Genomic DNA, 54,553 nt, shown 5'->3' on the forward strand with positions numbered 1-54,553 from the left:
CGCAGGATCACGTGCTGACTCTCAATGCCTGCTCGCCAACGGATCGTGATCCGATGGGTGATGGCGTTGATCTCAGTTTGAATGCTGTTGAGGTACGTCATCGTCCCGGTGGGCACGATGTTCGCCCGAATGCTCTGTCGATCCGTGAAGCTCGTGACCATCTTCGGATCGTTGATGTCGGGAGCAGGGGAGTGATGCCGGCGTGCGAGCGTCACCTCATAGCGAAGATCGCCGATGCGAATGTCAACGGCCATACGTGTAGATCCGATATGGGGTGAGTAGATTCTGCACCGCTTTACTCATGCCGCCCTTGTCCTCGTCTCCACGATTTTCGTAGAGGTTGAGGGCTGTCATCAGCACAGCATTGGTGATCGGCTTGGGGATGCTCGTGGGATCGTCGCCGTACCCAGCGGTGTAGGTCACTGCCAGGTGGTTGTAGGCAGCGGATGAGTAGCCAAATCTCAGGCGCAGCCTTGCGGGCTCGGAGCCGAGGTCGGCATCAAAGTCCACGCCGTCAACCAGCGTGGTGTCGCCTGCTGTCCACTCGCCACGGGTCACCGTCACAATGGACTGTACCGGGCTGTAGGGCAGTTCAACGATGCCGCTGTCCAGCTGACGATAGGTCCAGACGTAGGCGAGGGGCACCGTGTTGTAGGTGGGGTAGGGGAAAGGCCAGCTGCCATTTGGCCGGGTCTCGCTGACACTCCAGCGCAATGTCTGGGTGATCAGCGCACGGCCGAGGTACTTCTCAACCAGTGCAGTGGCGCTGTCGAGGTACATGGCAAACAGGTCGCGCTCGGCGTCGCTGTCGATGCGGGCATGCCTGATGGCGAAGTCCAAATCAACTGCCTGAACGGCGGGTGGGGTGATGACGCGAAGCGTGGCCTGCATGTGCTACTCCTTTCGGACTAGACGATCGGAGAAGCTCTGCTTGGAATTGGCGCGCTTCTTTGCAGCGGCCTTTTGCGCTAGCTCCGGGGCGGGTTCCGGCATGGGCTGCTCGACAACTTCGGCGACTTTCGTCGCCAGAAGCGTCTCAGCTACCGCCGCAGGGAAATGCGCGACTTCCCCGCGGTTGTAGCAAGTCCAAGCCGTCAAGAACTTGACGGTATGGCTCATTAGACCGTCCAGCTGTCCGCCAGACCCACGATGAAGGAACCGATGTGACGATTGTTTACATCGACTTCCGTAATGACCCTAAACAGAGTCATATCCTTGGAGAAGGCGCTCTCGTAGCCAGTGCCGTTGTAGAAGCTGGCCTCGCTGGACACGTCCACCTGGATGTTGAGAGTCTGAGCAAGGATCAGATCCGCAGCGTCGTACAGGAAGATTTCAGTACCGGCCGTGCCACCAGCAGTGGTGAGGTTGGTCGGCAGCTGAGTGGTGGTGAGAACCGGGAAGCCGTACAGCTTGCCTGCATCCAGCTCGTCCTTGAACTGGAAGAAGCCGCCCACGCCGTCACGCAGGGTGCTGATGAATGCCTTGACCTGCGGATGCATCACCCACACCGGGCGGATCATGCGGCTGTTGGCATTCTCCAGGCTGAGAACCATCTTGCGGAGGAATGTCACGACGTTGGCGAGGGTCACGCCCGGCGCCACAGTGGTGGTGAGACCAGCGAAGTTGCGGATACCAACCGGTGAACCGCTGGTGCCGTCGCCGCGCAGGAAGCCGAGGTCTTCCTTACGTGCCAGGCTCTCAACGAGGTCGTCACGGATGACGGCATCGAGGCCGACCGGAGTGCGGCGCAGTAGGTCATTGGACACGGGGACGACAGTCGCCAGCTTCTTGGCGCTGAGGGTCACAGTGTCGAAGCTCTGCTGGCTGGCAGTGATGTCAGCGACTTCACCCTGCCAAGTAGCGGAGGAACCGCCGCTCAGGCGCGGAATGGTGACATTACCAGTGTCCAGGCTCAGCGACATCGGGTTGCTGGCGCGAACCGCAGTGCGGGCACGCAGAAGCTCGATGAGGTCATTGCTGAAGGAGGTGGGGATCAGCACGCCACCGACACTGGCACCGCCGCTCTGGCTCAGGGCCTTCGCAGTGACATCGTCGTTGAAAGTGGTGTGGATCATGTTGGCAGCAGCGCGGGGGCCGATGCTCTTGGCAGCGTGTGCACCGATGAGGTAGCGAGCAGCGCGCAGGCCCTTCTCAACGTTGGTGGCCGGTGCAGCGGCAGTCGCGTAGGCGCGGCGCACGAACTGCGGAGCCTGCTTCTCTTCCTTGTCGTCCTCGTCCTCATCGGACTTGCCAACAGGGGCAGCAGCATCGGCCTCGAGAGCGCGAACCTCGTTCAGGAGCGCGATGCTCTCCTTGAGGGTGTTGAGCTCGCCCTTGAGAGCTTCAAACGCAGCCTTATCCTCGTCGGATACGGTGTCCTCGTCGGACTTAGCAATGAGAGCCTTTAGCTCGGCAACCTTGTTGGCGTGCTTACGCTGTAGCTCGGATAGACGCTTAGACATCGGGAACGTTCTCCGTTTCTTATTTCGATCGCCGCGAAGGGATCGTTTTCTTGGGGCTTGCCGAAGGCCCTATTGGCGACCCGTTAGGTTAAAGACAGCAGGTAAGCCTGCATCTTCAGCCTCTCGCGGGATAGAACTTTGGATCTTGTGCTAATAGCATCATTATTTAGTTGCTTGGACTCATTCTCCTGCTCCGTGGCGACAGCGTCCGGTTCAGCGAACGTTGCGATAGGCTCGATGATCGCTTCTGGATTACAGGGGACAGATACAATGGAAAACTCAACCAGCTCAGCGCTGTGGAAATCGGCGCCCGGTTCAAACTCGTCGGCGCCGCGTGCTGGGTCCTTGCTGAGTGACCACTCCAGCGGGCGAAAGCCAACGGAGGTGGCATTGAGATAGCCGTCACAGCACATTCTGAAAATTGCTTCCGCTTTGGCGCCGTAGACAGGGACGCTCTCGGGCATGAACTGCACGACCGCCTTGAGCTTGCCGTCCTCCACGCCGATGCTGATGCACTTGCCAACAGGGGGCTCATCTTGGTTGTGTGACCAGAGCACCACAGGATTTTTGAGGTAGTTGGCGAGTTGCCAGCCTTCCTGATTCACGCTGTCGTTCTGCCGATCAACGGCGTCGCTGCTGATGGTGAACTTGAGGCAGCGGTCGGGTAGCTGCTCTATGACAGCATCAAACTGCTTCCGGATGCCCACCCCAGCGGGGAGGGCTTTCCGAGAAAGCTTCTTGAATTCGGTGCTGCTTACATACTTCATTCGGACACCTCCTTATCGTCGGTCTGAATGACGCCATTGATCTCCATCGGCGCAGTAGGATCGACCGTGTTCGCCGGAACGCGGTATTCGTCACCACCTTCAACTGGATTGAGATTTTCGCGGGCACGGATCTCATTGCGAGAAAGAATGCCATTGGAAAATGCAATCTGATAGGACTGGTAGCGAGTGAGCGTGTCACCCCTGAGAAGTTCGTCGAAGGAGAAGCGGATCTGGTAGTCGTCGCGCTCATCTTCGAACAACAGGTCGCGTTCACACGCCTCTTCGATCCGGCGGCAGATTCCCATGAGGCTGCCATGCACGTATTCCTGGTTCTGGTGTTCGATGTTCGAGAAAGTAGCCCGATCGAGAAGGCCGATCATGTGAGGCGGTACGCGGAAGATGCGGCAAATCTCTTCAGCGCCATATTTGCGGCTTTCGAGAAGCTGCGCATCGTTGGCGTTCATGCCGATCTGCGTAAATTTCATCGACTCTTCGAGCACACAAATTTTATGGGCGTTGTCGCTGCCAGCGTAAGCGCGATCCCAGGAGTCTTTGAGGCGATGGGCTGCTTCAGTGCTGAGGGCGCCTGGATGCTCCAGCACGCCAGTGAGGATGGTGCCCTGCTGAAAGAGTTTGGCGGCATGCTTCTGTGTCGCCAGTCCGAGGCCGATAACCTCCTGGGCACAGCGAATGGGGCTCTCACCGAGGAATCCACCGTCGAGAGTCAAATTCCTGATGTGCAGTACGTCTTCTGCTGCCAGGGTGCGCTGCTCGCTGCCAAAGAGCGGATGCGTGGTGTTGTAAAAGATGTCGCCCTTGGGGCTGATGCCCATCACCGTGCTGGCAGGGAGTAGAGGGATAAGCTCCTTGGGACGGCCGGCCTTGTCGCGGATGACGGCCACATAGGCATTGCCCCACAGCTGGTGGCTGGTGACGACGAAGGACCAAAATTCAAATGGCGTCTGCCAGCGGTTGGGTGTGCGAAGGAGCTTGTTCAGCGGGTGGCGGTTCTCGTCCGTCCAGCTGGTCTTGCCATCGGCATGCGTGGCACGCCTGACGCGTACCGGCAGCTTGGCAACGTCGTCACTGAGCACCTTGACGCAGGCGTAGACCGCCGCGCTCTGAAGGCTGCCAGTAGGGGTGACGGCGACACCCGAGTTATTGGTGAAGGCGCCGAAGGCTGTGCTCAACGCGCCATTAGGGAAGCCAATGTTCCACCCCGACTTTTCGACCGGCGCGCCAGCGTCGTTCTGCGTCAGGGTAGTGCTGCGCCTCCACGGAAGAATCTTGTCGATAAAGTTGGCCATACCGTATTTACCGCATCGCAATATTTAAGAGTATCCACTTGCAGAAAGTAGGTGCTGCATGTAAGCAGAAGAGATAAAGCGAGGTGCAAAATGCAAATACAGAAAGCCACATATTGGGTTTGCGGTTCGTCGTTGGACGACGTTTACATGACCACCACCGATGCCAACGGCAAGGGCCACTTGATTACTGGCCCCAGCCTTCAGCGAGCAAGGGAGCGCTTCCACGCTCAGCTGGTTGAGGCCGGCAAGACGCTGGATGACGCTTATCAGCAGATGCTCGCCGCCGTCGGAGCCGAGGAGCTTTCGCGGATGCACGAGAGGTTCAAAGAGGCACTGGGCGAGCGCCGTTGACGCTGCGCATGTCGCTTTGAAGGTGGTACGACTGACCGCGTGTTCCAGACTTTAAGAGGCCATCTTGATCGCTAGGTCAGTCGCCACGACCCCCATGGGTATCATCAAGGCGTTGGCACGCACATATTATGCGATGCAGGAGCCGAGCAGATTATCCAAAACAGCCGTCTTTGATGCGTACAACGCAAGAAAATACTGGCCCGAGCTGGTAAGAAAGCTGACGAGGCCGGAAGAGTCTGGATTGCAGCTAACTCCGGGAGAGCGTTGCAGCGACCTTCTTCTCGAATTCGCGCAGGCTAACATCGCGGTAAATCCGCGTCGGCTCGTACTGCTCGAACAGATCATAATAATGGCGGAAACAGGCGATTTCGTTTATGCAAAAACGAAAGCGACAGGAGAGCGAATCGTTTTTCCTTAGCCGATCACCAACAGGCCGCGTGCTTCATATACAGACTTCGTGCTGACGTTCGCCATCGCACGGGCCATGCTCATGATAAGTGCCACTGGCCCGTCGATCTTGAGATCCTCCTTTTCCTTGGCCGGGAAAACCTCATCTTTTGCATTCGTTCGCGACACGCAATTTGAGAGCATCCACGCCATCGGGCTGTTGGGGCTGTCAGCGTGTTTGAGCTTGCCTGCATCCATCAGCGCCGCCACCTGCTTCATGGGCTCGCTATAGTTCCTGGCATGCTGCGTGAACTCGTACACGGTCACGCGCCGCTCCATCAGCTGGCCCATCATCCAACTGGCTTGCGCGGGATCAAAAACCACTTCCTCGACGTCGTACTCGGCGATGATGTCCAGCAGATCGTCGAGGATGCGCTGGTGATCGATCATGTTGCCATCGGTGATGATCAGCTCACCGTTCGTCTGCCAAGCGCGGTAGTGGTCCTTGCCCGGTGAGAACACCACATCCTCTGGCAGATAGTAGCGGCCGAAAGTAGCGAAGGTGCCATCATCCAGCGGGAACAGGATCTGCATTGCCGCGATATCCTGCTTGCTCGCAAGGTCCATGCCTACGAAGCAGCGCCTGCCCTTCAGGCTCCCCATGGTGAGTGAGGCATCGTAGTTGGCTGAGTGGCTCTGCATGTTGAAGAAGGCCGAACGGCTGTTTACCCAGGAATTGAGGTGTTTCGTTTTGAAGCGGCCTTGCTCTCGCGGATTGCGGATAGCTGCCCGCTGCTGCGCTAGGAGGAAGTCGCCGTCTACCGACACGCCGTAGTTGGGGTTGGCTTTGATCAGCGCCTCAGGGCTGGTCCAGTCGTCATCAGCATCAATGGTCCACTCCGCATAAAAGCGCTCTTCATCCTCGATGGCGCCCTGCACCAGCTTGCGGCCGGTCAGCACGTCATCGAAACATGGCCCCGCAAGATTATCACCCGCAGTCGTAATGACCCAGACCAACGGCTGCTCCCGTGCGCCCATACCAGTCACCATCGTATCTCTAAGGTCTGGTGTGTCGTGCTCGTGGAATTCGTCGATGATGGCGCAGCTGGGCGAGCTACCGTCACCCGGCTTGCCGATGAGGGGTTCAAAGCGGCTGCCATTGGCGAGGATGTGGAGGTTGGATGCGTTGGCCTCTACGCCGAAGCGGCCGAGGAAGGCGGGCGTCTTGAGAGCCAGGAGGCGGGCGGGTCTGAACACCTCCAAAGCCTGCTTCTCACTGGTGGCACCGCTGTAGACCTCCGCACCATGCTCGCCATCAGCCGCCAGCATGTAGAGACCGATAGGAGCACTTAAGGCCGATTTTCCGTTTTTCCGGGGCACGACAACCATGGCATAGCGAAAGCGCCGCTTACCGTCCTTCTTGCGGAGAAAACCGAAGACATTCACGAGCACCCAACACTGCCAAGGCTCCAGCTTCATGCGTTCGCGCTGCTGTGCCCATTTGCCCTTGCTGTGCTCGAACAGCTCTACGAACCGGCAAACCTTGGATGCAGCGGCAGAGTCGAAGTAGTAGGGCCAGCTGGGATCGTCGTTGCGTGCTTTGTCGGTGAGGTAGCGCTGGCATGCCAGGCGAATCCATTGGCATGCCGGGATGCGGCCGCTCAGTACGTCATTCGTGTACTGGTCGGCCTTCGCAATATGAGATGTTTCTGTCATTCAGGTAGTTCAGTTAGATTTCGCAGTAAGACGTCTGTGCCTCGCTCGGCGGCTTCGATGTCTTTCAAGACTCGATGGAGTCTGGCAGCTTGGCGAAAGGAAAAGTTGTTTGATGTGCTCATCGCTTTCGCAGTGGCATTTGACCAGTCTTTGGTGACTCTGATGACCGTTTCAGGAGTCATCCCGTGACCCCGCGCCTGCGCGATATCTTCCGCAAGTCGGTCGCGTTCATCCTCCAAAAACTTCACCGCGCCTTCTTTGTTATACATCATCAAAGCTCCGCAAACGGGTTGTCGGTTTGAGCAGCTCTCGCACTGACCCTGCTCCGATCAGCCGGTGTCAGTCCGAACTTGCTCAGCCATGATTGGAGACGCCGGTCGGCATCCTGCACCATGGCGACCTCGGGATAGGCACGCCGCATGGCGTTACCGTCTTTCCCTACCGTTTCGTATGTGTCACTGCCAAGCCTCGTCAGTGCCTCACGACCACGGCGCATGTCGCCGTAGGCTTCGCACAAGCCTTCCAGCGCGATGCCGTCTGCCATCGTCAGCACGCCCATATTGTCGAGAACCTCGCAGACGTAGGGCCATGCTGCTCGCGCGTGTGGCGACATGTGTTGGGGCATCATGGGCACCAGCCTGTCAGGCTTGGGCTCATTGGGATTCGCTCGGTAGTTTTGAAGCGTGCCGGTGACTACCTTGATCTCAGTCGGTTTGCGTGGCCTTCCCGCCATCTTGTCGTTCCTCCTCGGGCTGCCGGGTATTTACCGTGGCCGTGCTTTCTTCCTGCATTTTGTGGCCGTGGAGGAAAGGGAGGGGTGCGGTACACAAGAGCCCTGGCCGTAGGTCCTGAGGGGCATATACGTCCCTGCTGCTGCCCCGTGCTGCCCCTGCGAGCTTCTTGCAAAGGGCACTGACCGAAGTCGTTGTCGCTCTAGTGCCAGCCGGCACGGTTCCTACAAGAAGGTTGTAGCGATCGACCGGGCGGTGGGTCTAACGTGCGTCTTTCATCAGGCGCGTCACAATGGAAGAGTACGACAACGCAAACCGCACAGCAGGTTCATCTAAGCCTCAGCGTCGTCTGAGACCTTTAATCGAACCTCCTAAACCGCACGACCTACGTAAGCAACAGCGGCTACTTCTTGTCTTGTCAGTTGGTGGAAGTGTGACGGCTACAATTACATTAGTATTGGTTTTTAAAGGATACTTAAAAGGCGTAGCTGGTATAGTTTGGCCGTTCATTGCACTCTCCGGCTTGCTGGCGTTCGGGAGTGCGTCGAGCTTCATACAGTTTATTTCGATCAGACGAGCGTTAACACGTGGTGCTGTAACTTTGAGTAGTCGCGGTGTGAGCGCTGGCCGAGACGCCTACGTCAAAGACAACATCATGTACAAAGACGATTACATACACCTCAAGAGTGTTTATTTGCAGGGAGATGCAGCTCAGGCCAAGCCTTTGGAGGTTGTGGAGCCTCGCCGCCCGCGATCATTCGTAATTCCACGCTGGCGATCTTTCGCTGGCCTCGTGGCGAAATCTCTCGTGGCAAGTCGGTTTAGGATGTTCAGCTTCCTGTCCCTCTCGGCGGCGGTGATGTGGTATTTTGCCTCTATCGAATCTGCGTTGGTCACCCTTTTAGGCGCTGTGCTCGTGCTCTCCGATGCAGCGCTGATTGCTTTCCGAACGTCCAAAGGGCAGTACGGCAATAACGACCTTGAAGCGCTTGAGGTGATTAAGTTCACCATCGACAAGCTCAAAGGCGGCGGTGATCCGGGAGACTTCGATCGAGTGTTCGAAGACAGACCGGACAAACGAGCTAGCGGTGCGACCATTGAGATTCCGGATGCGGGCGTGGTGGGTGCGCGATGACAATCGATCTCTCCGTCATTTACCGCAAAGCACTCCGCATGTTCCCGTTGCGGGTTCGCTTGGCGATGTTCGTCGGGATCGTGCTTGCCGAAGCGGCAAAGGGATGTGTGACGCTGGGTAACCAGTTCGACGCGTTCGGTCCGGGTAAGCAGATCGATGTCGCCAAGCTTGAGTATTACCAGTGGTGGGCTATCGGCATCATAGCTGCCGTCGGTGTGGCTGCGGCGTGGCACGCATTCACGCAAGTCGTCTTGAAGCAGGTTGATCCCTACGAAGAGGGGGAGAAGAACGTCAAGTTCATCAAGCTGATCATGGAGGAGGCCGGGCTCAGCAAGGTGCAGACCAAGCTGGTGTGGAACGCCGTCGCCAAGCGCATGGCTGATGAGATCAAGGTCGGGACGGTGCTGACGAGAGCGAACCTCGAGGGCTTTACCCAGCAAGCGATTATTGAGACGCGACCTGCGGCAGAGCGGGGCGCCGGGGAATAATCAGATTGACGGGGCAGTTTCTGGCTGCCCCGTGCTGCCCCTGTGAGGGTCGTACAGGGGCTGCTGCCCGTGTCCCGTGCTTGTGCAGCGCTCATCGCTACGGGAACCCCGAGAAGGCCATAGAGGGCGTGCGGCAGAGGGAGTTGCCTTGACAGCTCACTCGGCTTGTTCGCCCATGGTTGCTGGTTGGGGAGACTACTGGTGCTAGACAATAGTGGTCAGCGTCCTGCAAAGGACATAAACTTAGTCTTCAGAATGCAGCTTTTTGAAGCAATCGCAACTCGTGAGGCGGACCTCTTCGCATCCCTGTTAGATACGGCAAGTGCCACGCATCTCTTTGAGGTTTCTGTGGACCGAGCTAAGCGCGCACTTGATAGCCGCTCGGCGACCGCTGAATTTGGTGCGGCGTGCGTTGAACTCATCCGACTACGCCCCGAGGGCAGAGTTCATCTAACAAGGGTCTTTGCTCAGGATCACAACGCAATTCAGCGGGGAATCGCGGGTGCGGATCTAGGCAAGCTCGTCGCAATTAGGCGCAGCTCCAGAGATTTCGAGCATACTCTGGACAAAATTGATGCTGCTGCGTTTAAGAGTTCACTGATCGATGCTCGATACAAAGGTGGAGTTTTCCCTTCTGACTTCCAACGAGTCCTACTTGAAGTGGCGCATCAGGCAATGAGAGGGCTCAGCGTAAGAGTCATAGACCGAGGCGATCGCGCATGGCCATTTAACAAGCAAGATGACGCGGACGTACCTGCATCCGATCGCTTCGTTCGAATCGATGATAACCGACCCGATGTGGAGGAGGCAGCAGACGCTTTAGAGAAAATCAAAGATCGGATTACGGGAGACAACCGAAGTGTCGTGCTCAAAGAGGAGCGCGATGCGCTGGCTAGCGAAATCATGATCCTCATTGGCATGCTTCAGCAGCGTGCTGTCCGTCTCGGGTATGTCCAAAGCGTCCTAGTAGGCAAGGGTACGCTTGGCTACATCAAAGGCAGATTCAAGGACGACATCATGGCGGCGCTGGTTGGTAAGGCTGTCGAGCATCTCTTGAAAATCGGTACTGGGCATTAGCTACGATCGCAAATGGCCCACGAGATCCACACTTTGCGACAATCAAGGCAATGCGCACCGCGCTGTGCCCCTGTGAGGGTCGTACAGGGGCTCTGTGCCGTGAAGGGCTGTAGGGGTGGGGAGTGAGTGTCAGGGCCGCCAGCGCGCAGCTAGGCGCGATAGCCGTCGTCGGTGAGCAGGAACATCAGTACCTGATCGACAGTGAGATCGCCGTCACGCAAGCCTTGTCGGTGGCACACTGCATCCCACCACTGCTCATCCAAGGCATTGTAGGCCGCACCAGCTTCCATCCTCTGTGCCTTGGTCCTGTACTGCTTCTTGCGCGCTGCCAAGGCTTTGATCTTCTCGTTCAGTGTCGCGATGGCGCGCTGCATGCGCTCTTGTTCTCGTGTCATGCCGTAATTTAACGCCTACTGTCGCTGCCTGTCAGTATGTATGTGATGTCGATACATGCAGCGGGTATGGGGGCTGCGGTAACGCTCTTGCTCAACACTCTGAATTCGCCCTTGTAGGAACCTTCGCCCATGTTCTACGTTTGTTCGCGCTATCTGAGCCAACGTGGCGAGGGCTGTCATGCAGGTCAAAGACCTTAGGCAGGGTGAGGGCATCACCTTTGACTGCGGCTGCCGCACCCTCATGTTCAGCCGCCGCGAGCTGATCAACGCCTTCGGGGCTGACACGCCGCTGGAGCACATCGGTCTGCGTTACCGGTGCAGCCGATGCGACATGCCGGCTCAGAGAGCCTGGGCAAGTTGGGTGGCGGTAGAAGGCGAGCATGTTAGGGAGCAGACTGTGTTCCCATGGTGAGCGGCTTTGCCGCGATTGATCTGATCAACCGTTGAGCACCACTCAGCTGGCTTCGCTCCTGCCGGTAAGTACCGGGTACATTCAGGAGAATTACGATGACCGGCGTAGAGGAATTGAGGCTTCAAGGTTTTCTCTTCATCGTGCGTGCCACGCTTGAGGTGGCGCAGATGCAGGAGATGATGATGTGGCTGCATGAGCATGCCCCCGGCGATGCGTGTGGCCTGTCGCCGAGTGAAACAGAGATGATCCTTGCGCGCTGCCGTGTAGTGCAGCATGCCGGCAATGATCCGCTGTCACTGCGCAATACGATCCATGTTGGTTTTTTCGATGCAGGACATGCCGCGCTGTTTAAGTTGACCTGGGTAGGGCTCTAGTACCTCGGCACAGTGATTTTGACCGGTTGGCCGGCCGGTTTCTTACGGTCAAGCATTGGGCGAGGTCATGCGGCGGGGCGGCGGACGGCAACAACTTGCAGTGGCGAGAATTTCTTCCGCTGGAAGCTATGCCCGCCTCGTGGTCGAGGACAGGGCTTCAAACCGACAACAAAATGGGCCGGATCGTTCTGGGGTAGCCAACCGGTCAAAACCACAGTGCAGAGGTACTAGTAAAGTCTTGCCGCATGGCTGCCATGCGATTGGTCAGACGTAGCGGCCAGCGTTCTCGGCCGCCGTCTTGCGGCTATGGCAGGGTTTGCACAGACTCTGAAGGTTGGTGGGGTCAAGGCGGCGGTGCGGTGCCGCCTTCACCGGTTCGATGTGATCGACCTCGTTCGCCTCTATCAGCTTGCCTTCCAGCAGGCAGTGTTCACACAGGGGATGGAGTGCGAGGTGCGCTGCCCGTAGCTTCTGCCATTGCCGGTCGTAGGTTCGCTGCCTCGTCCGGTTGGCTTCCTGGACGTGAATGGCGTCGCGGCCCAGCGTAGGCGCCGCGTGTTTTGGTGGTGTTTTCGGCATCGCTCTCCGCTCGGTTGTGCAGAGATATTTACCCGTTGCTGCCCCCTAAAGTCCGCCAGGGCAGCTACCGCTTGCTGGCGACATCACGGATCGACGAACTGTGCCCAGTTGCCCACCTTAAAGCGTATGCTTGGCGACATTGCTGCCTTCAGGATCGTCGAATGCAAAAGCATGCTGCACTGACAATCTTTGGGCTTGTATTTGGCATTGCTATGCTCGCTTGGGTTGAGCCAAACACATCGGGTGGCGCTTCGCTCCTCGTGGTACTCTGCATCTTTATAGCGAACGCCTCTGGTGCGGCGTTTGGTATTTCAAAGCCGGATGCAACGAAGCCGAAAGCTGCCGCACCGCCACAGAGTAAGAGCTCTGTGCGATCAGCAAAAAAGCGTTTGTATCTGCTGCCATTCCTACTAATCGCAGCTCAAATGCTAAATGCATGTTCAGCAGATACGCCAACAGCATCACGAGGAGGTTTGGTTGGTGGTATTTCAGGTGCTTTGGGAAGTAAGCGTGAGGGGTGGGAAGCTAGTGCAGCGGAGCAGACTGCTGAGCGGACAAAACGGTTAGAAGCAGCCGAACAACGGCGAGAACAACAAGTGTTAGAGCTTCGGCGACGGCAACTATCGCTGGAGGCGCGGCAACAGGCACGGGAGCCACAACCTTCCCAATCAGCTATTCTGGGAGCGCTACTAGGAAACGAGTCGGATGCGTCTTCTCGGATTTGGAATTTCGGGGTGGCACGAAGAGAGTCGAGGGAAGGCGGACTTGCGACAAGACGGCCTCTCGTTCCAGCTAGGATGTTCTTGCGTTCTGACCAGATTCCACCGCCCCGCGTTGCGGCATATGGCGTAGTTGCTTTACGCGCACGGCCAACCCCGGCGACCGAAGCGCGACTGCGCGCTGCCTGTACTGCTTTTCTCGCCTCGTTGCCCGAGCGACAGTCACTTCCATCTAGCGTTCCTGAAAAGGATCTGATGTTAACCATCTGGCCAATTTTCACGGCCGGTGATGCCGCGAATACCGACTTTGGGTGCGACTACCTTTTGGCGAACTACGATCTGCATGCCGGACTATCCGCCATCCAGGATGCTGAGCTACAAGGCGCCAGTCTGACAGGGCGCGGCCCATACCTCATTGGCTGGTCACCGTCGAACACGCGCGGTGTCCGCGACGCTGTGGTACTAGTAGTGGATACATCATCCTTCGAAAGCCAACAAAGCTTCGACGAGGCATTTCTGTTCTGGCAGCGGAAGATCGTTGAAGATCCTCAGCTCTGGCGTTCAGGGTTTTCGTTGGAACGCGTTCGCTTGGCCATCCGCGATTTCGTCGACAAATACGGCCAAGGCATCCTCGACAGCATCAAGCTCGTGAAGCTGGGCGATTAGGCCGTTAACCGCTGTTGTGCCTCCGCATGACGCCTGGCTCGCTTTGTGAGCCAGGCGCCATGCGCGGGCGTGTCGCACTGGCTGTACCTGTAGCGCAGCCCGATGTTCTCCAGAGGCATGTCAGCCCCGAAGGCGTTGATCAGCTCTCGCTTGCCAAAGGCGTGAGTACGGCAAGGGCAGACAAAGGAGGTGCCTTCGTCTGCCTTTAGATCGCCGACTGTCGCCTGCATGGCTACATCGCTCCGATGTGTAGCAACAAAAGTAGAACATGCGGGCTGGTTTCGGCAAACACTGACCGGCGCTGGTCTTTGCCGCTCAGAACGCCACTGTCCATCCAGTCTCGGTGGGGGTGATACGATCCGAGTGAAAGGACCGGGTTCCCCGGAGCAGCCATACTCCGGCGAGTTCCTGATCCCGCCATGCTAGCAAGACCAGGAAGTCACCGACCACTGCCTGGCGCTCGCCACGCTTGTCGTTCTCCGGGTACAGCGCGCTTGCCGGGCACCGCTCATTGAGGTCGTCGTGGCCTGCCGTGGTGCCGTTCATGCCCGGCGCGACCAGCGCGTCGTACACCTCATTCCGCCAAGCTCGGGTGCTGACCGCCATCTGCGCGTCGAGGGCGTAGTGGTAATTCCGGAAGCGAAGCCGGTACTCCAAGCCGTTCAGCCGGGCGAAGCCGTTGGCCAAGTGGTTGGACTGGGTCCAGACGTGGACCTCCCCGCTCAGCTTCGGCGCGGTGAGCCGATTGGGCATGACAGGCTCAGCGAGTGAGGGCTGCTGCGTGAAGCTGGCGTCCTCACCGACACCCTCCTTACGCTCAAACTGCTCGATTGCCTGCTTGAGCGTAGCGCGATAGCTGGGATCGCTAATCACGGCCTGTCCGTCGAATCTCTTGGCCTCCAACTGAGCACGTAAAGCTGCGGCCTGCTGCTGGCGGCTGGCGATGTCGTCCATTAGCGCTGTGCTTTCCTCCTGCACGGCGTCCTCGATGGAGCGCTTTTCGCGCAGATAGCCCCTGATGGAATGCAGCTTGTTCATGTGAACTCCCTTCGATGTCTTGGTATTTGAGAAGTGCGAATCTGTGCTGCTCGCTGAGGACTTATACGAACTACCAGCTGGTATTGCGATTTTTTTCATTGGTGAGCTGGCAGATAACGCCATGAACTCCTGACTGGTGCTGGTTGGAGTTACCCCTATTTGGCTATGGCTCAGATCCAGACCCAATGAACCAATACCGTCGCGCTGCGAATAGCAGCGCATGTGGTGCTAGCGCAGCGGCGAAGACGCGAGCACAGCACCCATCCGGTCAGATCCATATGTGTGTGATCAGGCAGGTGAATGGAAGAGACGTCTTATGTCGTGGCACCTGCGTCGCTTTGCGCCTTGCTGCCCCGACATCAAACACCGGACTACGCCCGGTGTTTGAGGAGCAATTGGTGTTCGAGCTGGATGGATCGGAGGGATTCCACCGATTCCACCCACACCACTATATACTATAGAGTTTCTGGGTGAACAAAACTGATCTGCGGACGGCCAAGATTTGGCCGGCACGAGCAGCCGGAATTTCCCCCGCCACGGACGAAAAATATCGCGCAATTTTGGGGTCGGCGTGTAAACCCGAGTTAGGCGGCAAACGCCCAACAACAAGAACCGAAGAGGCACCAATGAGAATTTTGAAGGCTTCGTTCGCCGCTGGGGCGGGCAAAACCAGTGCTGCCGTGCGGAAAACCGTGCGACGGGTTAGTAAGGCAAAGCGAGTACTGATTATATCAGCGAACACCGATCTCCTCATTCAAACGGCTGAGGATGTCAGGAAGGCTTTCGGCAAGCCAACGCGCAAAAGCAAAGGGGCAGGCCGCATGCGCGATGAGAACCCACATATCATCGTGCGAGCAATCTACGGCCGCGCTGACAGCCACGACGGCTTGGTGGAAGAAGGCAAGGTGGTGGAGCAGGTCACTGAGGCCATCATGGCGGCCAACGGCAGCCCTTACGGCTGCTGCCTGCTCATCACGCATGAGGCGTTCAAGCGCATGCGCGATGGCCTCTGCACTGGCTGGGTTGGGTTGTTTGATGAGGCCGATGAGGTCGTTGTCGAGTACCGCACTGCGATGGCTGAGACCCATGCATTCATCACCGACCACCTCAAGCCGGAGGGTCTCGGGGCGAAGAATGTTAAGCTGGAGGTCAAATGGGGACACAAGCAGAAGCTTCAAAGGGTCTACGACAATCCGCGCAACGACAAGTCGTTCATTCCCCTGAAGGAGTTCTCCGGCTTCCTTCTCGATCCCAATTACCATGTCTACACCAGTGCAAAGCAGTGGAATGATCTGCGCGCTGGCGAGGCTTCCGATGAGCAGCAATGGGTGGTGATCAAGGGACCGGGCAAGCTCGCCGAGTTCGAAGAGATCACCGTAATGGGCGCGAAGCTGGAAGCCACCAGCAACTACTTTTTTTGGGAGAGAATGTGGAATGTAGATTGGCAGGATGACGCCGAGCTTGCGGAGGGGCTGCGCTACACCTACAGCCACCCTAACAGCCACCTCGTCGAGTTCTACGGCGCTTTCAACGAGATGGCTACTCGGAATTCAAAAAAACAACTCGCGTTCGTGGGCAGCGACGAGAAGCGTGAGGCGGTGGTAAAGCGCGCGGTGTTGGACATGTTTGGTGACAGCGGTGGCAAGGACGCGGGTTACGCATGGTGTGATAACAACTACACCGCCACTCCTCTGCCGGTGGTGCCTAACGAGGCAGACTCCGATTACACCAACCAGATCCACAACAAGCCGCAGGGCAAGAATGAGGTTTGGGAAGGCTATGCGGATGTCGCTCTGCTGGGTACCTACAACTATACTAAGCTGACGGGTGCGGTGCTGGAGGATCTGGGTTTCACCAGAGATATGCAGGAGGTGGATCGCAACTTCCTGTACTGGTACCAGCAGCTCATGCGGTGCGCGCCGCGCAGGCTCAGCTATGAGGGCATCACGCGCTGCATCACCTTCACCACCCGGTTCGGTGACTGGTGCAAGCGAGAGGGCCTGTTTCCTGACAGCACAAGCCTCATGCTGCCGGCAACGGCAGGTAAGCGGATTGAGCCACTAAAAGGGGAAGGTCGTCCGCGTGAGGAGTTAACTAGTGAGGAGCGCGCGTCAAAGGAAGCGGCAGCGAAGCTACGTAAGCGGTTGGCTGACGCCGAACGATACAAAAAGAAAAAGGCTGGAAAGGCACACTGATATGGCACTGAAAATCAAATACGTCGAGCAGGCCGTATTCGCCTTTTGGACTCTGGACGATATGATCCGCAAGTTCCACCGCAACCGGCGGGCCTACGACCAACTCAGCTGGCATAAGGCGGTGCTACCCTACAGCTACAAGTCCGGCACCCCAGAGCGACGTCAGGCAGCCCGTGACATGCGGACGGTGCAGCGGGCGCTGATCAAGTGGCACCACACTGGTGACCACAGCCTGCCGGAGGGTCTGGCACCGCAAGAGCGCGAGGGATTCGTGGCGTTCATTAACCACATGGCGCTGGCGGTGTATGCCGACCACGTCATGACGAACGACCCCAACCGGTACTGTCGCTGCACACACTTCGAGCATGACCAGTGCGACCACACAGAGGCCGAGCGGCGGCTGAAGGCTAGCTACGAACTCCTTCAGGCATGGCGGCGAGGCGAGAGCGTCTTGCTGCTCAAGCTCGCGGCGTAGCTTGCGCCGAGCACTGAATGCTGATTAACGCAAGGCTCCGCTTGACTGCGTGGCTTTCTTACAATCAGAGTGCTGAGCCCCACTATCGTGGGGATCAGAGCACTTTCAAGCGCTAAGTCTACAATCTCAACAGCAGAACATGCTTTTCAGAAAAAGAGTGATAAGAGACTGAAGAAGCCTCTAATCACCCGCTTATTCTGCAAAGCAGCATCTAAATTACTTTATAATCTCGCTTTCGTGAATATTTGTTTCGAACTTGCCGCGCTATGGAGATGTGCCGTCGCAACCGGATGGAGGTCGCAGATGGCAGCGGCGGACAAGAGGATCGTAAAGGCTCCGCGCACGCCGAAGGTGCCGAGCTTTCGAATCCCCAAGGTTGAGCAGGACTTCTACGCGTCGGACGAGCGGGTGCAGAGTGCGCAAGCGACACTCAAGCGTACTTTGGCTGCCGTCACGGGAGAGACTGACAGTCAGACGCTATTGAAGCTCGAGCGCGATCTCGACAGTTTCATGATTCCCATGACCGACCCGCGCGAGCTCAAGTTTTGGGGGCACTTGCGGAACGCTGTCGCGCGCTGTGATGGCGCTCTGCAAGCCCACCAGGGCAGTGAGCTGTTCAGCGGCGATCCGAAGATTAGCACCGTCAATAAGGCTCGACTCGTGCAAGTGCGGAAGGCTGTGAAGAGGCTTGTCAACCTTTACGGCTTGAAGGCCGGCCGCGACATTCTGCTTTAGCGATGGCCGCTAGTTAACGTGGATCGGAAGTGGTCTTTGAATCATGAGTGATGATCAGCTGACTATTGAGGATCAGCTGCGGACGCAGCTGGAGATGTGGCGTTGTACCGCGAACGAGCGCGCCGCAGCTTGCATGCGTGCTGTGGACGTGATCGAGAATTTGCAGTCTGCTATCAGGGCCGCCTCTGACGATAACGATGCATTGCGTCAACGTTATAATAAATTGGTTGATCGCCACAACGAGTTTGTGCAGCAGTCTTGGCAGGAAAAGGCAAAACTTCGAGCTGAAGTTACTTCACTAATTATTTTCAACGACCTTTCTCGTGTGCGCGACCCCTGGTTGGAGGTCGAGAAGTTTGCGCACGGGGACACGATGGTCGCGGTCAAGCCATTCCCTTCAGTAGCAGACCTACAGCGGCTTGTGGACGAGTGCGTCAGTCAGTTCGGCAATGGCGACTGGCGTTACGTCTACTACGATGACGAATTCCGACGTGACCGCAGGAAGTGGGTCTGCGTGTTTTACTTCAAGAACAAACGGGATGCGGTGCTTTTCAAAACGAGTCTCAACACGGGTGAATGAGTACCGCGTCTTACGTCTGAGCCGAAGGCACTCATTGTTCCGGTCGCAATCGATGCGACTCTCTTTGCATCTCTGCACATCCGCAGCACGCGGGCAGCCATTCCCACCCGCGTGCTGCATGCCCCAGAAGCATAACGCTTTGTTTCTGCTCTGTTTTTCCTCCCTGGTTGACGTTCCAGGGACACGGTCTAACAATGCATGGCGAAGAGCCAGAGCGGCCCGCGCGGCGCGAGCGCGGCCAGCGCCTCCGCCGCCCGGGCGGTGTCCCGCCTGCGGCGCAGCAGCCGGACGCCGGTGCCGAGATAGGCCGGCACCGGATGGTGCAGCAGGTAGCTCTCGTAATGCGGGAAGGGCAGCGGCAGCAGCGAGGCAAGGTGGCTCAGCACGTCCCAGCGCGCCTGCAGCGCGAAGTCGTCGCCGTAGAGGTGCCGCAGGTCCGGCGCGGGGCAGTCCCGCGCCAGCGCCCGGATGGCGGCGGGGTCGCGCGGGAAGCGGCTCTCGGCGCCCATGCCGTCGCGCTCGAGCACGATCCAATCCGGCCGGAGATAGCCGTAATCCGTGACCGTGACCGCGATGTCGCGCACCCGCGCGGCGGCAATGGCGGCCTTGTGGTAGGGCCGCTGCTCGCCGAGCAGGACGAGGTCGGTGATCCGCTCCCGCTCCAGGTAATCCGCGATGAAGCCGGGCCAGTCCCGCGCCCGGCCGCGATAGTCGGTGGCGAAGGAGCCGTCCCAGAACAGCCGGTCGCCGAGGCAGAGGTTGATCCGCCACGTCGCATGGCCGTACTCCCGCAGCGTCGCGGCCAGTTCGCGGAAGAAGGGGCTGATCGGGCCCTGCAGGAAGAGGAAGCGGCGATGCGGCGCGGAGGGGAGGAGCGGTGCCATGCGTCGAGCCTCACCCAAATCGCCTTGCAGGGTGGTTGATGTCGGCAGCGGAAGGCGATGATCCCGCCTCCAGACCGTGACCGAGGGCGGCCCGCAGGTCGCCGGCATCCACCAGCCGCCGGCCGCGCCGGGCGAGGCCGCGCAGCAGGGCGGGCGGCGGGAAGGGGCAATAGGGCAGCGGCGCGGGCACGATCTCGTCCACCGGGCCGCGCCCGAGCCTCGCCAGGACCTCGGCCAGCAGCGGCAGGCCGGCCAGGTGCAGGGCGCGGGCGGCGGCGCTCGCCGTGGTGCCGGGCGGCAGCGGCACCTCCCGCTGCGCCAGGATGCCGCCGGCATCGATGCGCGGGACCAGGCGATGGACCGAGACGCCGAAGCGGGGCGTCTCCTCTGCCAGCGCCCAGATGGTCGGCACCGGGCCGCGATGCCGCGGCAGCAGGGAGGGGTGCAGGTTGATCCCGCCGAGCGGCGCGAGCGCGAGCGTCTCCGCTGCGAAGATCTGGTCGAAATGGCAGGAGAGGATGAGGTCCGGCCGCGCCGCGCGGATCGCCGCCGCGGTCTCCGGCCCGTTCACGTCCCGCACCGCATGCAGCGGGATGCCGCGCGCCGCGGCGATGCGGGCGAGCCGCGTCGGGCCCGGCCGCAGTCCCGGCAGGGCATAGTTGATCCAGAGGAAGGGCAGCAGCCGCGGCCCGGACCGCCGCAGGTGCCGCCAGCCCTGGCGCAGGGCCCCGCCGGCCGCGGGCCGGAAGGGGTCGGAGCGGCCGATCAGCACCACCTCGCCGCCATGGCGGTCGAGGAAGCGGGCGACCGCTTCCTCGCTCGGCGCGGCCTCCAGCGTGAAGAGGGCGATGCGCATCGCTTAGCCGGCGCCGCGCGGGCGGGACGCCCCGCAGGCGCCTGCGCGCACCGTCCGGCGCATGCCGCTAGGCCACCCGCGCACCGGCCAGCCCCTCCCGCGCCGCGGCCAGCGCCGCCGCCGTCCGCGCGATCTCGTCTTCCGTGTGCTCGGCCGAGAGGAAGAAGCGCAGCCGCGCCGAGCGCTCCGGCACCACGGGGAAGAGGATCGGCTGCACGTTGATCCCCCCCTCGAACAGCGCCGCGGCCATCCGCGCCGCCGCGACCGAACTGCCGAGGATGACCGGCACGATGCCGAGGCCCGCCGAGGCGCCGGTGTCGAAGCCCGCCTCCCGCGCCAGCCGCAGGAACAGCGCTGCATTCGCCTGCAGCCGGGCGGTGCGCCAGGGCTCCGCCTGCATCACCCGCAGCGATTCCAGCGAGGCGGCGGCGAGCGGTGGCGCCATCCCGACCGAATAGACGAAGCCGGGTGCTGCGTGCCGCAGCAGGTCGATCAGCGGCCGCCGGCCGGCGATGTAGCCGCCGCAGCCCGACAGCGTCTTGGACAGCGTGCCCATCCAGATATCGACCGCGCCCGGTGCGACGCCGCAGTGCTCGAAGCTGCCGCGCCCGGTCGCGCCGAGCACGCCGAGCGCATGCGCCTCATCGACCATGAGCAGCGCGTCGTGCCGGCGCGCCATCTCGGCGAAGCGCGCGAGGTCGGGCACGTCGCCGTCCATGCTGTAATGGCCTTCGATGACGATCAGCGCGCGGCCGTGCCGGCGCCGCTGCGCCGCCAGTTCCCGCTCCGCCGCGCGCCAGTCGTTGTGCGGGAAGGCGATGCGCCGCGCGCCCGAGAGCCGCGCGCCCTCGGCGGCCGAGTTGTGGATGAGCTGGTCGTGCAGGACCAGGTCCCGCGCGCCCATGAGGTGCCCGATGACCGTGACATTGGTCGCATGGCCGCTGACCAGGCAGAGGCAGGCCTCGGTCCCGTACTGCTCGGCGAGCGCCGCCTCGAGCTCGCCATGCACCGGCCGCTCGCCGGAGGCGAGGCGGGAGGCGGAGGCGGAGACGCCGTGCCGGTCGATCGCCGCCTTGGCTGCCGCGGCGATGCGCGGATCGCCGTTCAGGCCGAGGTAGTTGTAGGAGGCGAAGTTCAGGAACTCCCGCCCGCCGATGACGGTGCGGGCGCCGGCCACGCCCTCATGCGGCCGGAAATAGGGGCTCTCGAGGCCGAGCGCCTCGCCCGCCTCCCGCACCATCTCGATGTCGCGGAGCCCAGGCAGGGTGGCGAGGTCGCGGCCCGGGCTCTCGGGCGGCGCCTCCGACGCCTCCTCGCCCCCCTTGCGGCGGGACAGGCGCTGCAGCAGCGCGGCGCGGGCGGTGGCGGAAAGGCCGAAGGATTGCGTCATGCCGCCCTCACCGCCGGCCCCGCCTCCGCTTCCGCCTCATGCGCCGCCACCAGCGCCGCGGCGGCCGCGGCCTCGGGGGCCGGGGCGCTGCGCAGCGCCTCCGCCATCCGGCGCGCCAGGGCCTCGACCGTCAGCGTCTCCGTCACGGCGGAGAGCGGGACCGGCATGCCGAGGCGCTGCTCCAGCGCCAGGCGCAGCTCCATCCCGCCCAGGCTGTCGAGCCCGAGGCCGCCGAGCGGCGCATCCGGAGCGACCGAGGCGGCCGGCAGCCGCAGGATGCGGGCAAGCTCGGCAGCCAGCGCCTCCCGCAGCAGGGCCAGCGCCTCGGCCTCGGGCGCGTCGCGCAGCCGCGCCCGCAGGTCGGCCGCATCGCCCGCCGGCGCCGCCGCGCTGCGCACCGCCTCGAAGCAGGGCTCCTCCAGGATGGCGAGCGCCGCCCGCGCCTCGCCCCAGGCGAGCCGGGCATGGCCGATCGCCGCGGGCCCGGCCTCCAGCAGCGCGGGCAGGGCGGCCAGCGCCTCCTCGGCGGGCAGGGGCGTGGCGCCGAGGCGGCGGCGGAGGATCCGCGCCGTCGCCTCGTCCGCCGCCAGCATGCCGGCATCGGCGATCGGACCCCAGGCCACGACCTGCGCCGGCCGGCCCGCCGCGCGGCGGCGCCGCGCGATCGCCTCCAGCCCCGCATTGGCGGCGACATAGGCGGCCTGGCCGGGATTGCCGACCGCGACCACGGCCGAGCCGAACATCAGGAAGAGCGCCAGCGGATCCTCCGCGGTCGCGGCGTCGAGGGCCTCGGCGACGCGCAGCTTCGCCTCCAGCACCCGCGCGACCCGCGCGGGTTCGAGCGCCGCGGCCGCGCCATCCGCCATGGCGGCGGCGGCATGCACCACGCCGCGGATCGGCGGCAGCCCGGGGCGGACCGCGCGCAGCGCCCGGTCGAGCGCCGCGGCATCGGCCGCGTCGCAGGCGATGACCGTCGCGGCGGCGCCGCGCGCGGCGAGGTCGCGGACCGCGGCCTCGATGCCCGGCGTCTCCGCCCCGCGGCGGGAGAGCAGCACAAGGTGCCGCACGCCCTGCGCCGCGAGGAAGCGCGCCGTGGCGAGGCCGAAGCCCTGCGTGCCGCCCACCACCAGCACCGTTCCGCGCGCCGCCTGCCGCAGCGCCGGCGCCTGGTGCGGCGCGGCGGCCGGCGCGGGCGGGCGCACCACCAGCTTGCCGATATGGCCGCTCGCCTGCAGCGTGCGGAAGGCCGCCTCGACCTCGGTCGCGGCGAAGTCGGTCGCGGGCAGCGGCCGGAAGCTGCCGTCGCGCAGCCGATCGGCGATGGAGCGCATCAGCCTCGCCGCGACCTGCGGCCGGGCGCGCGGCAACTCGTCCACATCGACCGCGAACCAGGTGATATTGCGCCGCATCGGCCGCAGCGGCACGCGGCGGTTCTCGGCGAAGTCGCGCTTGCCGAGTTCGAGGAAGCGGCCGAAGGGCCGCAGCAGCGCCATGGAGCGTTCCATCGCCTCGCCGGCCAGCGAGTTCAGCACGACGTCGACGCCGTCCGGCCATACGGCGCGCAGCGCATCGGCGAAGCCGGTATCGCGGCTGTCCAGCACCAGCTCGGCGCCGGCGGCGCGCAGGAAGGCGCGCTTGGCGGGCGTGCCGGCGGTCGCCGCGACGCGCGCCCCGGCGGCGAGTGCCACCTGCAGCGCGGCGAGGCCGACCGCGCCGGCGCCGCCATGCACCAGCACGCGCTCGCCCGGCTCGATCCGCGCCAGCTCCTCCAGCGCATGCACCGCCGTCAGGAAGGCGACCGGCACCGTCGCCGCCTCGGCGGGATCAAGGCCCTCCGGCAGCGCCGCCAGGGCCGCGGCCCGCGTGATCGCATGCGTCGCCAGCGCCCGCGGCGCCACGCCGAAGACGCGGTCGCCGGGCTGAAAGGGCGCGCCCTCGCCCGCCGCCTCCACCACGCCGGCGCATTCCATGCCGAGGCCGGGACCGGCGAAGCCGGGCAGCAGCGCCTCCTCCGGCAGCAGGCCCTGCGCCCACATCAGGTCGCGGAAATTGACCCCCGCCGCCTCGATCCGGATCGCCACCTCGCCGGGGCCGGGCGGCGGCAGGTCGAGTGGCGCCCAGCCCAGCGTCCCGATCTGGCCGGGCTGGCCGATCCGCAGGATGGCGGGGCCGGCGGGCGGCGGGGCGGGCGGCAGGCCGGGCTTCAGGCGCGGCACCAGTCGCGCCTCCCGCGTCAGGGTCACCTCGGCCTCGGCATCGCCCTCGGTCAGCAGTTCCGACGCGAGGCGGCGCGCCGCCTGCTCGGGCGGCAGGGCGGGGTCGAGGTCGATGCGCCGCGGCTTCAGCCCGGGATGCTCGTTCGCCAGCACGCGGCCGAGGGCGAAGCAGGCGGCGGCGGCCGGGTCGTGCCGCCCCTCCTCCGGCTGCTGCCCGCCCATCGTCACCAGGCGGAAGCCGGGCGCCGCGCCCTCCGCCGCCGCCGCGAGGCGGCCGAGGGCGGCCAGCGACTCGGCCAGCGCCTCGCCGCCGCCGGCGAGGGCGACGACCAGGCTGCCCTGCAGCGCGGCCGGCGGCATGCGCGCCGCCTCGGCCAGCGCATGCTGCGCGACCGCCGCGCCGCGCGACTGCAGCGCCGCGGCGAGCGGGCCGCGCAGCGCCGCCAAGGCGGCATCGGCGAAAAGGGCGATCCGCCGCAGCTTGGGCGCGGCCAGCAGCGCGGCGCCCGCCGGCGCGCGGGCCGCCAGCAGCGTGGCCGGCCAGGGCGCGGCCGAGAGCGGCAGGGCATGGGCCTCGAGCCAGCCGCCGGCCTCCAGTGCCGCCGCCCAGCCCTCCATGGCCGGCAGGGGCGAGGCGCCGCCCGGCGCCGCCCACCAGGACGGGTCCTGGCCACAGCCGAGGTCGAGCAGGGGTCCGGGCAGCGGCTCGGCCAGCAGCAGCGCGGCGCCGGGCGCGGCGGCCTGGCGCAGTGCCTCCGGCAGCAGGGTGCCGGCGCGCAGCCGGGCGGCTGCGCCGAGGCCGATGACGAGGTCGGCGGCGAAGGGCGGCGCCTCCGGCCCCAGCGGATCCCAGGCGGCGGCGAGGTAGTCGAGCCCTGGCAGATCCGGCGGCGTGGGCGGGGCCGGGCGGCCGGGCAGGGCTGCGGCGACGAAGCGGACATGCCGGCCGGAGCCAGCGAGCGCCGCGGCGAGCCGCCCGGTCAGCGGCCCCGGCCCGGCACCGAGTTCCAGCACCCGCAGCGGCAGGCCGCGCGGCCAAGCCTCGGCGAAGGCGGCCGCGGCCTCGACCAGCACGGCGGCGAGGCGGGCCTGCCCGGCGCCGGTCGCGGGTGGGCCGGCGGCCAGCGCGGGCTCGGGTGGGGCGCGCCAGTCGGCGAGCGATTGCGGCAGCCGCTCGGCCGCCAGCGCCGCCCAGGCGAGGTCGGCGGCCAGCGCGGGCTGCTCCAGCAGCACCTGCCGCCAGATCTCGACGGCCGGCGGCAGATCGGGGCTCGACACCGGGCGGAGGCCGCCCGCAGCGGGCGCCGCCAGGCCGCCCTTCGCCAGGTCTTCCAGCAGGGCCAGCGCCTGCGGGCCGCCGGCGGCGGGGCTGGCCGAGAGCGCGGCATGCGCCGCGGCGGCGCAGAAGCCCTCCAGCAGCACGCCGGTATCGCCGAGGTCGAGCGCCGCGTCCCGCTGCCGCGCGGCGGCGAGCACGGCGGCGAGGTCGGGGCGCGGCGCGGCCTCCTGCCCCGGCAGCGGCGCGGCGGGCTGCAGCGCGATGCGGAAGGCGCCCTCGGCCGGGTCGGCGCGGCCGGGCAGGCGGATGCGCTGCAGCGTGCAGCCCTCCAGCACCGCGACCGGCCGGCCGGCGCCGTCGCGCAGCACCAGGTCGGCGGCGGCGCTGCGCTCGCCGCGGCTGGTCAGCCGGATCCCGGCCTGCGCCGCCGGGGCGGCCTCCGTACGGACCACCAGCCGCGCGACGCGCACCGGCACGAGGCCCGTGCCGGGCTCGGCCGGCGGCCCGGCCAGCAGGCCGACCAGCCCCTGCAGCGCGCCGTCGAGCCGCGCGGGGTGCAGCAGGAAGCCGGCATCGGCCGGCGCCGCCTCGGGCCGGCGGAGGCGGACCGTGGCGCGGCCCGCGGCCTCCTCGATCACCGCCTCGTCGAGGGATTCGAAGGCCGAGCCGTAATGCAGCCCGACCGTGCTGGCCATGGCGCGGATCGCCTCGCCCGGCAGTGCGCTGCCCTGGAGGGGGGCGGGCGCCGCGGCCTCGGGCAGCGCCGGCAGGGCGGCGACCGTCGCCTCCAGGTGCAGGGTCCAGGGCTCGGCCGCCAGGCGGCGGCGGGATTCCAGCGCGAAGCGGCCGCTGCCGTCGAGGGTCGCGCGCAGCTCCCGGGCGGGCTCGGCATCCAGCGGCAGGACTTGCCGGATCGCCGCCTCGCGCAGTTCGATCGCCGCCGCTTCCGGGTGGCGGGCGCGGCCGGCGGCCAGCGCCATCTCCAGCATGCCGGCGGCGGGCAGCACCGGCTGGCCCGCGAGCGCATGATCCGCCAGCCAAGGGTCGAGCGCGGTGTCGAGGATCCGGCCCCAGAGCACCGGCTCCGGCCCGCGGCGGAAGCCGAGCAGCGGGTGCTCCTCCGGCAGGGCGACCTGGCCCGTGGCCTCGACCGTGCGGGCGTACCAGATCCGCGTGCGGTCGAAGGGCGTATGCGGCAGGCCGCGCCGGGCGGCGGGGCCGGCGAAGGCGGGGCCGGAGCGCGGATCGGCCCCGGCAGCCCAGGCGCGGTCGGCCAGGCCAGGGAAGGGGTCGGGCGTCGCGTCGCGCTTCGAGAGGCTCGGCAGGATCGCCGCCTCGGCCCCCGCGGCGCGCAGCGCGTCGCGCAGATAGCCCTGCAGCACCGGCGCCGGGCCGATCTCGAGGAAGAGGCAGGGGCCGAGCCCGGTCGCTTCCTGAATAGCGGGCAGGAATTGCACGGGGTCGCGCAGGTTGCGCCACCAGTGCTCCGGCCCGCAGGCCTCGGCCGGCAACGGCGCGCCGGTGACGGTGGAGATCAGCGGCACCTGCGGCACTTGGCCCTGCAGCCCCGCGAGGTCGGCGGCCAGCCCCGCCCGCAGCCCGTCCATGGCGGCGCTGTGGAAGGCGTAGTCGAGGTCGAGGCCGAGGAAGCTCCAGCGCCGCTCCGCCGCTTCCGCCTCCAGCCGCGCCAGCAGCGATTCGGGTCCGGCGACGGTCAGGCTCTCCGGCGCATTGACGGCGGCGATCTCGACCCCCCGCCCGTCGAGCGTGCCGAGCGCTTCCAGCACCGGCCGCGCGGCCTCGGCCGAGGCGCCGAGGGCGGCCATGCGGCCCTGCCCGCGCGTGCGCGCCTGGTGCCGGCTGCGGGCGACGACGAGCCGCGCGGCGGTGGGCAGGTCCAGCATCCCGGCGCAGGCGGCGGCGGCGACCTCGCCCACGGAATGGCCGAGGCAGAGGGCGGGCCGGATACCCTCCGCGGCGAGCGCCGCGACGATGCCGTGCTGCACGGCGAAGAGCAGGGGCTGGGCGATGTCGCTGGCGGCGAGGTCCTCGGCCCCGACGCCCGCGGCGAGGCGCTCCGTGACCGACCAGCCCAGCAGCGGGGCGAGGGCGGCATCGGCCGCCGCCACCCCGGCGGCGAAGCCGGCATTGGCGGCAAGCTGGGCCTGGGCCATGCCGGGGAAGGGCGCGCCATTGCCGCTGAAGACGAAGGCGACGCCCTGGCCGGGCGCGGCCTGCCCTTGCGCCGCGGGTGCGCCCTCCGACCAGGCGGCGAGACGGGCGGCGAGGGTGGCGGCATCGGCGCCGCGGACCGCGAGGCGGTGCGGGAAGGGGCCGCGGGTGCGGGCGGCGCCGCGCAGCAAGGCGGGCAGGGCCGGGGCGGGCGTCGTCGCCAGGCGGTCGCGCCAGCCCGCGGCGAGCGCGCGCAGCGACGCCGCGCTGCGGGCCGAGAGCAGCAGGGGCGGCAGCGCGGTGCCCGCAGGCTCCGCGGCCGGCTTCGTGGCCGGCGCGGCGCCGACCAGGACGCTGGCATTGGTGCCGCCGAAGCCGAAGCTGTTCACGCCGATCACCGCCCGGCGGCGGTCGGGCAGGCTCTCCAGCGCCGTCGGCACGCGCAGGCCAAGGCCCTGGAAGTCGATGGCCGGGTTCGGCGTCTCGTGGTGCAGGCTCGGGGGGATCTTCCCCTCCTGCAGCATCAGCACAGCCTTCAGCAGCCCGACCATGCCGGAAGCCGGCTCGGTATGGCCGATATTGGTCTTGGCCGAGCCGATGGGCAGCGGCGCGCCCTGCCGGCGGCGGCCGATCGCCTCGCCGATCGCCCCGGCCTCGAGCGGATCGCCGGCGGCGGTGCCGGTGCCATGCGCCTCGAAATAGGCGATGCGGCCGGGCGCCACGCCGGACTCGGCCAGCACCTGCTCGATCAGCGCGCGCTGGGCCGGCTGGCTGGGCAGCGAGAGGCCCATGGTGCGGCCGGCGGCATTCACGCCGGTCGCCAGGATCACGCCGCGGATCGCATCGCCGGCGGCCAGCGCGTCCTCGAGCGGCTTCAGCAGGACGGCGCCGGCGCCTTCCGCCCGGACATAGCCATCCGCCCGCGCGTCGAAGGCATGGCAGCGGCCGCTCGGCGAGAGCATCCCGGCCCGGGCGAAGCCGAGGAAGGGAAAGGGGGAGAGCAGCAGGTTCACCCCGCCCACCAGGGCGGCCGGGATGCGGCCGGCGCGGAGCGCCTCGCAGGCCCAGTGCAGCGCGACGAGGGAGGAGGAGCAGGCGGTGTCGATGGTCTGGGCCGGGCCGCGCAGGTCGAAGACGTTGCCGATCCGGTTGGCGAGGATCGACAGCGCGCTGCCGGTCATGAAGTAGCGGTCGCCCGAGGCGGCATCGGCCTGCCGCAGGTCGCCATAGTCGGTCAGCGACCCCCCGACGAAGACGCCCGTCTCCGTGCCCGCCAGGGCGCCCGGCGGCAGGCCGGCATCCTCCAGCGCCTCGGCCGCCACCTCGAGCAGCAGGCGCTGCTGCGGGTCCATCTCGGCGGCCTCGCGCGGCGAGATGCCGAAGGCGCCGGGATCGAAGCCGGCGACGTCGCCGAGCGTGCCGGCGGCGAAGGTATAGGATTTCCCCGGCTCGCCGCGGCGCGGATGCGCGAACCAGGCCTGGGTGAAGCGGTCGGGCGGGACGGTGGTGACGGCATCCCGCCCGGCCGCGAGCAGGTTCCACCAGGCCTCGAGGTCGGGCGCCCCCGGCAGGCGGCAGGCGGCCCCGATGATCGCGATCGCCCGGTCCGTCCGGCGCCCGGTGCGGCGCCCCGCGGCTGTCCTCATGCCGGGGTGGCGCCCAGCGGGGCCGAGGCGGCGAGTTGCGGCTCCCGCGCCGGGATCGGCCGGCGGCCGCGGACCGGCGCCCCCGTCACCCGGTCGAGCAGCGCATCCACGGCGGCGAAATGCGCGTCCCAGCCCGGGCGCTGCCATTGCCGCAGGCGGGCAAGCTGGGCGGCGCGGGCCGGGCTGTCCGGGCTGGCATAGTCGAGGATGGCGCGGCGCCAGCCGAGGCCGTCCAGCGGGGCGAGATAGTCGGGGACGTCCCCGCCCACCTCCCGCAGCGCCGGCAGGTCGCTGCAGATGGCGGGCACGCCGAGCGCGAGGGCCTCGGCCAGCGGCAGGCCATAGCCCTCGGCGAAGGTGGGGAAGAGCAGGGCGCGGGCGCCGGCGAGGAGCGCCGTCACCTCCCGGTCCGGCAGGGAGCCCATCTCGAAGACCAGGCCGCGCAGGGCGTCGCAGCGCTCGAGCAGGTCGAGGACGTTCTCGTTCTCCCAGCCGCGGCGGCCGCAGAGCAGCAGGCGGGGGCCGTCGCGGCTCTCCACCGCCAGCTCCCGCCAGAGATGCAGCAGGAGGTGGTGGTTCTTCCGCGGCTCCACGGTGCCGAGGCAGACGAAATAGGGCTCGGTCGGCAGGTCCGCCGCCGGCCGCGCCAGAGGGCGGATGCCGAGCGGCGCGACGGCGATGGGCGGCAGCGCCCGGCCATGCGGAAGCAGGTGGCGCACCAGCGTCGATTCGGTCGCCGTCGAGTTCACGATGATGCCGTCGGCCAGCTCCGCGACGGTGGCGATCCGGGCGGCGTGGCGGCCGATCTGCGGCGCGCGGGTGTATTCGGGGTGGGTCAGCGGGATCAGGTCGTGGATCAGCGGCACGAATCGGGCCCCGGCCCGGCGCAGGGCGGCGATCGGCGCGTGCCGGTCGAGCGCGCGGTGCGAGACCAGCAGGAAGACCGGGTTGCGGGTGCCGCGGATGCGGCGGAGCAGCGCGGCGCGGCCCCGGCCATGCGCCAGTCCGACCTGCAGCGCGATGGCGATTCGCTGGGCGCGGCGCAGGCCGCCGCCGGTCGGGGCGCCGTGCTCCCACACCTCCTCGAGCGCGTCGAGCAGGGCGGCCACCCGGTCGCGCGGCAGGGCCGCGAACCAGCCCCAGAGGCTCTGCGCGGCGAAGGTCGCCTCGTGCTCCGGCCGGTCGAGCCAGCGGCGGGCATAGGCCATCTCGACCCGGTCGATGCCTGAAGGGGAGATCCGATGCACGCAGGCCAGCAGACGCGAAACGTCCAGGATGACGTGCACAGTGCCCCCGCAAGCTACGCCGTCCGGCGTCATGGTATTGCTACGCCTCACGGGCAGGCGGCCGGCGCGACGCGCTCCCGCTCCACCGAATGCTGCACCGCAACTCACGGAGAAGAGAGCGCGACGGTTAGGTTGATGTCAACCATTAGGTGATAGGCGGCCGTGCCAAATTGTGCGAGAACGCACAGATCGCCGGCCCGCCACCCTGGCCCAAGGCGAGGGGAAAGGAGATGGGCGGCATGGGGCTGTGGAAGCGGGCGCTGACGCCGGAGGCCTTCGCCGGGACGCATGCGGCGACGCTGCCCGGCCTGCTCGGCATTCGGCTGGAGGAGGTCGGCGAGGATTTCGCCCGTGCGAGCATGCCGGTCGACGAGCGGCATATCCAGCCGGCCGGCATCCTGCACGGTGGTTGCAGCGTGGTGCTGGCCGAGACGCTGGGATCCACCTGCGGCGTCATGGCGCTGGAGGATGGCTGGACCGTGGTGGGGCTGGAGGTGAACGCCAACCACCTCGCCCCGGTATTCAAGGGCGACCGGGCGGAGGCGATCTGCCGGCCGCTGCAACTCGGCCGCACCGTGCAGGTCTGGCAGATCGAAATCCGCCGCGGCGACGGGACGCTGACCTGCGTGTCCCGCCTGACCACCGTGGTGCGGCAGGGTCGTGGCCGCTGAGGCCCGGCGAGGGCGGGGCGGGTGTCGCGACGGGACGTGATGCGGCAGCATCGGCCGTTCTGGCTCCTCATCCAGGACGGCCTGTTGCCGCCCGCGAAGCGAGGATGGCCGGGGAATGCTTACCGCGCGGTTGCATGGCGGCCAGATGGCGGAGATCGGCAGCCGATCGCGCAAAAGGGTTGCGCCGGCAGGGGCGAGCCGTTAGAGAGCGCGGACTTCCGGGCCGGTCCGCTGCCGTAGCTCAGTGGTAGAGCACTCCCTTGGTAAGGGAGAGGTCGAGAGTTCAATCCTCTCTGGCAGCACCATCTCCGCGCCGTCGCGCGTCCGGATAGACACCTCGCAGCCACGACCGCACGCGCCTGCCCGCATTGTCCGGCTCCGGACCATGACGCGCTCGCTGCATGCCTGCTCAGCGCCCGGGCGGCACGGCGTCGTCCACCATCCGGTACAACGTCCAGCCCGGCCAGTTGACCGGCACCGTCCGCAGGAGGGGCGAGGCATCGAGCGCCCGCCGGAAGGCGGCGTCCCGCACCAGCAGCAGGCGGATCCTGGCCGCGCGCAGCGCGGCCGCGTCGCCGCCCCGCGCCAGGCCGAAATGGTCCTCCAGGAACTGCTCGCGCAGTGAGGCATCCTCGCGCCGCGGCGGCACCCGGCGCAGATACAGCGCATTGGCCAGCAGCGCCGGATCTGCGCCGGCGGAGGTGACGAAGCGCCCGGGCACTCCCGAGCCGGCGATGACGTCGAGGTAGTCGAGGTTGTCCCAGGAATCGACCAGCGCCCGCTCCTCCCCGCGGTCCAGCATCTGCCGCAAGGCGAGTCCCACCTGGCGATCCTGCCGCAACCCGCCCTGGGCATCGTTCCGGATGCCGTCGCGCCAGGCGAGCCAGGCTGCCCTGCCCGCGGGCGGCAGGATCGCCAGGCCGAACAGCACCGGCACGAGCCAGGCAAGCCGGGCGCGGCCGCGCAGCCGCCCTGCCAGCGCGACGAGGCCGGCGGCCGTCCAGGGCACCAGCAGCAGCGCCCAGATGCCGAAACTCCGCCAAGTCACGGCGAGGGGCAGGCTGAGGGTCGCCAGCATCATGCCGCTGACGAGCGGCAGCGGCAGGCCGAAGGCCAACGCGAACTCGGCGACCGCCGCATCGGCCAGCAGCGCCGGCACCAGCACCGCGAGGCCGAGCAGCACCACGGGATTCCAGACGATCTCCAGCAGCAGCGGCCGCGAGATCGGGATCCATTCCAGCGCGTGGCGGTAGTTCGCGCCCAGCGCGGCGCGGTACTGCGCGCTCGCATTGCCGAGGTTCTCGAGCGAGCCGTGCCAAGCCAGCGACTCCGCCACCCAGAAGACGGGGAAGCCGCCGAGCAGCATCCCCGCGCCGAGCAGCACGGGCGTGCTCACCCCCATGCCGCGCCACCAGCGCCACAGCAGCAGCAGGCCGAGGCAGAAGGCGAAGATCACCGACTCGTAGCGCACGGTCTCGGCGAGCATCAGCGCGCCGCAGGCCGCCAGCAGGCTGGCCGTGCCGCCGAGGCCCCGCAGCCAGCGCAGGAAGCAGGCGGCGGCCAGCAGCAGGAACAGCATGGCATAGATGTCGGAGAGGGGCACGGCGGCGAAGAGCAGGCGGCTCGGGTGCAAGGCGGCAAGCGCCGCGGTGGCGAGGGCGATCCGCCGGTCGCCGAACAGCGCCTCCGCCAGCAGGACGAGGGCGCCGAGCGTGGCCAGCCCGGCGAGGTTGGACAGCAGCCGCGGCACCAGGAAGAGGTCGTCGTAGAGGTGCAGCGCGATGCCGACGGCGATCTTGGTGAAGGGCGGCCAGATCTGCGGCTCCAGCGCATTGGCCCAGGTGAGGTTGTGGGCCAGCAGGATCCGCGCGCTCTCGTCGGCGGAGAGCCGTTCGAGGCCGGCCTGCACCAGCCCGACCTGGGCGAGCAAGGCGGCGAGCGCGATGGCGACGAGGGCAAGGCGGTAGGTCGTGGTGCCGACCGCCTCCAGGCGTGGCGGCGGGACGGCACGGGCCGAGGGCAGGGGGGCGACGTGAAGGGACATTGCGGTCGTTCCGGGTGCCGGAATTGAGCGATGTCGCAATGGCACCACATCAATAACGGATCGGGCGCTCACAAGCCTCCGTCGCCCCAACACATCGCCGAGACTTGCCGCATCATGATTCGGCGGGGCCGATGCGGGTCCCGCCGGTCACTATGCTTGGGATGACGGATTCCGTTCTTGCGGATTGCCGTCCCGTCATCCCGCATCGGGGAGGCGCTGCGGCGACCCGGTCCTCGCCTCAGCGCCAGGCCGGCCGGCCGAGATTGACGTCCCGCCCGCTGGTGAGCGCGCCGCCGGCCGCACCCGCCGCGCCGCCGATCAACGCGCCGGTGCCGGCGCTGCCGCCGGTCAGCGCGCCGATGCCCGCACCCGCGCCCGCGCCGAGCAGGCCGCCCGAAACCGCGCGGTCCCCCGTCGAGTAGCCGCAGGCGCCAAGGCCGAGGGCGGCGAGGGTGAGCAGGGCGAGTCCGGTCTTCGTCATCTGGTGTCTCCTCGTAATTGCAAGGGACCCTGGAAACGCGGCTCGGTTCGGTCCGGTTGCGCATTCGACGCCGCCGGCTCCCACGAAGGCGGAATTGATTGGAAGGCGGACAGGAGACTTGAGCCCGGAACGGCCGCCGGGTAAGCCACGGCGGCCGTCCGAACCCCCGCAAACGTGATTCCCGGGCGCTGGCCCGGCCGGGCGCCGCGGCGCGTCACGCCATCCGAGTGGAAGGTTTCCTTCGCATGTTCTCTCGCCTGTTCGGCTTCCTCTCGGCCGACATGGCCATCGACCTCGGGACCGCGAACACGCTGGTCTATGTGAAGGGTCGGGGCATCGTGCTGAACGAGCCGAGCGTCGTCGCCATCGCCGACCACCGCGGCCGCAAGCAGGTGCTCGCGGTGGGGGAGGAGGCGAAGATGATGCTCGGCCGCACCCCCGGCAACATCGCCGCCATCCGCCCGCTGCGTGACGGCGTCATCGCCGATTTCGAGGTGGCGGAGGAGATGATCAAGCACTTCATCCGGAAGGTGCACAACCGGCGCAGCTTCGCCTCGCCGATGATCATCGTCTGCGTCCCCTCCGGCAGCACGGCGGTCGAGCGCCGCGCCATCCAGGAGAGCGCCGAGAGCGCCGGCGCCCGCAAGGTCCTGCTGATCGAGGAGCCGATGGCCGCCGCGATCGGCGCCGGCCTGCCGGTGACCGAGCCCTCGGGCTCGATGGTCGTCGATATCGGCGGCGGCACGACGGAGGTCGCGGTCATCTCGCTCGGCGGCATCGTCTATGCCCGCAGCGTGCGCGTCGGCGGCGACAAGATGGACGAGGCGATCATCAGTTACATCCGCCGGCACTTCAACCTGCTGATCGGCGAGAGCAGCGCCGAGCGGATCAAGATGGAGATCGGCGCCGCCGCGGTCCCGGACGATGGCGACGAGGGCCCGCTGACCGAGGTGAAGGGCCGCGACCTGATGAACGGCGTCCCGCGCGAGGTGGTGGTCAGCCAGCGGCAGATTTCCGAGAGCCTGGCCGAGCCGGTCGGGCAGATCGTGGAAGCGGTCAAGGTGGCCCTCGAGAACACCCCGCCCGAGCTTGCCGCCGACATCGTGGACAAGGGCATCGTGCTGACCGGCGGCGGCGCCCTGCTGCACCGGCTGGATGAGGTTCTACGCGCCGCGACCGGCCTGCCGGTGGTGGTGGCGGAGGAGCCGCTCTCCTGCGTGGCGCTCGGCACGGGCCGCGCGCTCGAGGAGATGAAGCGGCTTCGCCAGGTGCTGAGTTCGATGTATTGATGGCACCTTGAGGTGAGGCCCGCGGAAAACCCGTGATCCGTCTCAGCGTCCCCCTGCGGCTGGCGCTCGCGCGCCTGACCCTGCCCGTGCTGATCGCCGCGGCCTTCGGCACCATGCTGCTCGGCAAGGCGGATGCCGTGCTGGCGGAACGGGCGCGCATGGCGCTGGCCGATGCCCTGACGCCGATCTGGGGGGTGCTGCAGCAGCCGGTCTCGGCGGCGCGCGACGCGGTCCGGGAGGCCGGGCTGCTGCTCGCGCTGCGCAGCGAGAATGCCCGGCTGCGGGAGGAGAACGAGCGGCTGCACCGCTGGCAGGCCGCGGCGCTGGCGCTGGAGGCCGAGAATGCCATGCTGCGCCGCCAGCTCGCCTTCGTGCCGGAGGCGGCGCCGGCCTATACCACCGCCCGCGTCGTCGCCGATGGCGGCGGGACCTATGCCCGCGCCGTGCTGCTGGCGGCCGGGCCGAACCATCCCGTGCGCAAGGGCCAGGTGGCGCTCGACGACCGCGGCCTTGCCGGCCGGGTGACGGAGGTGGGCAACCGCTCCGCCCGCGTGCTGCTGGCGACCGACATGAACAGCCGCATCCCGGTGGTGCTGGAGGGCAGCCGTGCCAGGGCCATGATGGTCGGCACCAACGGCGCCCGGCCGCGCCTGCAATACTGGCCGGCCGGCACCCAGCCGCAGGAGGGCGACCGCGTGGTGACCAGCGCCGAGGCGAATGCCTTCCCCGCCGGCCTGCCCGTCGGCGTGGTGCGGGAGAGCCCCTCCGGCGGCTTCGAGGTCGAGCTCTTCGCCCGGCTGGACCGGCTGGATGTGCTGCGGCTCTTCGACTACGGCCTCTCCGGCATCCTGCCACCGGAGGCGGTGGCGCGGCCCGAGCCGAGGCCGAGGCGCTAGGGCATGTGCGCAGATGGTCTCCGGCCGGGCCTGTCCGCGCCGCCGTCCCGCCAGCCTGCCGCGGACGGGCCCTAGGCGCGCATGAAGGGACGGCCGGCGCCCGCTTCCGGCCTGCTGCGGCAGATCGACGCGCTGGCCCGCGCCGTCCTGCCGGGCGGGAGCACCGCGCTGCTGATGCTGCTGGCGGCCGTGCCGGTCGGCGCCTTCGGCCTGGTCGCGGCGGCGGCGCTGCCCTGCGTCTTCTTCTGGTCGGTCTTCCGCCCCGCGGCGCTGCCGCCGCCGGCGGTCTTCGGGCTCGGCCTGCTGCAGGACCTGCTGACCGCGGCGCCGCCCGGCACCGGCGTGCTGGTGCTGCTGGTGGTGCACGGCCTCGCCGCGCGCTGGCGGCGCGTCCTGGTGCGGCAGTCCTTCCTGCTGGTCTGGCTGGCCTTCTGCGGCTTCACCGCCGGCGCCGCGGCGCTGGGCGGGGCGCTGCAGGCCCTGCTGACCTGGCGGATGCTGCCCTTGCCGCCGGGCTTCTGGCAGGCCGTGCTGACCGCCGGGCTCTACCCGCTGCTGGCCTGGCCCCTGACGCGGGCGCATGAGGCGATGATCCGGGCGGAGAGCGCGCCATGAGCCGTCGCGCGGGGAGCGCGCCATGAGCCTGGGCAAGGGCGTCCGGCGGGAGGAGGAGAAGCGCCGCGGCGTCTTCACGCGGCGCGCGCTGGCGCTCGGCCTCGGCCAGGTCGCGCTGTTCGGCGTCCTCGGCACCCGGCTCTACCGGCTGCAATCGGAGGAAGGCGAGCGCTACCGGACCATGGCGGAGGAGAACCGGGTCTCCGCCCGCCTGCTCCCGCCGCCGCGCGGCCAGGTGCTGGACCGCAACGGCCAGGTCGTCGCCGGCAACCGGCTGAACTGGCGCGCCCTGCTGGTCGCGGAGCAGACCCAGGATGTCGGGGCGACGCTCGAGACCCTCTCCCGCATCCTGCCGCTGCAGGACCACGAGCGGGCGCGGATCGAGCGTGAGCTGCGCCGCCGCCGCCGCTTCGTGCCGGTCGCCGTGCGCGATTTCCTGAGCTGGGAGGAGATGGCGCGGATCGAGGTCAATGCGCCCGACCTGCCCGGCATCGTCATCGATGTCGGCACCACGCGCCTCTATCCCGAGACCGAGCACCTCTCCCATATCGTCGGCTATGTCGCCCCGCCGGCCGAGCGCGACATGGACGGCGACCCGCTGCTGGAGCTGCCCGGCATCCGCGTCGGCCGCGCCGGGATCGAGAAGTTCCACGACCTGGCGCTGCGCGGCCGCGCCGGCGCCGTGCAGCTCGAGGTCAATGCCGTCGGCCGGGTGATCCGCGAGCTCGACCGGCGGGAGGGCGTGCCGGGCCAGGACGTGCAGATCTCGGTCGATGCCGGGCTGCAGCGGGCGCTGCGCGAGAGGATCGAGGAGGGCACCAGCATCGTCGTGCTGGATGCGCGGAACGGGGAGGTGCTGGCCATGGCCTCGCAGCCCTCCTTCGACCCGAACGTCTTCAATGCCGGCGTCTCCGCGGCGCAGTGGCGGGACTGGACCCGCAACCGCGCGACCCCGCTGATCAACAAGGCGACCAACGGCCTCTACGCCCCGGGCTCCACCTTCAAGATGATGGTGGCGCTGGCCGGGCTGGAGGCGAAGGCGGTGACGCCCGCCGACCGGGTCTTCTGCCCCGGCCATTTCGACCTCGGCGATACGCGCTTCCATTGCTGGCAGAAGCACGGCCATGGCAGCCTGGACATGCGCAATGCACTCAAGCTCTCCTGCGACGTCTATTTCTACGAGGTCGCCAAGCGCACCGGCATCGACCGCATCGCCGCCATGGCGAACCGCTTCGGCCTGGGCGTCGACCTCGAGATCGAGCTGCCGGGGACGAAGAAGGGCCTGGTGCCGACGCGCGCCTGGCGGCAGGCGCAGGGCAAGCCCTGGAACCTCGGCGACACCGTGGTGCACGGCATCGGCCAGGGCTTCTACCAGATCACCCCGCTCGCCCTCGCCACCATGGCCGCGCGCCTCGCGACCGGCCGGGCGGTGCAGCCGCACCTGACGCGCAGCCTCGGCGGCCGGCCGGTGCGCGGCGGCCGGGCGGAGGACTGGCCGAGCCTCGGCATCCCCGAGCGCGACCTGAAGCTGATGCGGGAGGGGATGTGGGCGGTGGTGAACGAGCCCGGCGGCACCGCGCTCGGCGCCCGCCTGCCCGGCCAGTTCGGCGTCATGGCGGGCAAGACCGGCTCGGTGCAGGTCCGGCGCGTCTCGCGCGAGCAGCGCGAGCACGGCTTCAAGGCGGAGAGCCAGCCGCGGGAGTGGCGGCCGCATGCGCTCTTCGTCGCCTTCGCCCCCTATGACAACCCGGTCTATGCCGTGAGCGTGGTGGTGGAGCATGGCATGAGCGGCGCGGGCGCCGCGGCGCCGCTGGCGCGGGAGGCGCTGGTGGAGGTGTTCAACCGCTTCAGATCGCCGCCCGCCCCGCCGCCGGCGCCCGGCCAGCGAGTGGCGGAGGGACCGCGGACATGAGCAGCACGGTCTTCGAGCGGCGGCTGCTGACGCGCGACCGCGGCAACGGGCTGCTGCAGAAATTCTGGCAGATCCCCTGGCCCTTCGTGCTGCTGCTGAGCGCGCTGGCCGCGGTCGGCTATGTCGCACTCTACAGCGCCGGCAACGGGCCGGAGGCCTATGCGGCCAAGCATGCGCTGCGCTTCGGCTTCGGCCTGGTGCTCATGCTCTCGGTCGCCGTCCTCGACATCCGGCTGATCGCGCGCTTCGCCTGGCTCGGCTATGCGCTCGGCCTCGGGCTGCTGGTGCTGGTGCTGCTGCACGGCAATGTCGGCAAGGGCGCGCAGCGCTGGATCGATATCGGCCCGCTGCAGTTGCAGCCCTCGGAGCTCATGAAGATCCTGCTCTCGATCGCGCTGGCCGCCTGGTTCCAGCGGGCGAGCTGGGAGCGCGTCGGCAACCCGCTCTTCCTCGTCCCGCCCGCCATCATGGTGCTGGTGCCGGTCGGGCTGATCCTGAAGCAGCCCAATCTCGGCACCGGGCTGATCACCGCCATGATCGGCGGCGCCATCTTCTTCGCCGCCGGCGTGCGGTTGTGGAAATTCGCGCTCATCCTGGGCGGCGTCGGCATCGCCGCGCCGATCGCCTACGACCACCTGCGGGACTACCAGAAGGCGCGGATCACCACCTTCCTCGACCCGGAGAGCGATCCGCTCGGCGCGGGCTACAACATCATCCAGTCGAAGATCGCGCTCGGCTCCGGCGGCTGGTGGGGCAAGGGCTTCATGCAGGGAACGCAGGGCCACCTGAACTTTCTGCCGGAGAAGCAGACCGACTTCATCTTCACCATGATCGCGGAGGAGTTCGGGCTGGTCGGGGCGCTGACCGTCCTCGGCATGCTCACCCTGGTGGTGCTGTTCTGCTACTTCGTCGCCTTCCGCTGCCGGCACCAGTTCGGCCGGCTGCTGGCGATCGGGCTCGGGACCAACATCTTCCTCTACGTCTTCGTCAACATCGCCATGGTGACGGGCAGCATCCCGGTGGGCGGGGTGCCGCTGCCGCTGATCTCGCATGGCGGCTCGGCGATGCTGACGACCATGCTGGGCTTCGGCGTGCTGATGTCGGTGCATGTCCACCGCGACGCCGAGTTCGGGCCGGCCAGGGAGTAGCCGCAGCGGGCGCCTCCGGTCACGGCAGCCGCAGCCATTCCCCGTTGCCGGCATCGCGGCCGGTCAGCGCCCGGATGACGCCCCAGTGGCAGACCACCAGCGTATGCGCACGGTCCGGTAGCGCCGCCATCTCTGCCCGGAACAGGGCGCAGCGCGCCTCGAACTGCGCGTGCGGCTCCTCGACCGGCGGCCACCACACCTCCTCGATCCCCGAGAGGTCGAGCGCTGGCCAGGCCAGGGCCAGTGCCGCCCGGCCAGAGCCGATGTCGCAGCTCGCGGAGTAGCGCTCCCGCACCGCGGGCGTCACGGTGACCGGCAGGCCCAGCCGCCGCGCGACCGGCGCCGCCGTCTGCAGCGCGCGGGTATAGGGGGAGCAGAGGATGCGGCGGATGTCCTCGCCGGCCAGCGCCTCGGCCGCCGCCGCCGCCTGCGCCTCGCCGAGCGGCGTCAGCGGCGCATCCGGAATGCCGGGATCGCGGCCGGTCGCGTGGAACAGCCGGTTGAACTCGCTCTGGCCGTGGCGCAGCAGGATCATCGGCCCAGCGCCTCCCGCAGCCGCGCGGCGTAGCGGTCCACCGTCCCGCGCAGCCGCGCCGCCTCCGCCGCATCGGGCGCGGCGTCCAGCGCCATGCTCCAGGCGCCGAGCTGGAAGGCGCAGTAGCAGGGCAGCAGGAACTCCAGCAGCGCCGGGTCGGCCTCCACCTCCGGCCGGATGCCGAGCTCGACCATCGCCCCCGCGACGTCCCAGGCGATGTCCTGGCAGCCGATGAGGTCGTGCGCGGCATGGTGGTCCACCGCATCGGCCTTCAGCAGCCGACCATCCGGCAGCAGCAGCCATTCCCAGGCCTGCAGCCGGTTGTCGGTCTCGACCGGGCGGGCGCGGCGGGCGAGCGTGGCGAGCTCGCCGGGCGTCCAGCGGTCGAGGCCGCGCGCGGCATCCTCGCCGAGCGCCGCCGCCGTGTTGTGCCGCGCCATGGCGTGCAGCTCGGCGGGGCCGGCGCCGCGGTCCGGCGCGGCGGGGAAGGCGTGGGCACGGAATTCCAGATACGCGCCGACCCGCGCCGCCAGCCGGTCGCGGTCGGTCTGTGCGGGATCGAGCGGCCGCGCCTCCACCAGCCAGCGCTGCACCAGGAAGCCGTGCCGCCAGCCCGCGACCGGCGGTGCGAAGCCCGCCTCGGCCAGGCGGCGCGCGCGTTCCGCCTTGCGCTCGCCCTCGGCGCCGAGGCCGGCGAATTTCAGCAGCCAGGTCCTGCCCCCGGCGGGCAGCAGGTATTTCCGCCGCTCCTGCGCCGGATGCGCCGGCGGCCAATCCGCCCCGACTGCCTGGCGCCTGCCGCGCCAGGCGCCGCCGGAGACGTCCTGCAGCGGCCCCTCCGCCGGCCCGACCAGGTCGGCCGCCCAGTCCGCAAGGCGCGGCTGCACGGCCGCCTCGAAGGCATAGCAGTGGCGCGCCGCGCCCTCCCAGCGGGCGCGGTGGCGCGGATCGGCCATGGCGCCCGGCGGGTTGCCGTGGCTCGGGAAGAAGGCGATGCGGCCGGGCGGCACGCCGCGCGCCTCCAGCCAGTCCGCGGTCGCGCCGAAGGAACTGCCCGACAGCCCCGGCCCCTCGTCCACCACCGCGACCGGCGCATCGCCGGCCAGCCTGGCCGCGAGGTCCGGCGCCACGGCCAACTCCCGCCGGAAGGGGTGCCCGACGGGGCGCAGCGTCACCGGCGCCGCGGCACCGAGCCCGGCCGCGACCATGGCCCCGAGCGGCGCGCCGATGCTGCGCAGGCCGAGGACCCGCGTCGCGGGCGGCAGGCCGGAGGCGGCGGCGGCGAGGGCATAGGTCTCGGGATAGAGGGCGTAGAAGGCGAAGCCCTCCGCGAGGCGCGTCTCGACCCGCTCCGGCAGGTCCGGCAGGCGCGGGATCTCCGGCAGCGGCGCCGCCGCGCCGTGCCAGGCGGCGTGCAGGGCGCGGGCGAGGCCGAGCAGCAGCGCGGCGACCGCCTCCTGCGCCGGCGAGGCATCGTCCACGCCGCGCCCGGCGCGCTCCGCATCCGCGATGCCCTGCAGCAGGGCGCCGGCCTCGATCAGCAGGCCGGCGAGGGCGGCCTGGCGCGCGAGGCCGGCCGGCGCGCCGGCGAGGCGGGACCGCATGGCGGAGAGGCGGGCGAGCATGTCACGCGGGTCCTCGCACCGCCCCCGGTCGCCATAGACCAGCATGCCCCGCTGCCCTCCGCCCCTGCCGCTGCGGCAACGCGGCGGCGACGGCGGGGATGCGCCGGCCCGCCCGCACAGGCCGGCCGCGCCGGCGCGCGTCGCCGGCCTACTGCCCGTCGAAGTAGCGCAGCCCGGCGCGCAGCGTCAGTTGGATGCCGGCATTGTCGAGGTCGTCGCCCGGGCCGTCGATGCGGTACTGCCCGCGCTCGACGATCGTGCCCTCGACATTGTCGAGCGGCATCCAGTCATGGTGCTCGCCCAGCACGATCCAGGACTGCGTGTAGTTGCGGGTGTCCTGGATGACGGCGGCGTGCTTGCGCGCATCCGCCGGAATGGGGAGCTGCGCCGTGCCGCTCCAGGTGAGGAAGGTGTTGTTCGTCCGCATCTCGCGGACCGAGTAGAAGACGTCCACCAGGATGTTGCCGCCGGCATCGTCCACCCGCAGGTTGCTGGTGTTGAGCTCGACGCGGGTCTGGCGGCCCGGCTTGCTGAAGATGTCGGCGTCGCCGCCGCCGGCCAGGCGCAGGTGGCCGGAGGCATAGTCCTGCTTCGTCGTGGTGTTGACCCAAGGCATCACGGGCAATCCTTCGCTGAAATATCCCGGCGAAGGCAGGCTGGGCCGCGGCACAGCGGCCGGCTGTGGCGCGCGCCACTCGTTCCGACCGCTGCGGCGCAGTGCGGCCCGGAGCGCATGCACGCCACAGGGAGGGCGGAGTCTTCCGGCGTGTCCGCCCCGTGGCGATTGGCGCTACAGGTAGCGCTGGATGTCCAGCGTGCTCTCCCGCCCCAGGGTCTCGAAATGCTCGGCGAGGAAGCGGTCCGCCGCCTCCCAGCCATAGCGGCGCAGGGTCTGCAGGAATTCCCAGTCGCCGTTCAGCTTGGTCGAGAGCTTGAACTGCCGCATGCGCGCCTCGTCCTCCACGCAATGGAGGAAGATGCGGCGGTAGCGTGGCTGCTCCAGCCGTCCGGAATCGAGCAGCCGCTGCACGAAGTCGATCGCCCGCATCTCCGCCATGAGCGAGGCGTTGAAGCTGATCTCGTTCAGCCGGTTCATGATGTCCGATGGCGTGGTGGGCAGTTCGTCGCGCATGATGGCGTTGATCTGCACCAGCAGGATGTCGGGCGCGCCGCGCTCGTAGTAGAGCGGCCAGATCGCGGGATTGCCGAGATAGCCGCCGTCCCAATAGGCCTCGCCCTCGATCTCCACCGCCCGGAAGATGTTCGGCAGGCAGGCGGAGGCGAGGATGACGTCGGTGTTCACCTCGGTCCGGGTGAAGATCCGCGGCTTGCCCGTCCGGACATTGGTCGCGCTGATGAAGAGCCGGATCGCCTTCGGGTCGCGCTTCAGCCGCGCCTCGTCGAGGTTCTCCACCAGCACCTGCCGCAGCGGGTTGAACTCCAGCAGGAAGGGGCTGAGCTGGTAGGGGGAGAAGACGCGGCTCAGCGTGTCGAAGGTCTGGTAGGCGACCGAATAGGTCAGGTCGTAGCCCCAGAGCGCCTTCTCGATCGGCGTGTTGCGCAGCGGGCTGATGGCGAGCTTGGAGGCGACCGCGCGCCAGACCTTGTCGAGGGCGCGGCGCGCCCCCTCCCGCCCGCCCTCGGCCAGGCCCTGGACGAAGATCGCGGCATTGATGGCGCCGGCCGAGGTGCCGGAGACGGCGTCGAAGACCAGCCGCTCGTCCTCCAGCAGCCGCTCCAGCACGCCCCAGGTGAAGGCGCCATGCGTGCCGCCGCCCTGCAGCGCGAGGTTCAGCCGCTTGGTCGCGACCGGCTTCGCCACGGCGGGCGCGGGCGGCGCCTGGGGCTCCGGCACCAGCGCCTCGGGCAGCGGCCCTTCGCCCCGCAGGTCGCCGTCCGGGCGCCCCTCTCTCGCGGTGCCGGGCTTGCGCCCGGCGCCGTCGTCGTCCTTCGGCATCAGTTCGCCAGCCAGCCCCCGTCGATGGAGATCGCCGCGCCGTTGAAGCCGTCGCTGCCCGGGCCGCAGAGATGCAGCGCCATGCGGGCGATGTCCTCCACCTCCACCCAGCGCTTGGAGGGCTGGTGCACCAGCAGGAAATCGGTCAGCGCGGCCTCCTCCGAGACGCCATGCGCCTTGGCGAGCGGCGGAAGCTGCGCCTCGGCCAGCGGCGTGCGGACGAAGCCGGGGCAGATGGCGTTGCAGGTGATGTGGCTGCGGGCGATCTCGAGGGCGACGGTCTTGGTCAGGCCGACCACCGCGTGCTTGGCCGAGACATAGGCCGACTTCTCCGCCGAGGCGATGAGGCCATGCGCCGAGGCGATGTTGATGATGCGGCCCCAGCCGCGCTGCTTCATGCCCGGCAGCGCCGCCTTGATGGCATACCAGTTCGAGGAGAAGTTGATGGCCATGATGGCCTCGAACTTGTCGTCGGGGAATTCGTCGATCGGCGCGACGAACTGGATGCCGGCATTGTTCACGAGGATGTCGAGGGTGCCGAGCGTCTCCTGCGCCTCCTGCACCATCTGCCGGACGGCGGCGGGCTTGGAGAGGTCAGCGGCGGAATAGGGTGCCTCGGCGACGCCCATGGCGGCGCCCACCTCGGCCCGGGCCCGGGCGATCTCCTCCGGCTTGCCGAAGCCGTTCAGCATCACCTTGGCGCCTGCCTCGGCATAGAGCTGGGCGATGCCGAGGCCGATGCCGCTGGTGCTGCCGGTCACCAGGGCGGTGCGGCCGGTCAGGATCTTTTCCATCGGGGTGGGCTCCTTCGCAGGTGCGGCATGAACGCTCAAGGCAGGCGCTTGAGCAAGCCGATAAGGCGCTTCGTGAAGGGGGACAACAGCCGGGGGGCATAGAAATCGCCTGCCGCGCGCTTGCCCCCCTCGGAGAGCGTGGGATAGGGGAGGACCATGGAGGCCAGGGCCGAGAGCGGCAGCCTGCGGCCGATCATCAGCCCGTAGAGCCCGGCCATGTCGCCCGCCCGCGGCGCCAGGATGCCGGCGCCGAGCAGGCGGCCCCCCGGCGTGGCGACCAGCTTGACCAGCCCCTCCGCCCGGCCCTCGGCGATGGCGCGGTCATTCTCCGAGAGCGGCCAGCGCTGGATGCGGAGGTCCGTGTGGCCGGCGGCGCGCGCCTCCTCCTCGGTCAGGCCGACCTGGGCGAGTTCCGGGTCGGTATAGGTCACCCGCGGCAGGGCGGCGTAGTCCACCCTCGTGCCGGGCAGCCGGAACAGCATGGCGCGGACCAGCACCCCGGCATGCTGGCCGGCGACATGGGTGAAGGCGCGGGGCCCGATGCCCTCCGGATCGGCGATGTCGCCCACCGCCCAGACCCGGCGGTTGGAGACGGAGCGGAGGTCCGGCCGGGTGCGGATGCCGCGCGGCCCGGCCTCGATGCCGGCCGCCTCCAGCCCGAGGCCCTCCAGCCGCGGCGCCCGGCCCACCGCCAGCAGCAGGTGGCTGCCGGCGATCCGCTCTCCCCCGTCCAGCACCGCGACGACGCGGTCGGCGCCGGTCCCGGGCTCGAGGCGCAGCAGCTTCGCCCCCTCGCGGAAGGCGACCCCGTCGGCCGCGAGGGCGGCGCGCACCCCGTCCGCCAGCTCCTCGTCCTCCCGCACCGCGACGCGCGGCGCTGCCTCGATCACCGTCACCCGGCAGCCGAGCCAGGCATGCGCCTGCGCCATCTCGAGGCCGATCGGCCCGCCGCCCAGAATCAGCAGGTGGGCCGGACGTTCCTCGAGGTCGAAGAGCGTCTCGTTGGTCAGGAAGGGCACCGCGCCGAGGCCCGGGATCTCCGGCACGACGGCGGCGCTGCCGGCGGCGATGACGGCGCGACGGAAGGTCAGGCGTCGCCCGCCGGCCTCGATCTCGTCCGGCGCGGTGAAGCGGGCCGTGGCCTCGACCACCTCCACGCCCATGCCGCGGTAGCGCGCCGCGCTGTCGTTCGGCGCGATGCGGTCGATGGCGCCCCGGACATGCGCCCGCACGGCGGCCCAGTCCACCTCCGGCTCCGGCAGGCGAATGCCGAGGCGACCGGCCCGCCGCGCCTCGGCCGCGGCATGCGCGGCGGCGAGCAGTGCCTTGGAGGGGACGCAGCCATAGTTCAGGCAGTCGCCGCCCATCCGGCCGCGCTCGATCAGCGCGACCCTGAGGCCGAGGCCGCTGCCGATGGCGGCGACGGACAGGCCCGCCGCCCCGGCGCCGATCACCGCCACGTCGAAATCCGGCATGTCGTGCTCTTTCCTCGGTCGTTGCGGATCAGATGGGGCAGGCGCGACGCCGCGCCCCTGCGTCATCGGCCCCCGCGCCGGCGCCGCCACCAGGCGCCGAGCAGCGAGAGCGCCGCGAGGCCGACCAGCGGCAGCAGGATGCCGGGCGAGAGGATCACCGAGAGGTCCGGCCGCCCGCCGGCCTCGATCACCTGGCCGAGCCCGGCGCCGATGCCGGCGAAGACCACCGTTGCCGGGATGATCCCGAGGAAGGTCGCGCCGGCATAGGGCGCGAGCGGCATGCCGGCCAGCGCCGGGGCGAGGTTGGCCAGCCAGAAGGGCACCACCGGCAGCAGCCGCAGCGAGAGCAGGTACCAGAAGCCGTCGCGCGCCAGCCCCTCCCGCAGCTTCGCCATCAACGGGCCGGCGCGGTGCGCCAGCGTCTCGGCCAGCGCATGGCGGGCGGCGAGGAAGAGGGCGCAGGCGCCGAGCGTCGCGCCCAGCACCGCGGCCGCGGCGCCGAGCCAGGGGCCGAAGAGGAAGCCGCCGGCCAGCGTCATCACCGCCCCGCCGGGGAGGGAGAAGGCGACCACCGCGACATAGAGAAGGACATAGAGCAGCGGCGCCGCGACCGGCCGCGCCGCGACGAAGGCGGCGAGCGCGGCACGGTGCTCGGCCAGCGCCTCGAAGGACAGGTACCGCTGCAGGCCGAGCGCATAGGCGAGGCCGAGCGCCGCCAGGATCAGGCCGAGCGGCCAGAGCCGGGTCCAGCCCGGGCGGGGGGAGGGGGTGTCGGGGGGCATGGGCCGGGATTCGTCTCCGCGCGGCATCGCGTTACCCGAGCCAGGAGTTCCGCGCCACCGCACCGCCGCGATTGACGGAGTGGCCCCGCCCTCCCTATAGGTGCGCCCCTTCGCCGGGGCCCGCTGCCAGGGTCGCCGGCCGTCGCCGCAGCGTGCCCGCCCGGTGCCGCTCCGACGCCTTTCCTGACGGAGATCGACCGTGAAGCGTACCTATCAGCCCTCGAAGCTCGTCCGGAAGCGCCGGCATGGCTTCCGCACCCGCATGGCCACGGTGGGCGGCCGCAAGGTCCTGGCCAACCGCCGTGCCAAGGGCCGCGCCAAGCTCAGCGCCTGAGCCGGCGAAGCGGAGGCTTGCCATGCCGGGCCGCCTGCCCAGACTGACCCGGCGCGGCGAGTTCCTGAAGGTGGCCGGGAAGGGGCGGAAGGCCGCCCGCCCGGGCCTGGTCCTGCAGGCGCTGCCGCAACCGCAAGGCGGGCTGCGCCTCGGCTTCACCGCGACGAAGAAGATCGGCAACGCCGTCATCCGCAACCGCGCCAAGCGCCGGCTGCGCGAGGCGGCGCGCCTGACCCTCGGCGCCGCCCCGCCGGCCGGCTGGGACCTGGTGCTGATCGCGCGCGACGAGACCGGCCGGCGCGCCTGGGACAAGCTGCTCGGCGACCTGCGCGGCGCGCTGCGCCAGGCCGGCGTCCCGCTGGACGCGCCGGCGCAGCCCGCGCCCACGGCGGAGCCCGCGCCATGAGCCCGGGCGCCCAGGCCCTGCGCGGCGCCGTCATCGCCTATCAGTGGACGCTCCGCCCCTTCATCGGCGCGCATTGCCGCTTCCACCCGACCTGCAGCCATTACGCGCTGGAGGCACTGGCCACCCATGGCGCCCTGCGGGGCGCCGCGCTGGCCGGCCGCCGCATCCTGCGCTGCAACCCCTGGCATCCCGGCGGCTACGATCCGGTCCCGCCGCGCGATCCCCCTATGTTCCAGCCGGTCCCGAAAGGCTGACCCCGTCCCATGGACCAGAAGCGCCTGCTCGCGGCGATCGCCATCTCCATCGGCATCCTGCTGCTCTTCGATTTCGTCAACCGCCCGGCGCGCGAGGCGGAGCGGGCCAGGCTCGCCCAGCAGCAGCAGGCGGCGCAGGTGCAGCAGCCCGCGCCCGCCCCGGGCCCGGTCGGCCCGCTCGGCGCCCCGACCGATGCCTCCCCGGCCGCCGGCGCGCCGACGGCGCCGGCCGCGCGGCTCGACATCGACGGGCCGCGGGTGAAGGGCACCATCAGCCTGCGCGGCGCGCGGCTCGATGACCTCGTGCTGAAGGACTACCACGAGACCGTCGACCGCTCCTCGCCGCTGGTGCGCCTGCTGGCACCGAGGGAGGGCGCGGCGCCCTACTACGCGCAATGGGGCTGGACGGCGCTCGACGGCCGCACGCCGGTGCCGGGCAACGAGACGGACTGGACCGCCGAGGGCGGCCCGCTCGCCCCCGGCAAGCCGGTGACGCTGCGCTGGGACAATGGCCAGGGCCAGGTCTTCGAGATCGGCCTCGCCCTCGACGAGAACTACATGCTCACCGCCGAGCAGCGGGTGCGGAACACTGGCGCCGAGCCGGTGCAGGTCCTGCCCTGGAGCCGCCTGCGGCGGGAGAGCACGCCGCCGACCCAGGGCTTCTTCATCCTGCACGAGGGCTTCGTCGGCGTGCTCGACGGCCGGCTGAAGGAGGTCACCTACAAGGACGGCAAGTCGGAGGCCGAGAAGAAGTCCGGCCTCGCCCTGGAGCAGGAGACCGGCGCGGGCTGGGCCGGCTTCACCGACAAGTACTGGCTGACCGCCATCGCCACCATCGACCCGGCCATCCGCACCAAGGCGAGCTTCCGGCACGTGCCGGAGGGCAACCAGGACCGCTGGCAGGCGGACTTCGCCCCGGTCGCGCCGCAGGCCGTGGCGCCGGGCGCCGCCGCGACGCTGGCCACCCGGCTCTTCGCCGGGGCGAAGGAGGTGCGGCTGCTCGATGCCTACCGCGACCGGCTGGGCATCCCGGACTTCGACAAGGCGGTGGATTTCGGCTGGTTCTACTTCCTGACCAAGCCGTTCTTCTTCGCCCTCGACTTCCTGTTCCACATCTTCGGCAACTTCGGCATCGCCATCCTGGTCTTCACCCTGGCCCTGAAGGCGGCCTTCTTCCCGCTCGCCAACAAGTCCTACAAGTCCATGAGCCGGATGAAGGTGCTCGGGCCGAAGATGCAGGAGATCCGGGAGCGTTACAAGGACGACCCGGCCAAGGCGCAGACCGAGATGATGGCGCTCTACCGGACGGAGAAGGTCAACCCGGCCTCGGGCTGCCTGCCGATCCTGCTGCAGATCCCGGTCTTCTTCTCGCTCTACAAGGTGCTCTTCGTCACCATCGAGATGCGGCACGCGCCCTTCTTCGGCTGGATCCACGATCTCTCGGCGCCCGACCCGACCAACCTGTTCAACCTGTTCGGGCTGATCCCCTACGACCCGGCGCAGCTCACCCATTACCTGCACATGCCGGCCTGGGCGCTGATCATGGGCGCGACCATGTTCCTGCAGCAGCGCCTCAACCCGGCGCCGCCCGATCCGGTGCAGGCGAAGATCTTCCAGTGGATGCCGCTGATCTTCACCTTCATGCTCGCCGGCATGCCGGCCGGCCTGGTGATCTACTGGTCCTGGAACAACCTGCTCTCCATCGCCCAGCAGTGGTACATCATGCGCATGGAGACGCAGCGGAAGGCCCAGGCGGGCGGCGCGGTGGCGATCCCGGCGGCGGTGCCGGCCACGGCGAAGCCGAAGAAGGGGTGAGCGGGACCGACGCGCCGCTGCCGGCCGGCGGCCTCTCCGAGGCCCGCACGCCGGAGGAGCGGGCGGCGCTGATCGAGGCCGGGCGGCTGCTCTTCGCCCGGCCATGCACCTTCTTCTATGCCGCGCAGCGGATCGACCAGTTGCCGCCGACGGGCCTGCCGGAGGTCGCCTTCTGCGGCCGGTCCAATGTCGGCAAGTCCTCGCTGGTCAATGCGCTGACCGGACAGAAGGCGCTGGCCCGCGTCTCCCATACGCCGGGCCGCACGCGGCAGCTCAACTTCTTCAACCTCGGAGACCGGCTGACGCTGGTGGACATGCCGGGCTATGGCTACGCCCAGGCGTCCAAGAGCGTGAAGGCGGACTGGCAGGGGCTGATGTTCGACTTCCTGCGCGGGCGGCCGACGCTGCGGCGCGTCTTCCTGCTGCTCGATGCACGGATCGAGACCAAGGCCGGCGACCGGGCGGCGATGGAGTTGCTGAACGACGCCGCGGTCGGCTTCCAGATCGTCCTGACCAAGGCGGATGGCGCCAAGCCCTTCTGGTTGCGCAAGCGGCAGGAGGAGGCCGAGGCCCTGGCCCGGGCGCATACCGCGGGGCATCCGCTGGTGATCGCCACCAGCAGCGAGACCGGGCTCGGGATCCCCGAACTGCGGGCGGAGATCGCGGCGCTGGCCGCCTGAGGGCGGCGGTCAGGTCCTGTGCGGGTTGCCGACCATCGGCAGCGTGCGGCCGGCCTCGAAGGCGGCGTGGCCGCCCCGGCGCCCCGATCGGGGCCGCGGCGGCGGGCACTTCCCGCCCGCTCCGCTTTCGCCGCCTGCCGATCTGTTCTAAGGGCGCGCCACGCCAGACCGCGGGAACACCGGCTGATGACTGACGACACGCCCGACCCCATGAAGATCCTCTCAGCGGCGCTGCCCTACCTGAAGCGCTACGACGACCAGATCATCGTGGTGAAGTATGGCGGCCACGCCATGGGGGAGGAGGAGACGGCGCTCCGCTTCGGCCGCGACATCGCCCTGCTCGAGCAGGTGGGCGTCAGCCCGGTGGTGGTGCATGGCGGCGGGCCGCAGATCAATGCCATGCTGAAGCGGCTGAACGTGCAGTCCACCTTCGTCCAGGGCCTGCGCGTGACCGATGAGGCGATGCTCGACGTCGTCGAGATGGTTCTCGCCGGCCCGGTCAACAAGCAGGTCGCCGAGGCCATCACCCGCGCCGGCGCGCTCGCGGTCGGCATCTCCGGCAAGGATGGCGGGCTGATCCGCGCCCGCAAGCTGCTGCGCACCATGCGCGACCCCGGCTCGCATATCGAGCAGGTGCTCGACCTCGGCTTCGTCGGCGAGCCGGAGGCGGTGGACACGCGGGTGCTGAAGCTGCTGATCGGCGCCGATATCGTGCCGGTGGTGGCCCCGGTCGGCGTCGGCGTGGACGGCCAGACCTACAACATCAATGCCGATACGGTGGCGGGCGCGATCGCCGGCGCGCTGGGCGCCGAGCGGCTGCTGATGCTGACCGATGTCAGCGGCGTGAAGGGGCCGGACGGCGCCCTGATCCCGGAGATGACGGTCGCCGAGGTGCGGGCCGGCATCGAGGCGGGCTGGATCTCGGGCGGCATGATCCCGAAGGTCGAGACCTGCATCTATGCCATCGAGAAGGGCGTGCAGGGCGCCGTCATCCTGGACGGCCGGGTGCCGCATGCGGTGCTGCACGAGCTCTTCACCGAGGGCGGCGCCGGCACGCTCATCAAGCCCGCGGGCACGCTGATCCGGCCCTGAGGGGCGGGACGGTCCAACCCTCCGCGGCATCCGGCCAATCGCGGCGCCGGGGCGGGTAGACTCGGGCATCCTTCGCTCTAACGCGCCTCCTCCGGCTCGTTCAGCAGTTCGATCTGCCAGCGCATCTCGGCCTCGGTCAGCGGCCAACCGCCCTTCGCCGTCGGGGCGATGACGGCGGCCGGCGCGATCCGGCCGAGCACGGTCTGCGCCGCCAGCGCCGCGCGCGGGCTGAAGCCGGCACGCCAGCACAGGCTGACCAGCGCCTTGCCGCTGCGGAGCTGCGCCACATGCTCGACCGCCCGGAGGGGGACGCCCGCATGCTCGGCCAGCAGGCGCTGCATCATGCCATGGTCGCCCTGCAGACCGGCTTCCTCGAAGGCCAGGTCGGGCGGCAGCGCGGCGGCGGCATCGCCGCGCCCGAGCCGCAGGTCCATCCGCGCCCGCAGCAGCCGCGCGAGGCCCGGGTCCAGGTCGGCCCGCGATGCCAGCGGCTCCAGCAGGTGGTCGGCGACCACGGCGGCGAGGGCGAGCGTCGCGCGGTGCGACAGGCCGGCGCGGCGGACCAGGCTCTCCTGCCATTCCGGCCGGCTCGCGGCCTGGGCGATCAGGGTGTCGAGCGTCCTCTCCCGGATCGCGGCCGAGTCGTTCGTCAGCAGCGCGGCGACCGGGGCGGTCTCCGCCCGTGCGGCGACGGCGTCCGAGATCCGCTCGCTCAGCCGCGGCCGGCGGGCGACCGCCGTCACCGTCTCGGGCACCGGCGGCCTCTCGACAAGCGCCAGCAGGTCGTCCTCGGTGAGCTGGGGGGAGAAGCGGATGACCGGTGCCGCCACCTCCATGGCCGCGTCCTGGGCGAGGCGGAGGATCAGGTCGCGCGGCGCACCGGGCAGCGCCTGCAATTCCTCGGCGATGACCGCCCGGACCATGACAGCCGTGTCCGCGGCGAGCTGGCAGAGGGTCTTCCAGGCGAGCGCGCGCAGCCGGTCCGTCGCCGCGGCGAGTTCCGGCGCGCGCGGCGCCAGCTTCCGCCCGACCACCGCCCGCACCCGCGGGTCGTCGTCCCCGGCCAGCAGGCTGTCGGCCTGCGCCGGGGTCGCGGCATTGGCGGCGACCGCGGCGCGCACCCGGAGCTGGCCGTCATTGGCCAGGAAATACAGGATCTCCGGCGCGACATCGGGCAGGGAGGCGAGGGCGATCCGCTCGGCCTCCGTCCCCTCGGCGGCGATGCGCTTGGCCGCCTCGTAGCCAGGATCGGGGGTCATGCGGCGGAATGCCTCTCCGGCTCCTCCGCCCCGGCCACCACCCAGCGGTTCCGGCCGGCCCGCTTGGCGGCGTACATGGCGCCATCGGCGCGGGCGATCAGCGTCTCCGGTGTCTCGACCGCCCCGGGGCGGCGGATGGCACAGCCGATGCTGAAGCTGATGGGCGGGATGCCGCCGCCCGGGCTGCCCAGGGTGCCGGCGGCCTCGCAGAGCGCCGCCGCCCGGCTCGCCGCCCCTTCCGCATCCGCCCCGTCCAGCCAGAGCGCGAACTCGTCCCCGCCGAAGCGGGCGGCGATGTCGGTCGGCCGGGTCAGGCGGCGCAGCAGGGCGGCGATGGCGACCAGCGCCGCATCGCCCGCCTCATGCCCCAGCCGGTCGTTGATCGGCTTGAAATTGTCGAGGTCGATGAAGACCAGCGCGCCGCGGGCGCCGGCGGCGCCCGCCGCGTCCGAGGCCAGCCGGTGCAGCCGGCGCGTCAGGTCGTCGAGGAAGGCGCGGCGGTTCAGCAATCCGGTCAGCCCATCGGTCCGCGCCTGCCGCTCCAGCCGCTGCTGCAGGGCGTGGTTGCCGAGGACGACGAAGAGCAGGTCGGACAGCGCCACCAGCATGTGCTGGTCATCGGCATCGAAGGGTTGCTGGCCGGCGGCGCGCCAGGCGAGCAGGGCGTGCCACGGCTCGGTCCCCGGGGCATGCGGCAGCAGCGCCATGCTCTCGCCGCCCGGCCCCTGGAAGAAGCGGGCGCGCGGCTGAAAGGCGTGCGGCGCGGCGGCGGCGAGCAGGGGGGCCGGGTCGGCCCCCCGCTGGTGGGTCACCCGCGTCCCGCCCGCCGGGCGCCATTCCAGCACGGCCGCGCCGGTGCAGCCGAGCGCGGTCTCGAGCGCCTCCAGCATCGCGGCCAGCATCTGCGGCGCCAGCACCCGGCGGCGGATCCGGCGGACCAGGGTCTGCAGCGCCTCCGCCCGGCGCAGCGCCGTGGCCTGCGCCTCGGTGGCCAGCGCTTCCTCCGTGATGTCGCGGCCGCAGCCGCGCAGCCCGGCGAAGCGGCCCGCGCCGTCCGTCAGCGGCGCGACCGAGAGGCTGAGGCAGCGGCAGCCGCCATCCGCCTGCTTCAGCCAGGCCCGCAGGCCCCGGGCGGGCGCGCGCAGCGCGAAGGGGTCGGGCTCCGGCGCGGCCAGCAGGTCGCGCCCCGGCCGGCCGAGCAGGTCCTCCGCCGCCCAGCCGAGCGGCGCATCCGGCGCGAGGAAGGTGAGGCGGCCCTCGGCATCCGTCTCGAAGGCCAGGTCCAGGGCGAGGCTGGCGAAGTCGCGCCAGCGCTGCCGGGACTCGAGCAGCGCGCCATGCCAGGCCGGCCCGGCAGGCCCCCCCGGCACCGAGGGGTCCGAACCGGCGCTCCGCCGCTCTGCCGTGTCATCCGCCGGACGCATGCGGCGCAGCATGGGTCGGGTGGATGAAGGACGCGTTATCGCCGCGGCCCAGGCCGCGTTGACAGGCGCGTGCCGGCATCGGCATGGTCCGCCGCCTCCGCGCCGGCCCGGCCGGACCAATGCCTCGGGACGACCTCCATGGATGCCAGCACGCTGCAGTCGCGCATCGAAGCCCTGTGGGAGCGCCGCGACACGCTCTCCCCCTCGACCCGCGGCGAGGACCGCGACGCGATCGAGGCGGCGCTGGAGATGCTCGATTCCGGCAAGGCGCGCGTTGCCGAGCAGGTGGCGGTCGGCGAGTGGCGGGTGAACCAGTGGCTGAAGCAGGCGGTGCTGCTGAGCTTCCGCCTGACCGATTCGGCGCCGATGGAGACCGCGGCCGGGGCCTATGACAAGGTGCCGCTGAAGACCGAGGGCTGGGGCCCGAACCGCTTCAAGGAGGCCGGCTTCCGCATGGTCCCCGGCGCGGTGGTCCGCCGCAGCGCCTACATCGCCCCGGGCGTCGTGCTGATGCCGAGCTTCGTCAATCTCGGTGCCCATGTGGACCGCAACACCATGGTCGATACCTGGGCGACCGTCGGCTCCTGCGCCCAGATCGGCAGGAACGTGCACATCTCGGGCGGCGTCGGCATCGGCGGCGTGCTGGAGCCGCTGCAGGCCAATCCGGTGATCATCGAGGACGACTGTTTCGTTGGTGCCCGCTCCGAGGTGGCCGAGGGCGTGGTCGTCGAGCGTGGGGCCGTGCTC

Annotated in this window: 53 protein-coding genes and 1 tRNA gene (1 of these 54 cut by a window edge); 26 read left to right on the forward strand and 28 right to left on the reverse strand. The window is 68.7% G+C overall.

What is annotated here, in order from left to right:
• The 6 genes from Q7A36_RS26750 to Q7A36_RS26775 form a co-directional block, all read right to left on the reverse strand.
• A partial coding sequence (locus tag Q7A36_RS26750; protein WP_305106827.1) for a phage head completion protein occupies nucleotides 1-254 on the reverse strand: 254 nt, incomplete at its 3' end.
• Nucleotides 244-891 (reverse strand): head-tail connector protein, encoded by a 648-nt coding sequence (locus Q7A36_RS26755; protein WP_305106828.1) that lies wholly within the window; start codon nucleotides 889-891, stop codon nucleotides 244-246. The genes Q7A36_RS26750 and Q7A36_RS26755, both read right to left, overlap by 11 nt.
• 3 nt (nucleotides 892-894) lie before the next feature.
• Nucleotides 895-1,119, reverse strand: a complete 225-nt coding sequence (locus Q7A36_RS26760; protein ID WP_305106829.1) for a hypothetical protein — start codon at nucleotides 1,117-1,119, stop codon at nucleotides 895-897.
• Nucleotides 1,119-2,462 (reverse strand): phage major capsid protein, encoded by a 1,344-nt coding sequence (locus Q7A36_RS26765; protein ID WP_305106830.1) that lies wholly within the window; start codon nucleotides 2,460-2,462, stop codon nucleotides 1,119-1,121. Before Q7A36_RS26765 ends, Q7A36_RS26760 begins: the two co-directional genes overlap by 1 nt.
• 83 nt (nucleotides 2,463-2,545) lie before the next feature.
• Nucleotides 2,546-3,229, reverse strand: coding sequence for an HK97 family phage prohead protease (locus Q7A36_RS26770; RefSeq protein ID WP_305106831.1), 684 nt, complete (start codon nucleotides 3,227-3,229; stop codon nucleotides 2,546-2,548).
• Nucleotides 3,226-4,536: a phage portal protein gene (locus Q7A36_RS26775; protein WP_305106832.1), complete on the reverse strand. Its 1,311-nt coding sequence runs from the start codon at nucleotides 4,534-4,536 to the stop codon at nucleotides 3,226-3,228. Before Q7A36_RS26775 ends, Q7A36_RS26770 begins: the two co-directional genes overlap by 4 nt.
• Nucleotides 4,537-4,683: 147 nt before the next feature.
• Between Q7A36_RS26775 and Q7A36_RS26780 the strand changes: the two genes are divergently transcribed.
• Nucleotides 4,684-4,887 carry a hypothetical protein gene (locus Q7A36_RS26780; protein ID WP_305106833.1) on the forward strand — a complete coding sequence of 68 codons (204 nt, stop codon included), beginning with the start codon at nucleotides 4,684-4,686 and terminating at the stop codon, nucleotides 4,885-4,887.
• A gap of 94 nt (nucleotides 4,888-4,981) precedes the next feature.
• Nucleotides 4,982-5,305 carry a hypothetical protein gene (locus Q7A36_RS26785; protein ID WP_305106834.1) on the forward strand — a complete coding sequence of 108 codons (324 nt, stop codon included), beginning with the start codon at nucleotides 4,982-4,984 and terminating at the stop codon, nucleotides 5,303-5,305.
• On the opposite strand, the gene Q7A36_RS26790 is transcribed toward Q7A36_RS26785, so the two are convergent.
• The 3 genes from Q7A36_RS26790 to Q7A36_RS26800 are packed head-to-tail and all read right to left on the reverse strand — an operon-like array spanning nucleotide 5,302 to nucleotide 7,723.
• The gene (locus Q7A36_RS26790) at nucleotides 5,302-6,990 is read right to left on the reverse strand and encodes a terminase large subunit (RefSeq protein WP_305106835.1); all 1,689 of its coding nucleotides are present in this window, start codon (nucleotides 6,988-6,990) and stop codon (nucleotides 5,302-5,304) included. The two genes, Q7A36_RS26785 and Q7A36_RS26790, sit on opposite strands and share 4 nt — an antisense overlap.
• On the reverse strand, nucleotides 6,987-7,262 hold the full coding sequence (locus Q7A36_RS26795) for a hypothetical protein (protein WP_305106836.1): 276 nt from the start codon (nucleotides 7,260-7,262) through the stop codon (nucleotides 6,987-6,989). The genes Q7A36_RS26790 and Q7A36_RS26795 overlap by 4 nt, the downstream gene beginning before the upstream one ends.
• Entirely contained in the window at nucleotides 7,262-7,723 is a 462-nt protein-coding gene (locus Q7A36_RS26800; protein ID WP_305106837.1) for a phage terminase small subunit P27 family, read from the reverse strand. Before Q7A36_RS26800 ends, Q7A36_RS26795 begins: the two co-directional genes overlap by 1 nt.
• A 290-nt stretch (nucleotides 7,724-8,013) precedes the next feature.
• Here Q7A36_RS26800 and Q7A36_RS26805 point away from each other — a divergent pair, with 290 nt between their 5' ends.
• The 3 genes from Q7A36_RS26805 (at nucleotide 8,014) to Q7A36_RS26815 (ending at nucleotide 10,421) form a co-directional block, all read left to right on the forward strand.
• Entirely contained in the window at nucleotides 8,014-8,856 is an 843-nt protein-coding gene (locus tag Q7A36_RS26805) for a hypothetical protein (RefSeq protein WP_305106838.1), read from the forward strand.
• Nucleotides 8,853-9,344 (forward strand): hypothetical protein, encoded by a 492-nt coding sequence (locus Q7A36_RS26810; protein WP_305106839.1) that lies wholly within the window; start codon nucleotides 8,853-8,855, stop codon nucleotides 9,342-9,344. The genes Q7A36_RS26805 and Q7A36_RS26810 overlap by 4 nt, the downstream gene beginning before the upstream one ends.
• A 201-nt stretch (nucleotides 9,345-9,545) precedes the next feature.
• Entirely contained in the window at nucleotides 9,546-10,421 is an 876-nt protein-coding gene (locus Q7A36_RS26815) for a hypothetical protein (protein WP_305106840.1), read from the forward strand.
• Between the two features lie 149 nt (nucleotides 10,422-10,570).
• Here Q7A36_RS26815 and Q7A36_RS26820 read toward each other — a convergent pair whose 3' ends face one another.
• Nucleotides 10,571-10,795 carry a hypothetical protein gene (locus Q7A36_RS26820; protein ID WP_305106841.1) on the reverse strand — a complete coding sequence of 75 codons (225 nt, stop codon included), beginning with the start codon at nucleotides 10,793-10,795 and terminating at the stop codon, nucleotides 10,571-10,573.
• A gap of 199 nt (nucleotides 10,796-10,994) precedes the next feature.
• Here Q7A36_RS26820 and Q7A36_RS26825 point away from each other — a divergent pair, with 199 nt between their 5' ends.
• Both Q7A36_RS26825 and Q7A36_RS26830 read left to right on the forward strand, forming a co-directional pair.
• Entirely contained in the window at nucleotides 10,995-11,228 is a 234-nt protein-coding gene (locus Q7A36_RS26825) for a hypothetical protein (protein WP_305106842.1), read from the forward strand.
• Nucleotides 11,229-11,323: 95 nt separating this feature from the next.
• Complete coding sequence (locus Q7A36_RS26830; RefSeq protein WP_305106843.1) at nucleotides 11,324-11,602, forward strand: hypothetical protein; 279 nt, start codon at nucleotides 11,324-11,326, stop codon at nucleotides 11,600-11,602.
• Between the two features lie 264 nt (nucleotides 11,603-11,866).
• Here Q7A36_RS26830 and Q7A36_RS26835 read toward each other — a convergent pair whose 3' ends face one another.
• A complete protein-coding gene (locus Q7A36_RS26835) occupies nucleotides 11,867-12,181 on the reverse strand; it encodes an HNH endonuclease (RefSeq protein WP_305106844.1) in 315 nt (104 codons plus the stop codon).
• Between the two features lie 161 nt (nucleotides 12,182-12,342).
• On the opposite strand from Q7A36_RS26835, the gene Q7A36_RS26840 reads away from it, so the two are divergent.
• Complete coding sequence (locus Q7A36_RS26840; protein WP_305106845.1) at nucleotides 12,343-13,566, forward strand: hypothetical protein; 1,224 nt, start codon at nucleotides 12,343-12,345, stop codon at nucleotides 13,564-13,566.
• A gap of 315 nt (nucleotides 13,567-13,881) precedes the next feature.
• Here Q7A36_RS26840 and Q7A36_RS26845 read toward each other — a convergent pair whose 3' ends face one another.
• Nucleotides 13,882-14,604 carry a hypothetical protein gene (locus tag Q7A36_RS26845; protein ID WP_305106846.1) on the reverse strand — a complete coding sequence of 241 codons (723 nt, stop codon included), beginning with the start codon at nucleotides 14,602-14,604 and terminating at the stop codon, nucleotides 13,882-13,884.
• 626 nt (nucleotides 14,605-15,230) lie between these two features.
• Between Q7A36_RS26845 and Q7A36_RS26850 the strand changes: the two genes are divergently transcribed.
• From Q7A36_RS26850 to Q7A36_RS26865, 4 genes are all read left to right on the forward strand, one after another.
• Nucleotides 15,231-16,799 carry a hypothetical protein gene (locus Q7A36_RS26850; protein ID WP_305106847.1) on the forward strand — a complete coding sequence of 523 codons (1,569 nt, stop codon included), beginning with the start codon at nucleotides 15,231-15,233 and terminating at the stop codon, nucleotides 16,797-16,799.
• A gap of 1 nt (nucleotide 16,800) precedes the next feature.
• Entirely contained in the window at nucleotides 16,801-17,274 is a 474-nt protein-coding gene (locus tag Q7A36_RS26855; RefSeq protein WP_305106848.1) for a hypothetical protein, read from the forward strand.
• A gap of 303 nt (nucleotides 17,275-17,577) precedes the next feature.
• Nucleotides 17,578-18,009 carry a hypothetical protein gene (locus Q7A36_RS26860; protein WP_305106849.1) on the forward strand — a complete coding sequence of 144 codons (432 nt, stop codon included), beginning with the start codon at nucleotides 17,578-17,580 and terminating at the stop codon, nucleotides 18,007-18,009.
• Between the two features lie 43 nt (nucleotides 18,010-18,052).
• On the forward strand, nucleotides 18,053-18,589 hold the full coding sequence (locus tag Q7A36_RS26865; protein WP_305106850.1) for a hypothetical protein: 537 nt from the start codon (nucleotides 18,053-18,055) through the stop codon (nucleotides 18,587-18,589).
• A gap of 188 nt (nucleotides 18,590-18,777) precedes the next feature.
• Here the strand turns inward: Q7A36_RS26865 and Q7A36_RS26870 are convergent, their stop codons facing one another.
• The 5 genes from Q7A36_RS26870 to Q7A36_RS26890 all read right to left on the reverse strand — a co-directional run bounded on the left by Q7A36_RS26870 (nucleotide 18,778) and on the right by Q7A36_RS26890 (nucleotide 30,279).
• Nucleotides 18,778-19,473, reverse strand: a complete 696-nt coding sequence (locus Q7A36_RS26870; protein WP_305106851.1) for a capsular polysaccharide export protein, LipB/KpsS family — start codon at nucleotides 19,471-19,473, stop codon at nucleotides 18,778-18,780.
• A 10-nt stretch (nucleotides 19,474-19,483) separates the two neighbouring features.
• On the reverse strand, nucleotides 19,484-20,329 hold the full coding sequence (locus tag Q7A36_RS26875; protein WP_305106852.1) for a methionyl-tRNA formyltransferase: 846 nt from the start codon (nucleotides 20,327-20,329) through the stop codon (nucleotides 19,484-19,486).
• A 67-nt stretch (nucleotides 20,330-20,396) separates the two neighbouring features.
• Nucleotides 20,397-21,719 (reverse strand): aminotransferase class I/II-fold pyridoxal phosphate-dependent enzyme, encoded by a 1,323-nt coding sequence (locus tag Q7A36_RS26880; protein WP_305106853.1) that lies wholly within the window; start codon nucleotides 21,717-21,719, stop codon nucleotides 20,397-20,399.
• A complete protein-coding gene (locus Q7A36_RS26885) occupies nucleotides 21,716-29,032 on the reverse strand; it encodes a type I polyketide synthase (RefSeq protein ID WP_305106854.1) in 7,317 nt (2,438 codons plus the stop codon). The genes Q7A36_RS26880 and Q7A36_RS26885 overlap by 4 nt, the downstream gene beginning before the upstream one ends.
• A complete protein-coding gene (locus Q7A36_RS26890; RefSeq protein ID WP_305106855.1) occupies nucleotides 29,029-30,279 on the reverse strand; it encodes a glycosyltransferase family 4 protein in 1,251 nt (416 codons plus the stop codon). Before Q7A36_RS26890 ends, Q7A36_RS26885 begins: the two co-directional genes overlap by 4 nt.
• A 278-nt stretch (nucleotides 30,280-30,557) precedes the next feature.
• Between Q7A36_RS26890 and Q7A36_RS26895 the strand changes: the two genes are divergently transcribed.
• Entirely contained in the window at nucleotides 30,558-30,989 is a 432-nt protein-coding gene (locus Q7A36_RS26895; RefSeq protein WP_305106856.1) for a hotdog fold thioesterase, read from the forward strand.
• A gap of 230 nt (nucleotides 30,990-31,219) precedes the next feature.
• Nucleotides 31,220-31,294, forward strand: a tRNA-Thr gene (locus tag Q7A36_RS26900).
• Nucleotides 31,295-31,398: 104 nt separating this feature from the next.
• On the opposite strand, the gene Q7A36_RS26905 is transcribed toward Q7A36_RS26900, so the two are convergent.
• On the reverse strand, nucleotides 31,399-33,033 hold the full coding sequence (locus Q7A36_RS26905; RefSeq protein ID WP_305106857.1) for a hypothetical protein: 1,635 nt from the start codon (nucleotides 33,031-33,033) through the stop codon (nucleotides 31,399-31,401).
• A 238-nt stretch (nucleotides 33,034-33,271) separates the two neighbouring features.
• A complete protein-coding gene (locus Q7A36_RS26910; protein ID WP_305106858.1) occupies nucleotides 33,272-33,514 on the reverse strand; it encodes a YMGG-like glycine zipper-containing protein in 243 nt (80 codons plus the stop codon).
• A gap of 245 nt (nucleotides 33,515-33,759) precedes the next feature.
• On the opposite strand from Q7A36_RS26910, the gene Q7A36_RS26915 reads away from it, so the two are divergent.
• The 5 genes from Q7A36_RS26915 to rodA all read left to right on the forward strand — a co-directional run bounded on the left by Q7A36_RS26915 (nucleotide 33,760) and on the right by rodA (nucleotide 39,374).
• Entirely contained in the window at nucleotides 33,760-34,803 is a 1,044-nt protein-coding gene (locus tag Q7A36_RS26915; protein ID WP_305106859.1) for a rod shape-determining protein, read from the forward strand.
• A 32-nt stretch (nucleotides 34,804-34,835) separates the two neighbouring features.
• Nucleotides 34,836-35,699, forward strand: coding sequence for a rod shape-determining protein MreC (mreC, locus tag Q7A36_RS26920; RefSeq protein ID WP_305106860.1), 864 nt, complete (start codon nucleotides 34,836-34,838; stop codon nucleotides 35,697-35,699).
• Between the two features lie 81 nt (nucleotides 35,700-35,780).
• Nucleotides 35,781-36,314 carry a rod shape-determining protein MreD gene (locus tag Q7A36_RS26925; protein WP_305106861.1) on the forward strand — a complete coding sequence of 178 codons (534 nt, stop codon included), beginning with the start codon at nucleotides 35,781-35,783 and terminating at the stop codon, nucleotides 36,312-36,314.
• 22 nt (nucleotides 36,315-36,336) lie between these two features.
• Nucleotides 36,337-38,226, forward strand: a complete 1,890-nt coding sequence (gene mrdA / locus Q7A36_RS26930; protein WP_305106862.1) for a penicillin-binding protein 2 — start codon at nucleotides 36,337-36,339, stop codon at nucleotides 38,224-38,226.
• Nucleotides 38,223-39,374 carry a rod shape-determining protein RodA gene (gene rodA, locus Q7A36_RS26935; protein WP_305106863.1) on the forward strand — a complete coding sequence of 384 codons (1,152 nt, stop codon included), beginning with the start codon at nucleotides 38,223-38,225 and terminating at the stop codon, nucleotides 39,372-39,374. The genes mrdA and rodA overlap by 4 nt, the downstream gene beginning before the upstream one ends.
• A 19-nt stretch (nucleotides 39,375-39,393) precedes the next feature.
• Here rodA and Q7A36_RS26940 read toward each other — a convergent pair whose 3' ends face one another.
• From Q7A36_RS26940 to Q7A36_RS26970, 7 genes are all read right to left on the reverse strand, one after another.
• The gene (locus Q7A36_RS26940; RefSeq protein ID WP_305106864.1) at nucleotides 39,394-39,909 is read right to left on the reverse strand and encodes a histidine phosphatase family protein; all 516 of its coding nucleotides are present in this window, start codon (nucleotides 39,907-39,909) and stop codon (nucleotides 39,394-39,396) included.
• Complete coding sequence (locus Q7A36_RS26945) at nucleotides 39,906-41,579, reverse strand: hypothetical protein (protein WP_305106865.1); 1,674 nt, start codon at nucleotides 41,577-41,579, stop codon at nucleotides 39,906-39,908. The genes Q7A36_RS26940 and Q7A36_RS26945 overlap by 4 nt, the downstream gene beginning before the upstream one ends.
• Before the next feature lie 103 nt (nucleotides 41,580-41,682).
• Nucleotides 41,683-42,150, reverse strand: coding sequence for a hypothetical protein (locus Q7A36_RS26950; protein ID WP_305106866.1), 468 nt, complete (start codon nucleotides 42,148-42,150; stop codon nucleotides 41,683-41,685).
• A gap of 174 nt (nucleotides 42,151-42,324) precedes the next feature.
• The gene (locus Q7A36_RS26955; protein ID WP_305106867.1) at nucleotides 42,325-43,491 is read right to left on the reverse strand and encodes a patatin-like phospholipase family protein; all 1,167 of its coding nucleotides are present in this window, start codon (nucleotides 43,489-43,491) and stop codon (nucleotides 42,325-42,327) included.
• Nucleotides 43,491-44,285, reverse strand: coding sequence for a 3-hydroxybutyrate dehydrogenase (locus Q7A36_RS26960; protein WP_305106868.1), 795 nt, complete (start codon nucleotides 44,283-44,285; stop codon nucleotides 43,491-43,493). The genes Q7A36_RS26955 and Q7A36_RS26960 overlap by 1 nt, the downstream gene beginning before the upstream one ends.
• A 35-nt stretch (nucleotides 44,286-44,320) precedes the next feature.
• The gene (locus tag Q7A36_RS26965; protein WP_305106869.1) at nucleotides 44,321-45,760 is read right to left on the reverse strand and encodes a dihydrolipoyl dehydrogenase family protein; all 1,440 of its coding nucleotides are present in this window, start codon (nucleotides 45,758-45,760) and stop codon (nucleotides 44,321-44,323) included.
• A gap of 62 nt (nucleotides 45,761-45,822) precedes the next feature.
• Nucleotides 45,823-46,542: a TVP38/TMEM64 family protein gene (locus tag Q7A36_RS26970; protein WP_305106870.1), complete on the reverse strand. Its 720-nt coding sequence runs from the start codon at nucleotides 46,540-46,542 to the stop codon at nucleotides 45,823-45,825.
• Between the two features lie 199 nt (nucleotides 46,543-46,741).
• Between Q7A36_RS26970 and rpmH the strand changes: the two genes are divergently transcribed.
• From rpmH to argB, 6 genes are all read left to right on the forward strand, one after another.
• Nucleotides 46,742-46,876 carry a 50S ribosomal protein L34 gene (gene rpmH / locus Q7A36_RS26975; protein WP_305106871.1) on the forward strand — a complete coding sequence of 45 codons (135 nt, stop codon included), beginning with the start codon at nucleotides 46,742-46,744 and terminating at the stop codon, nucleotides 46,874-46,876.
• 22 nt (nucleotides 46,877-46,898) lie between these two features.
• Nucleotides 46,899-47,282 (forward strand): ribonuclease P protein component, encoded by a 384-nt coding sequence (gene rnpA, locus Q7A36_RS26980; protein ID WP_305106872.1) that lies wholly within the window; start codon nucleotides 46,899-46,901, stop codon nucleotides 47,280-47,282.
• The gene (yidD, locus tag Q7A36_RS26985) at nucleotides 47,279-47,536 is read left to right on the forward strand and encodes a membrane protein insertion efficiency factor YidD (RefSeq protein ID WP_305106873.1); all 258 of its coding nucleotides are present in this window, start codon (nucleotides 47,279-47,281) and stop codon (nucleotides 47,534-47,536) included. The genes rnpA and yidD overlap by 4 nt, the downstream gene beginning before the upstream one ends.
• 9 nt (nucleotides 47,537-47,545) lie before the next feature.
• The gene (gene yidC, locus Q7A36_RS26990; RefSeq protein ID WP_305106874.1) at nucleotides 47,546-49,351 is read left to right on the forward strand and encodes a membrane protein insertase YidC; all 1,806 of its coding nucleotides are present in this window, start codon (nucleotides 47,546-47,548) and stop codon (nucleotides 49,349-49,351) included.
• Nucleotides 49,352-49,368: 17 nt separating this feature from the next.
• On the forward strand, nucleotides 49,369-50,031 hold the full coding sequence (yihA, locus tag Q7A36_RS26995; protein WP_305106888.1) for a ribosome biogenesis GTP-binding protein YihA/YsxC: 663 nt from the start codon (nucleotides 49,369-49,371) through the stop codon (nucleotides 50,029-50,031).
• Between the two features lie 186 nt (nucleotides 50,032-50,217).
• A complete protein-coding gene (gene argB / locus Q7A36_RS27000) occupies nucleotides 50,218-51,123 on the forward strand; it encodes an acetylglutamate kinase (protein WP_305106875.1) in 906 nt (301 codons plus the stop codon).
• 77 nt (nucleotides 51,124-51,200) lie between these two features.
• On the opposite strand, the gene Q7A36_RS27005 is transcribed toward argB, so the two are convergent.
• Together Q7A36_RS27005 and Q7A36_RS27010 are read right to left on the reverse strand one after the other, a co-directional pair.
• Nucleotides 51,201-52,382 carry a DUF2336 domain-containing protein gene (locus tag Q7A36_RS27005; protein WP_305106876.1) on the reverse strand — a complete coding sequence of 394 codons (1,182 nt, stop codon included), beginning with the start codon at nucleotides 52,380-52,382 and terminating at the stop codon, nucleotides 51,201-51,203.
• Nucleotides 52,379-53,752: a sensor domain-containing diguanylate cyclase gene (locus Q7A36_RS27010; protein WP_305106877.1), complete on the reverse strand. Its 1,374-nt coding sequence runs from the start codon at nucleotides 53,750-53,752 to the stop codon at nucleotides 52,379-52,381. The genes Q7A36_RS27005 and Q7A36_RS27010 overlap by 4 nt, the downstream gene beginning before the upstream one ends.
• A 192-nt stretch (nucleotides 53,753-53,944) precedes the next feature.
• Between Q7A36_RS27010 and dapD the strand changes: the two genes are divergently transcribed.
• Nucleotides 53,945-54,553, forward strand: the 5' portion of a protein-coding gene (gene dapD, locus Q7A36_RS27015) for a 2,3,4,5-tetrahydropyridine-2,6-dicarboxylate N-succinyltransferase (RefSeq protein ID WP_305106878.1). Its footprint extends 228 nt past the window's final position; 609 of the gene's 837 nt are visible here — the first part of the coding sequence; its start codon is at nucleotides 53,945-53,947; its stop codon lies beyond the right edge, outside the window.

Origin of the sequence: Paracraurococcus lichenis (assembly GCF_030657435.1) — a bacterium.
In the GTDB taxonomy this organism is placed as follows: domain Bacteria; phylum Pseudomonadota; class Alphaproteobacteria; order Acetobacterales; family Acetobacteraceae; genus Paracraurococcus; species Paracraurococcus lichenis.

Bases quoted from the DNA above. Each gene is read 5' to 3' on its own strand.
- Q7A36_RS26755 (WP_305106828.1), bottom strand. From the start codon at position 891: ATGCAGGCCACGCTTCGCGTCATCACCCCACCCGCCGTTCAGGCAGTT.
- Q7A36_RS26760 (WP_305106829.1), bottom strand. From the start codon at position 1,119: ATGAGCCATACCGTCAAGTTCTTGACGGCTTGGACTTGCTACAACCGC.
- Q7A36_RS26765 (WP_305106830.1), bottom strand. From the start codon at position 2,462: ATGTCTAAGCGTCTATCCGAGCTACAGCGTAAGCACGCCAACAAGGTT.
- Q7A36_RS26770 (WP_305106831.1), bottom strand. From the start codon at position 3,229: ATGAAGTATGTAAGCAGCACCGAATTCAAGAAGCTTTCTCGGAAAGCC.
- Q7A36_RS26775 (WP_305106832.1), bottom strand. From the start codon at position 4,536: ATGGCCAACTTTATCGACAAGATTCTTCCGTGGAGGCGCAGCACTACC.
- Q7A36_RS26780 (WP_305106833.1), top strand. From the start codon at position 4,684: ATGACCACCACCGATGCCAACGGCAAGGGCCACTTGATTACTGGCCCC.
- Q7A36_RS26785 (WP_305106834.1), top strand. From the start codon at position 4,982: ATGGGTATCATCAAGGCGTTGGCACGCACATATTATGCGATGCAGGAG.
- Q7A36_RS26790 (WP_305106835.1), bottom strand. From the start codon at position 6,990: ATGACAGAAACATCTCATATTGCGAAGGCCGACCAGTACACGAATGAC.
- Q7A36_RS26795 (WP_305106836.1), bottom strand. From the start codon at position 7,262: ATGATGTATAACAAAGAAGGCGCGGTGAAGTTTTTGGAGGATGAACGC.
- Q7A36_RS26800 (WP_305106837.1), bottom strand. From the start codon at position 7,723: ATGGCGGGAAGGCCACGCAAACCGACTGAGATCAAGGTAGTCACCGGC.
- Q7A36_RS26805 (WP_305106838.1), top strand. From the start codon at position 8,014: ATGGAAGAGTACGACAACGCAAACCGCACAGCAGGTTCATCTAAGCCT.
- Q7A36_RS26810 (WP_305106839.1), top strand. From the start codon at position 8,853: ATGACAATCGATCTCTCCGTCATTTACCGCAAAGCACTCCGCATGTTC.
- Q7A36_RS26820 (WP_305106841.1), bottom strand. From the start codon at position 10,795: ATGCAGCGCGCCATCGCGACACTGAACGAGAAGATCAAAGCCTTGGCA.
- Q7A36_RS26825 (WP_305106842.1), top strand. From the start codon at position 10,995: ATGCAGGTCAAAGACCTTAGGCAGGGTGAGGGCATCACCTTTGACTGC.
- Q7A36_RS26830 (WP_305106843.1), top strand. From the start codon at position 11,324: ATGACCGGCGTAGAGGAATTGAGGCTTCAAGGTTTTCTCTTCATCGTG.
- Q7A36_RS26835 (WP_305106844.1), bottom strand. From the start codon at position 12,181: ATGCCGAAAACACCACCAAAACACGCGGCGCCTACGCTGGGCCGCGAC.
- Q7A36_RS26840 (WP_305106845.1), top strand. From the start codon at position 12,343: ATGCAAAAGCATGCTGCACTGACAATCTTTGGGCTTGTATTTGGCATT.
- Q7A36_RS26845 (WP_305106846.1), bottom strand. From the start codon at position 14,604: ATGAACAAGCTGCATTCCATCAGGGGCTATCTGCGCGAAAAGCGCTCC.
- Q7A36_RS26850 (WP_305106847.1), top strand. From the start codon at position 15,231: ATGAGAATTTTGAAGGCTTCGTTCGCCGCTGGGGCGGGCAAAACCAGT.
- Q7A36_RS26855 (WP_305106848.1), top strand. From the start codon at position 16,801: ATGGCACTGAAAATCAAATACGTCGAGCAGGCCGTATTCGCCTTTTGG.
- Q7A36_RS26860 (WP_305106849.1), top strand. From the start codon at position 17,578: ATGGCAGCGGCGGACAAGAGGATCGTAAAGGCTCCGCGCACGCCGAAG.
- Q7A36_RS26865 (WP_305106850.1), top strand. From the start codon at position 18,053: ATGAGTGATGATCAGCTGACTATTGAGGATCAGCTGCGGACGCAGCTG.
- Q7A36_RS26870 (WP_305106851.1), bottom strand. From the start codon at position 19,473: ATGGCACCGCTCCTCCCCTCCGCGCCGCATCGCCGCTTCCTCTTCCTG.
- Q7A36_RS26875 (WP_305106852.1), bottom strand. From the start codon at position 20,329: ATGCGCATCGCCCTCTTCACGCTGGAGGCCGCGCCGAGCGAGGAAGCG.
- Q7A36_RS26880 (WP_305106853.1), bottom strand. From the start codon at position 21,719: ATGACGCAATCCTTCGGCCTTTCCGCCACCGCCCGCGCCGCGCTGCTG.
- Q7A36_RS26885 (WP_305106854.1), bottom strand. From the start codon at position 29,032: ATGAGGACAGCCGCGGGGCGCCGCACCGGGCGCCGGACGGACCGGGCG.
- Q7A36_RS26895 (WP_305106856.1), top strand. From the start codon at position 30,558: ATGGGGCTGTGGAAGCGGGCGCTGACGCCGGAGGCCTTCGCCGGGACG.
- Q7A36_RS26905 (WP_305106857.1), bottom strand. From the start codon at position 33,033: ATGTCCCTTCACGTCGCCCCCCTGCCCTCGGCCCGTGCCGTCCCGCCG.
- Q7A36_RS26910 (WP_305106858.1), bottom strand. From the start codon at position 33,514: ATGACGAAGACCGGACTCGCCCTGCTCACCCTCGCCGCCCTCGGCCTT.
- Q7A36_RS26915 (WP_305106859.1), top strand. From the start codon at position 33,760: ATGTTCTCTCGCCTGTTCGGCTTCCTCTCGGCCGACATGGCCATCGAC.
- Q7A36_RS26925 (WP_305106861.1), top strand. From the start codon at position 35,781: ATGAAGGGACGGCCGGCGCCCGCTTCCGGCCTGCTGCGGCAGATCGAC.
- mrdA (WP_305106862.1), top strand. From the start codon at position 36,337: ATGAGCCTGGGCAAGGGCGTCCGGCGGGAGGAGGAGAAGCGCCGCGGC.
- rodA (WP_305106863.1), top strand. From the start codon at position 38,223: ATGAGCAGCACGGTCTTCGAGCGGCGGCTGCTGACGCGCGACCGCGGC.
- Q7A36_RS26940 (WP_305106864.1), bottom strand. From the start codon at position 39,909: ATGATCCTGCTGCGCCACGGCCAGAGCGAGTTCAACCGGCTGTTCCAC.
- Q7A36_RS26945 (WP_305106865.1), bottom strand. From the start codon at position 41,579: ATGCTGGTCTATGGCGACCGGGGGCGGTGCGAGGACCCGCGTGACATG.
- Q7A36_RS26950 (WP_305106866.1), bottom strand. From the start codon at position 42,150: ATGCCTTGGGTCAACACCACGACGAAGCAGGACTATGCCTCCGGCCAC.
- Q7A36_RS26955 (WP_305106867.1), bottom strand. From the start codon at position 43,491: ATGCCGAAGGACGACGACGGCGCCGGGCGCAAGCCCGGCACCGCGAGA.
- Q7A36_RS26960 (WP_305106868.1), bottom strand. From the start codon at position 44,285: ATGGAAAAGATCCTGACCGGCCGCACCGCCCTGGTGACCGGCAGCACC.
- Q7A36_RS26965 (WP_305106869.1), bottom strand. From the start codon at position 45,760: ATGCCGGATTTCGACGTGGCGGTGATCGGCGCCGGGGCGGCGGGCCTG.
- Q7A36_RS26970 (WP_305106870.1), bottom strand. From the start codon at position 46,542: ATGCCCCCCGACACCCCCTCCCCCCGCCCGGGCTGGACCCGGCTCTGG.
- rnpA (WP_305106872.1), top strand. From the start codon at position 46,899: ATGCCGGGCCGCCTGCCCAGACTGACCCGGCGCGGCGAGTTCCTGAAG.
- yidD (WP_305106873.1), top strand. From the start codon at position 47,279: ATGAGCCCGGGCGCCCAGGCCCTGCGCGGCGCCGTCATCGCCTATCAG.
- yidC (WP_305106874.1), top strand. From the start codon at position 47,546: ATGGACCAGAAGCGCCTGCTCGCGGCGATCGCCATCTCCATCGGCATC.
- argB (WP_305106875.1), top strand. From the start codon at position 50,218: ATGACTGACGACACGCCCGACCCCATGAAGATCCTCTCAGCGGCGCTG.
- Q7A36_RS27005 (WP_305106876.1), bottom strand. From the start codon at position 52,382: ATGACCCCCGATCCTGGCTACGAGGCGGCCAAGCGCATCGCCGCCGAG.